Here is a 57671-nt window from a genome sequence, read left to right as displayed (position 1 = left end):
CTTGGCCCGCAACAGGTCCGCCCCGACCACGCCGACCGGGGCGTCGGTCAGGTCGAGCACCACGGCCGGCCGGTAGAACCAGTCCACCGGCAGCTGCTCGACGGTCTTGGGCGCCTCGCCGTAGGTGGTGATGGAGCCGTAGTGCGCCGGCGCGTCGACGTGGGTGCCGGTGTGCGTGGTCAGCGAGAGCGTGTCGTTGGTCAGGAACTCCGCGCCCGGCAACACGTTCGGATCGAAGTCCATGCCGAAGTGCTCGCGCATCTCCGACGCGAGGTGCCGGGCGCCGTCCGCCGCCGACATGGTGGTGATCGACAGCGGTTCCGGCTCCCAGAACGACGCGTCGACCGGCGACGACAGGTCGATGAGCTGCACTTGTCCTCCCTCAGGCGCGATAACAATTGTGGTCATGCGAGCAGGCCGAGCCCGCCGTCGGCGGTGAGCACCTGGCCGTGGATCCAGGCCGCCTCGTCCGCGCACAGCAGCCACACGGCGTCGGCGACGTCGGACGGCACGGTCAGCCGCCCGGCGGGCGTGCGGGCGGCGAGGATCCGCATCGGCTCGGGATTCACTGTGTCCGGCCCCTTGTCCACCTTGCCGGTGGACACGGCGTTGACGGCGATTCCCTTGCCCGCCAGCTGAACCGCGGCGTAGCGGACCAGGCTCTCCAGGGCGGCCTTGGCCACGCCGAGCGACAGGTAGCCGGGCACCACCCGGTTCGCGCCGTTGCTGGACACCGCGACAACACGACCGCCGTCGGGCATCAACGACGGCAGCACGTCGAGCACGTCCACCAGCGGTGTCAGCGAGGCCGACACGTCGTCGGCCGGCGACTTGCTCCAGCGAGCCGCGTTGTGCACGAACACGTCCAGCCGGCCAGCGGTTTCCTGGGCCTTGGCAAGGAGTTCGCGGCCCCCGCCGGGTGCGAAGACGTCGCCCTTGAGCAGTTCACAGTCCAATTCGGACTGGACGCGCGCGGCGGCCTCGTCGTCGTGGGCGTAGTTGACGAACACCTGGCAGTCGGTGGCCGCCAGCTTGCGCGCGACGGCCAGCCCGATGCCCTTGGTGCCGCCGGTGACGACGGCGACCCGCTTCATGCGCCGGCGACCGGCGTGTAGAGGTCGGCCTCCACGTCGACCAGGTCCCGCATCGCCTTGGCGTGGGCCTGGAACTCCGGGTTCTGCATCACGTTGCGGTGCGCCTCGGCGTCGGTCCACTGCCCGATGTTGACGTACACGTTGGGCGTGCGCAGCGAGCGGACGATCTGGAAGCCGACAAAACCGGGCTGCTGCTTCATGAACTCGGCGTGCTCGCGGAAGAACTTCTCGAACTCCTCGACCTCGCCCTTGACGGTGAACTTGCTGATGAACGTGACCACGTCGGCCGTCCTCCTCTGCAGCAACCTCGCCCTGAGGTCGCGTCGTGAGATCTTTCCGTTGGCGGAGCGGGGAATGCCGGGCACGATGGCGACGTGCTCCAGCTGCTTGAAGTACGGCACCCGGGCGTTGACGTGCTCGGTGAACTCGGCCGGCCCGCCGACCCAGCCCGGCTTGGGCACCACGAAGGCGTTGGCCACCGCGCCGGACAGCTCGTCCGGGTAGTCCACGACCACGCACTCGGCGACCGCCGGGTGGGTCTCCAGCACCCGCTCGATCTCGGTCGGCGAGACCAGCCAGTTGTCGTGCTTGAAGACGTCCTTGATCCGGTCGACCAGGAACAGGTAGCCGTCCTCGTCCAGGTGGCCGACGTCGCCGGTGGACAGCCAGCCGTCCTCGGTCACCTCGTCGAGATCGGCGTCCAGGTAGCCCTTCATCAGCTGCGGGCCGCGGACCTGGACCTCGCCCTTCTCCCCCGCCGGCTGCACCTCGCGGGTGTCGAGGTGCACGATCCGGCAGGACGTCCCGGCCACCGGCGGGCCGACCGAGCCGATCTTCGGCGCGCTCGGGCCGTCGCTGTGGGTCAGCGGCGAGGTCTCGGCCAGGCCGTAGCCCTGGATCACCGGGATGCCGAAGTGCTCGCCCAGCACGGTGGCCGACCGGGGCGGTAGCGCGGAGCCGCCGGAGGCGATCACCCGCACCGTCTCCAGTCGAAGGTCCGGCAGTCGCGGGTCGGCGGCCAGCCGGCCCAGCTTCACCGGCAGGCTGTAGTAGTGCGTGGCCCGGTGCTCGTTGGCCAGGGCGATCGGCGCGGCCAGGTCCGGGTCGGCGCACAGGATCTGGGTGGCGCCGGCGAACATCGCCGAGTTGAGGTGCATCAGGTGGTAGGTCGGCAGGTGGTTCACTGTCACCGAATCCGGGCCCAGCTCGTGCGCCCGGGCGATCTGCTCGGCGTTGGTCACCAGGTTGCCGTGGGTCAGCCGCACGCCCTTGGCCGCGCCGGTGGTGCCGCTGGTGAACTGGAGGCAGGCCACCTCGCCGGGAGTCGCGCGCAGCGGCTCGGTCGAGGACGGCAGCGGCTCGTCGAAGCGGAACACCAGCTTCGCCTTGGACGTGCTCAGGATGTGTTGCACGTCGTCGTCGCGCAGCAAAGGGTTGATCGGCAGGGCGATGTTGCCACTGCGGATCACGCCGTAGTAGGCGACGGCGAAGTCCACGCTCAGCACCGAAGTCAGCGCGACGACCTCGCCGCTGTGCTCCGACAGGGCGGCGGCGAAGCGGGTGATCTCCTCGTCCAGCTCAGCGAAGGTCACCGTCCGCTCGGCGTGAATGGCCACGCGGTCGGGGAAGGCCTCCGCGGCCTTCCGGACCAGGTCATCGACCAGCACGCAGGGCCTCCGCATACTCCTTGGCGTGGCGCAGGGTGGTCGTGCTATTGGTGCCCAACGCCTTGCGCACGAACGCCTTCGCGTCCGCCACGGTCTTGCCCTCGCCGAGGATGGCGACCACGGCGTCCGGCTTGATCACGACGGTGTGGGTGGAGGTGGCCCGCACCCCGCCGCCGTGCTCGGACAGCGTCCACCGTCCGGTGTGGACGGTCATCAGCGCCGGCACCTTGAGCTGCTTGTAGACGATGGTGGAGTCGGGCACGCAGACCCGCACCGACTTGGTGGTGTGGGTGGAGCCGTCCGCGGTCTTGGTGTCCATCTCCATCACCTGGAGCCCCGGGGTCTCCTCCACCAGGTCCAGCCGGGACACGTGCGGCAGCCGGTCCGGCCACTTGTCGGACTCGTTGAGGAAGGCGAACACGTCGGCCCGGTCGCCGTCGATGTCGACCACGTCGTGGAAGGTGATCGACAGCTCTTCGGTGGCGGCCAGGTTCTCGGCGATCGTCTTGAGATTGGCCAGCTCGTGGTCGCTGTTGCGGTCCACGGCCTTGGTCACCCACTCGACGTTCTCCGGGGTGTCGCCGACGGCCGAGAAGTCGTGCTCCAGCACGACGAGCGTGCCGCCGTTGTCGGTCGGCGACAGCACCCAGGCCCCGCCCATGGCCGCCACCGGCGCCTGCGAGACCTCCTGGCGGAAGGAGATCCGGTGGTTGGCGGCGTCCAGCTCACGGCGCGAGGTCCAGGTCTTGACCTCGTCGTTCGCCGTGGCCCACAAGCGGATGCGCTCATTGGTGTCGGTGCGCTCGACGTGCTCGGCGTGCACGGTCGGCCCGAACAGCTGCGGCCAGCGGGTGACGTCGGCGAGCAGCGCGTAGACCCGCTCGATCGGCGCGTCGACGGTGATCCGGTGCTCCGCGTGATGGGTGGTCACTCGCGTCTCCTCAGTAGTTGCCCAGGCCGCCGCAGACGTTGAGCGCCTGCGCGGTGATGGACGAGGCCGTGTCGGTGAGCAGGTAGCCGACCAGGCCGGCGACCTCTTCGGGGGTGGAGTAGCGGCCGAGCGGGATCTTGGCGTTGAACTTCTCCAGCACCGCCTCCTCGCTGGTCTCCCAGAACTTGGCGTAGCGCTCGCGAACCCCCTGGGCCATCGGGGTTTCCACGTAGCCGGGGCACACGGCGTTGACCGTGATGCCGGTCTTGGCCAGCTCCAGGCCCAGCGCCTTGGTGAAGCCGACGACGCCGTGCTTGGCCGCCGAGTACGGCGCGCCGAGCACCACACCCTGCTTGCCGCCGGTGGAGGCGATGTTGACGATCCGGCCGCGCTGCTTGCCCTCCATGCCGCCGGTGGTCAGCACCGCCTTGGTGACCAGGAAGACGCTGTGCAGGTTGGTGGCGATGACGTCGTACCAGAGGTCGTCGGGGATCTTCGCGGTCGCGCCGCCGCCGCCCCGGCCGGCGTTGTTGACCAGGATGTCGACCGGACCGAAACGGTCCACCGCGGCCTGCACGAAGTCGGTGACCTGACCGGGTTCCCGCACGTCGCAGCTGGCCCCGTCGACGTCGAAACCCTCGTCCTGCAACTGCTTGACGGTCTCGGCGACCCGTTCGGCGTCGCGGGCGCAGAAGAACACCCGGTCGCCGCCGGCGGCGATGGCGCGGGTCACGGCCAGGCCGATCCCGCTGGTGGCGCCGGTCACCACGGCGACGCGCTTGTCAGCCACGGACATCTCTTCCCTCCAATTGGAACAGGTCGGTGCGCACGCGGGGCGGCTCGGCCCCGAACGCGATGGTGCGCAGCACCTTCTGGTAGACGGGGGTCTTCGGCAGCACCTTGGCCACCAGGGGGCGCAGCGTGTCGATCACGCGGCCGTGCGACAGCATTCCCTTGCTCTGCCGGCCCTGCAACGAGAACACCGCCTCCACCGCCTTGCGCCGGCGGCGCTCGAACCGGGCCAGGTCGCCGTCCAGCAGCGCCGGGTGCAGTTCGACGGCGTCGGCCAGCGCGAGGTTGATGCCCTGCGCGCCGATCGGGCTGTGGGTGTGCGCGGCGTCGCCGATCAGCACCAGGCCGTCGCGCCGCCACGCGGTGGCCCGGCCGGAGAACACGTCCAGCAGGGTCAGGTCGCCCAGACTCGTGACCTGCTCGGCGATCTCGCCGGCGTACTGCGGCAATGCCTGACGCAGCTGGGACTTCACCGACTCGATTCCGGCCGCCGCCAGTTCACGGTAGCGGCCGTGCGGGACGAGCCAGCCGATCTGGATCCGGTCCGGGTAGGAGTCGTGGATCAGCGCGATCTGCCCGTCGTTGCGGTGGATGCGCACGGTCCCGGTGCGACGTCCGGGCAGGTTCAGCTTGAACCAGGCGATGTCGTGCTGGAACGAGTCGACCCGCTCGTAGCCGATGCCGGCCAGCTGACGGGTCTTGGAGTAGCGGCCGTCCGCGGCCACGGTCCAGGCCGCCCGCACCTCGCGCTCGTTCTCGCCGGTGCCGCAACGGATTCCGGTCACCCGCCCGTCCGACTCCAGCAGCCCGTTGGCCGAGCAGCCGTCGAGCTGGCGGAACCCCGGCTCCCGTTGGCAGGCCGCGTGCAGCGCCTCCAGCACGTGCCGCTGCGGCACGCTGAACAGGTGGTTGTGCGGGCCGGGCAACGCCGAGTAGTCGATGTCCAGCAGCACACGGTCCCGCTCGGCCAGCTGGAAGCTGCGCAGCGGGTAGCCCTCCACCTCGGCCAGCACGCCCAGGCTGTCCAGTGTGGCCAGCGCGCTGGGCTGGAGGATCTCGCCGCGGTACTCGCGCTCGAACGACCGCATCCGCTCCGCGACCACCACCCGCCGGCCGGACCTGGCCAACAGCAGCGCGAGCGTCAGGCCGGCGGGCCCGCCGCCGACGACGCACACGTCGGCCTCGACAACCTCCACGACCGCCTCCGTTCCCCGGTGTCGGGTCCACCCTGGCGGTCGCGGATGTTGATCCGCTGAACTCCCGGTCATAGCGCGGCCTCAGGGCCCTTTCAGATGTCCTGGAGGGCCGCTGCCGACCCTGGTCGACGTGATGTCAACCATCTACGAGCAGGTGCGCCGCTTCTACTCCCGGCAGATGCAGCTCATCGACTCCGGCCGGGTCGAGGACTGGGTGGAGACGTTCACCGAGGACGCGGTGATCGCCAACAACGCCAATCCCGCGCCCGCCCAGGGCCGAGAGGTGATCACCAAGGTCGCGCACCGGATCGTCGCCGACGCCCACGACCAGGGGCTGGTGCACCGGCACTGGCTGGACATGCTGACCGTGGACCAGCACGACGGCGACAGCCTTCAGACCTCGTTCTACGCGCTGGTCGTGGAGACCGCCAAGGGCGGGACGCCGGGGCTGTTCCGCAGCACCCGGGGCCGGGACGTGTTGGTGCGGCACGGATCCGGCTGGCAGGTACGCGAGCGCTACGTCACCCATGACGGCAGCTGAGGGAAGGACCAGGACCATGAACACCGTCTCCACCGAGCTGTACCAGGAGATCCAGCACTTCTACGCGCGCCAGATGCAGCAGCTGGACGCCGGCCTGGCCGACGAGTGGGCCGCCACCTTCACCGAGGACGGCGTGTTCGAGGCCAACGCGCACCCGGAGCCCTCGATCGGCCGCTCGGTGATCAGCGCCGCCGTCAAGCAGGCGCACGGCCGGCTGGCCGAGATGCAGGAGACCCGCCGGCACTGGCTGGGCATGCTGACCATCGACCGCGGCGAGGACGGCACCCTGTTCGTCCGCAGCTACGCGCTGATCGTGGGCACCAAGAAGGGCGGCGAGCCCAAGATCGTGTTCAGCACGCTGTGCGAGGACACCCTGGTCCGCCACGAGGACAGCTGGCAGGTCAAGTACCGCAAGGTCACCCGCGACGACCTCTGACCCACCTGCACCACCCGCATCACCCACACCACCCGCCGCGCACGATGCCACATGTGCGCCACAGTCGCGCCCCTGCCCCACATGTGGACCACATGTGGGGCAGGGGCGCGTTGGTGTTGAGGCGTGTGGTGTGGGTGGTGCAGGTGGGATGAATGCGGAACGGCCCCACCATCCGCAGCGGATGGTGGGGCCGTTGGCGTTGCCGGTCAGCCGACGCGGGTGAGCTCGCCGTTGACCAGGGTCAGGAACTCGCGCGGCGTCCTGGCCTCGACCACGGCGTCGTCGACCAGGGTGACCGAGTAGCGGCGCTGGGTCTGGCCGGCGGCCTCCAGCATGGCCAGCGAGTCGTAGCCGAGGTCCTCGAAGGAGACGTCCAGGACGTCGCCGTCGAGGTCGGCCACATCGGAGTCGCCGGCGCACTCGCGGATGATCGCGACCAGTTCGGCAAGGGTCATCTGGGACATGTGGGTCTCCTCCTGGATCAGCCGGCCCGCAGCACGACGGCGGAGTTGTAGCCCCCGTAGCCTCGTGCCACAACCAGCGCGGTGCGGATCTTCTTGCTGCGCGGCCGGCCCACGACCAGATCGAGGTCGATGCCCGGGGCCGGCCTGGCGACGTTCGGGGTGGGCGGGACGACGCCGTCCCGGATGGACAGCAGCGCCGCGACCACGTCGAGCGAGGCGCCGCCGGAGTACAGCCGGCCGATGCCGGCCTTGGGCGCGGTGACCGGCACCGAGCCGAAGACCTCGGTGATCGCGGTCGCCTCGGCCAGGTCCAGTTCGGGCACGCCGGCCGCGTCGGCGAACACCACGTCCACGTCGGCCGCGTCCGTGCCGGCGTCGGCCAGGGCGTTCTCGATGGCCCGGCGCAGCGTGCCCGGCCGGCCGGAGCCGGGCGGCGGGTCGAAGGTCGAGGCGTGCCCGGCGATCGTGCCGTAGCTGCGCGCCCCGGGCCGCAGTTCGTTCTCCACGACCAGAATCGCGCCGCCCTCGCCCGGCACGAAGCCGGCGGCGTCGGTGTCGAACGGCAGGTAGGCGCGGGCCGGGTCGTCCCGGTAGCTGAGCCGGTCGCTGGCAATCTGCGCCACCCAGCCCCACGGGCACAGTCCACTGTCGACACCGCCGGCCAGCATCAGCTCGGCGCCGTCACGCAGCCGTCGGCGGGCCATGGCCAGCACGTCCAGGCCGCCGGACTGCTCGGTGACGACCACGCCGCCGGGCCCGCGCAGCCCCTGCCGGATGGAGATCTGCCCGGTGTTGACCGCGTAGAACCAGGCGAACGACTGGTAGGCGCTGACGTGGTCGCTTCCCTTGCTCCACAACGCTTCCAGCTCGCGGTGGCCGAACTCGAAACCGCCGGCCGAGCTGGCCGTCACCACACCGGCGGCGAAGTCGGGCAGCTCGTCGGGCTTCACGCCGGCGTCGGCCAGCGCCCAGTCCGAGGCCACCAGGGCCATCCGGGTCATGTGGTCGGTCTGCGGCAGCATCCGGCTGGACAGGTGCTCGCGGGCGTCGAAGCCGTCGACCTCGCCGGCCAGCACGGCCGGATAGCCCGCGGTGTCGAAGCGGGTCACCTTGCCGATGCCGCAGGCGCCGGCCAGGGTGGCCGACCAGTACTGCCCGACGCCCATGCCGGTGGGCGCGAGCAGGCCGATTCCGGTGATGTGCGGTGCGCTCATGCCGACCTCCGGTCCAGGACCATCGCGCTCTGGAAACCGCCGAACCCGCTGCCCACGGTGAGCACCACGTCGGCCCGCTTCTCCCGGGCCACCAAGGGGATGTAGTCCAGGTCGCACTCGGGGTCGGGCTCGTGCAGGTTGGCCGTGGGCGGCAGCACGTCGTGCTCCATGGCCAGCAGGCAGGCGGCGATCTCGACCGAGCCGATCGCGCCGAGCGAGTGGCCGATCATCGACTTGATGGAGCTCATCGGCGTGCGGTAGGCGTGCTCGCCGAGGCTGATCTTGACCGCGGCCGTCTCGTGCCGGTCGTTCTGCTTGGTGCCCGAGCCGTGCGCGTTGACGTAGTCGACCTCGGTCGGCTCGATCCGCCCCTGGGCCAGCGCGACCCGGATCGCCTCGGCCATCTCCCGGCCGTCGGGCCGCAGGCCGGTCATGTGGAAGGCGTTGCAGCGGGTGGCGAAGCCGGAGATCTCCGCGTAGATCCGGGCGCCCCGGCGGCGGGCGTGCTCGCGCTCCTCCAGCACGAACACCGCGGCCGCCTCGGCCAGCACGAAACCGTTGCGGCTGCGGTCGAACGGCCGGGACGCGGTGTGCGGCTCGTCGTTGCGGTTGGTGGTCGCCTTGATGGCGTCGAAGCAGGCCAACGTGATCGGCGAGATCGGCGCGTCGGTGGCCCCGGCGATCACCACGTCCGCGCCGCCCTCGGCGATCACGTCGCGGCCGTGGCCGACGGCGTCCAGACCGGAGGTGCAGCCGGTGGAGATCAGCGCCACCGGGCCCTCCGCGCCCATGTCCCAGGCCACCTCCGAGGAGATGGAGCTGGGCACGTAGTAGTCGAACAGCTGCGGCACCGCGTAGTCGTTGTCCACGTGCCACTTGCGGCCGCTGTCGCTGACCACCGAGTACTCCTGCTCCAGCCCGGTGGTGCAGCCGACCGCGCTGCCGATGGCGACGCCGGTGCGCGCCGGGTCGACGGCCAGGCCGCTGTCGGCGACCGCCTCCCGGGCCGCCACCACGGCGAACTGCGCCGCGCGGTCCATGCGCCGGGCCTGCCTGGCGGTCAGGCCCTGCGCGACCGGGTCGAAGTCGCACTCGGCGGCGACCTGCGAGCGGAACGGCGACGGGTCGAAGAACGTGATCCGGCGGGTCGCGGTGCGCCCGTTGGAGATCAGGTCCCAGAACGCGGCGCGGCCCGTCCCGCCCGGGGCCACGACGCCGATTCCCGTGACGACGACGCGCCTAGCGGGCCGTGCAGAGTTGTCCACAACACCCTCCCGAAGGGCCCGCCGGCGAGAAAGGGGGCTACCCGGTGAGGGTGCGGCCGGCGGGGCCGTGGTCGACGACAGCGTCCTCACTGTCGAGTACCAAACTCGCAGACGACAGTGGTGACGTGCTGAAACCGCTCTGAAGAACCGATGCCGGCAGCTCGTGGTTGTCCGTGAGCTCGCGCACATGCGCGGTCACCCGGAACCTGGTGGTGGCCCCCACGGACAGGTCGACCACCTCTTCCACGAGGTAGGCGTCGGCCAGCGTCTCCAGCAGGTCTTCAGCGGTGGCAACGGAAATCCCCAGCAGCACGGCCAACTCGGCCGCGCTGACCGTGTCCACCTCGCGGCCGGCGGCCGCCCACAGCGCGGCCCGCGCCAGCTCGGGCAGGCTCCGGGAGTTGCCCAGCAGCGTCTCGCGCAGGCCGGCGCCGCCGGAAATCCGCAGCAGTGCGGTGGGATCGGCGACGATGCGGTGGCGCATCTGGGCCAGCGTCCAGCTTCGGCGGTAGGCCAGCCGAGCTCCGACGGCGCCGATCAGCTGGGGCAGGCCACCGCACATCCGCACCAGCGCCGCCGCCTGCTCGATCTCGGCGTGCACGCGTTGCTCGCCGACGACGCCGGCCAGCATCCTGATTCCGTCCTCAATGGACAGTGACGGCAGCTCCATGGCGAAGGTGACGCCGGGACTGTGCAGCCGACGCCGGCTGGTGACCAGCATGGCGCTGCCGGGCCCGCTGGGGCGGATGCTGTCGAGCTGGTCGACGGACATCACGTCATCGACCACGACCAGCAGCCGCTGTTCGGCGCTCCAGGCCCGGAACGCGTAACCGAGTCCGGTGAAGAACGCCGGCATCGGCACGCCGGCCGCGCGCATCGCCTCCGCGAGCACGTCGCCCAGGTCGGCCTCGCCGTTGTTGACCGGCCGCAGGTCCACGAAGATCTGACCGTCCGGATAGGACTTGCGCACCTGGTGGGCCACGGTGACCGCGAGCGCGGTCTTGCCCACCCCGGGCGGCCCGGCCACCTCCACCATGCGCAGCCCCGGCCGATCGCCGGCGTCGGCCGAGCCCAGCAGCTCGGCGAGCGTCTCGACCTCGGCCTGACGGCCGACGAAATGGAACGACGCCGGCGGCACCTGGGCCACCGGGCTCCGCTGTGCCGGCAGCGGCAGCACAGTGATCGGCATCATGGCCGGTTCCAGCTCGTCGGCCTCAGCGGCCGGCTCCGGCGCCAGTCCGGTGCGGACCGGCGCCGTGGCGGGTAACAGCAGTGACGGGGCGTCGGTGAGCACCGCCTGGTGCAGGTCGCTGAGCGCGGCCGAGGGCACGAGCCCCAGCTGGGCGACGAACTCGGCGCGCAGCTTCTGGTACGTCTCCAGCGCCTCGACCCGCCGGCCGCAGCGGTACAGGGCGGTCATCAGCTTGGCCGAGAAGCCCTCGTGCGTGGGCTGGGCCTTGACCACGCCGGCGAGCTCATCGACGACCCGGCGGTGCCGGCCGAGCGCCAGGTCAGCCTCGAACCTCAGCTCCAGCGCGCTCTTGCGACTCTCCTCCAGGTGCGCCGCCCGCGCCGACAACAGCGGTCCAGTGGTCACTCCGCCGAATGCCGGCCCCCGCCACTGCCCCAGCGCGTCCCGCAGCAGCTGCGCCGCCTCCTCGGTGCGCCCGTGATCCAGCGCGCGCCGCCCCCGTTCCAGCAGCACCTCGAAGGTGCGCACGTCGACCTCACAGTCCCGCCCCAGCCGGAACTCGTACCCCTGGGCGCGGGTCAGCACCGCCACGCCGCCGACGTCCTGCTGACCGCGGGCCAGCAGCTTGCGCAGCTGGTAGACGTAGGTCTGCACCGTCGTGGACGGGCTGCCGGGCGGGTTGTGCTCCCACAGCTCCTCCACGATCTGGTCGAGGTGCGCGACCGTGTCGGCGTTCAGCGCGAGCAGCGCCAGTATCGTGCGCAGTTTCGGAGCCGACGGCGTGACCGACCTGTCCGCCATCCGCACTTCGAGCGATCCGAGCAGACCGACGAACACCGAGTCCCCCATTCCTCCATTTGCCCCAAGGGCAGTGACTACATCCGAATGCACTCGTCCCGCGCGCCGATGACCGAGACGAATTGATGTTGTTCGGCGACCAGCACCGCCCGTCGAGCCCCCCTCGGCCCGCCAATCACGAATCCATTAACTTGTCCCCAGACCCCAGTCGGCCAACCACACCCGACCATAGCAGCACAAACGCGGTTCACCATCGTACAAACGTACGGAAACGCAGCGTCCAGCATGCGTTACCGTACGTGCCCGGATTCCTGGCCCCACCCGGCTATTGAAACCACACCAATCAGACACGAGCAGCGGCGATCGGTGTGAGATACATCGAATGCCATCCGTACACGTAACGAAAATTAACGAACAAAAGCGGACACCGCCCCAGTGTTTACGCAGGACGGTGTCACCTGACACTTAACCCGTCAAGTCCAAAGGGGCACGATCAGCCGAACAAAGGTGCCAGAAAACCGTTTCAGCGGCCACCGGCAACAGTGAGTACCTGACCGGTCACATTTCCGTTAGCGCCCGATCCGAGCCAGATGACGGCCTCGGCCACCTCGTCCGGTGTGCTCAGCCGCCCGGTCGGTGTGCGCGCGCACTCGCCGGCCACCGCCTCCGGCGGCAGGCCCGCCGTGCCGGCGACCATGCCCGGGCAGACCACGTTGACCAGCACCCCGTCCCGGCCGACGTCCCAGCTCAGCGAGCTGGCGAACCCGTGCAGGCCGGCCTTGGCCGCCCCGTAGACCTCCCGGCCCGGCTTGCCGCCGTCCACCACCCGCGAGGACACCAGCACGATCCGGCCCCAACCCCGCTGTCTCATCGTCGGCAGCGCCAGCTGGACCGTGCGCAGCGTCCCGGTGAGGTTGTCGTCGAGGAAGCCGGCGTAGGCGTCGACCGGCAACGACTCGAACGGCGCAGCTGGCCCGCGCCGGGCGCCGGGCTTGACCGCGCTGGTCACCAGCACATCCACGCCGCCGCAGCGGTCGGCCACCTCCGCAAAAGCGGCTTCCGGCTCTTCCAGGAGGTACCGGACGGCGAAGCTGCCGCCCCCCAGTTCCTCGGCCAACTGCTTGGCCCCGTCAACGTTGCCGCGATAGGCCACGGCGACCTGTGCGCCCTCCCGCGCGTAGGAACGGGCGGCACTGCCGCCGATCCCGCCGCTCGCCCCAGTGATCAACGCGATCTTGCCGGCCAGTCCGTAGTCCATCACAGCCCCAGTTCCGGTAGGACGACAGCGCCGCTGCCGGTCGCCGACACATAGCCGTCCGGGCGCACCAGCACCCAACTCCCCGGCCCCGCCCCGAAATCGGCGTGCAGCCGGCCGTCGGTGTCCGGCAACGGGTTCACCGCGGTCGATGGCGACCGCAGCACGGACCGCACCGACAGCCACGCCCCCTGTTCCTTGTCCAGCAACCGGGTGGCGTCGTCGGACGGCGAGAACACCAGCAGGGTCCAGCGCGGATCCCGGGCCTCCTCGACCAGCGCCGCCCAGCCTGGGCTGCGCGCGCCGTCGGCATCCACCTTCAGCAACCGCTCGCCGTCACCGGAAGTCGTGAGCGGACTGTCGACATAGGACAGTCCGAGCGCCGACATGCCGCCCATGATCTTGCGCTCGATCTTGTTTCGCAGCGGTTTCACCGTGCGCAGGACGGTGATGCCGATCAGCACGCCGATGCTCTTCAGCGTCACCAGCCCGGTAGCCGTCTTGGTCGAGCCGAGCAGCTTGCGACCCACCGGCACCCGCTCGGCCGAGTAACTGTCCACAAGGGACGTTCCGGCGTGGCCCCGCACGACCATGGCCAGCTTCCAGGCCAGATTGTAGCCGTCCTGGATGCCGGTGTTCAGGCCCTGGCCCGAAGCCGGGCTGTGCACGTGCGCGGCGTCGCCGGCCACGAAGCACCGGCCCTTGCGCATGGCCGGGATCATCCGCTGCTGGATGGTGAACACCGAGACCCAGCTGGGCCGGTGCACGGTGAGGGCCTGGCCGACGCCGACCCGGATCTTGTCCTGGAACCGGCGGCCCACCGCGTCGTCGTCGCCGTCGTAGCTGGCGTCGGCGGTGTCCAGCAGCCGCCACTTTCCCTTGTCCGGGAACGGAACCAGCATCACGGTCCCGGTCGGGGTGCGCACCCAGTGGATGCTGTTCTGCGGCAGGTCGGTGTCCACCTGCGCGTCGGCGATCAGCCAGGTCTCCGAGGAGTCGCCGATCAGCGGCAGCCCCAGCTGCTTGCGCACGGTGCTGTGCCCGCCGTCGGTGCCGACCAGCCACGGCACGGTGATCTCCTCGGCGCGGCCGTCGGCGTGCCGCAGCACCGCCCGCACCTGGTCGCCCTCGTCAGTGAACGTCTCCAGCCGGGTTTCCCACTCGACCTCGACGCCGTGCCGGGCCACGGCGGTGCGCAGCACCTCCTCGGCGATCACCTGGTCGATCATCAGCGTGAACGGGAACCGGGTCGGCAGCCGCGAGTAGTCCGCGTCCATGCGAGCCTCGCTGCGGCCGCTGTGCAGGGTGAAATGGGTGACCTGCCGGCCCCTCGGCAACAGGTCGGCCAGCACGCCCATCTGGTCGTAGACCTCAAGCGAGCGGGGGTGGGTGGCCAGCGCGCGACTGGTCACGGCCGGCCCCTTGGCCGCGTCGACCAGGCGCACCCGCACACCCCGGCGACTCAGCTCGTGGGCCACCACCAGACCGACCGGGCCCGCGCCGACCAGCAGCACATCGGTGGTCATCGGGTGGCCACCAGCACGGTGTCGTTGCCCTCGGACAGCTTGGTCGCGGACTGGAACGTGAAGCCGGCCTTCTCCACCATCGCCCGCCCCTCGGCCACGGTGTACTCGCCGCCGCCCTCGGTGATCAGCGCGACGTTGATGCTGCCGATCAGGCTGCGCAGGTCCGGCGCCTGCTCGTCGAGCATCTGGTCGTACACCACGACCGCGCCGCCGGGCCGGATCGCCGCGTAGGCCTGTTCGAGCAGCTGCTGGTTCGCGGCGGCGTCCCAGTCGTGCAGCACGTGACCGAAGACGATCACGTCGGTCGCCGGCATCGGGTCGGCGAAGAAGTCGCCCGCGTGGAAGTCGACCTTGCCGGTCACGCCCAGCTCGGCCATCAGCTCGTGGAACAGCGGCTCGATGCCGGGCAGCTCCATGACCCCGCCCTGCAGGTGCGGGTGGGCCTGGACGAGGCGCGCCGCCACGTTGCCGCGGGCGCCGCCCACGTCGACGAAGCTCCGGTACTGCGACCAGTCCACGACCTTGGCCAGCTGCGGGGCGACGACCGCGTTGTTGGCGTCCATGTGCACCAGGAAGTTCTTGGCGGCGACCGGGTTCTCGTAGAGCTTGTCGAACGCGGTGTGGCCGGTCGGCTTGCCGTCACGCAGCGCCTCGGCCAGCCGGCCCCACATCGCGTAATGCCGCTGGCTGGCCGTCTTGATCCGGGCGCCCAGGAAGACCGGGCCGCCCGGCACCAGCACCTCGGCCGCGGCCGGCGAGTTGCGGTAGTGCCGGTCGTCGCGCTCCAGCAGCCCGAGCGCGACCAGCGCGTTGAGGAAGTCACGCAGCAGCCTGGGGTGCAGATCCAGCCGGTCACGGATCTCGGCGGCCGTGGCCGGCCCCTCGGCCAGCAGCTCGAACAGGCCGACCTCGACCGCGCCGTGCAGGATCTTCGACTGCGCGTACGCCGTGTTCAGGCGGACGATCGCAGCCGTGTCGGTGTTGCCCATCTGGCGCCCCTTGCCCTCGTTGCGGTTTACCGGATCGAGGGTGCGGATCGGCGCTCAAAGACACCTGATGGACCTCTGAAGACACGGCTGGGTTCCCGCCCGACGGGGGCCGGGCGGGAACCCAGGGAAGCGCCCCGGTGAGGGGTGGGGACGCTTCGGAAATAGGACTTATCTCCCCCAAAGGGATGGAACCTCAGAAGAGGGACTTGATGGTGGCCAGCGCCTTGTCGTAGCTCTCCTCGGCCAGCGGCACGAACTGGGCCAGCTTGGGCATGACCTTGGCCAGCGTCATCTCGGCGTGGATGAACCGGATGTCGTCCAGGCCGACCTGGCCCAGCGCCGCCTTCAGCCACGGCTCCTGGAAGTCGAAGCCGGCCCGCGGGGTGCCCGGTGCGTAGGAGCCGCCGCGCGAGGTGATGATCGTGACGTCCTTGTCGACCAGCTTGCCCTGGCGGGTCTCGGTGTCGAAGGTGCGGCCGGGCAGCACGATCCGGTCCACCCACGCCTTGAGGCTGGCCGAGACCATGAAGTTGTACATCGGCGCGCCGATGACGTAGGTGTCGGCGGCCTCCAGTTCCTCGATCAGGGTGTCGGTGATCGCGAAGCTGTCCTCCAGGTGCTCGGGCCGCTGGCCGGCGGGCAGCGTGGAGGTAGCCAGGTCGGGCATGTCCGGGTACGGCACGGGGTTCACCGCGAGGTCGCGGTAGGTCACGGTGCCGTCGGGATGGGCCGCGGTCCACGCGTCGGCGAAGGCACGCGTCAGCTCGCGGCTGACCGACCCCTCCTGCCGGGAGGAGGTGTCGATGTGCAGAAGGTGTGCCACGGGTGTTGTCTCCTTACGAGGTTTTGCGCGGAAGCAGTAACGCGGGCACCAGGGCGAACAGGGCGATCACCAAGGCGCACAGGAAGGTCTGGCTGAACGCCACGGGGGCGGGGTTGCCGGCGAGCAGGCTGTGCAGGATCACCGCGAGCACCGCGGTGGCCAGTGAGCCGCCGACTCGCTGGCAGATGGTCAGCAGGGTGGCCGCGCGGGGCACGCTTTCCTTGCCCACCACCAGATACGCGGCGGCCATGGTCGGCATCATGGTGGCGCCGAGGCCGAGGCCGCGCACCACCAGAGCGCCGATGAGCACCACGTCGTCGGGGTGCGCGCTCAGCATCGTGAACGGGATCGTGCCGGCGACGATGGCCAGCACGCCGATCGCGACCACCGCCCGGACGCCGAAGCGATCGGTGAGCCGGCCGGTGAACGGCGAGACCAGGGCCACGCCGACACCTTGCGGCAACAGCAGCAAGCCGGCCTGCAACGCGGTCTGCCCCTGGCCCAGCTGGTAGTACAGCGGGATCAGGAACATCGCGCCGAACAGGCCCGCGCCCAACAGGAACGTGCCGACGGCCGAGACGGAGAAGCCGCGAGTGCCGAACAGCCTCAGGTCCAGCAGCGGCTTGTGCTTGGTGGTCAGCACGTGCCGGCAGAACAGGCCGGTCAGCACCAGGCCGCCGGCCAGCCAGGCCAGCCCGAGCGGGTCGCCGCCGTCGCCGACCACGATCAGCCCGTAGACGACGGCGGCCAGGCCCGGCGAGAGCAGGATCATGCTCACCCAGTCCAGCCGCTCCCCCGCCTTGGGCTCGCCGGCCGGCAGCCGCAGCGCCGCCAGGGCCAGCGCGACAATGCCGATCGGCACGTTGATGTAGAAGATCCACTGCCAGCCGAGCGTGTCGATCAGGAAGCCGGCCAGCACCGGGCCGAACACCGGCGACAGCATGACCGGCAGCGTGACCACGCTCATCAGCCGGCCGATCAGCGCCGGGCCGGCCGCGCGGGCCAGGATCGTCTGCAGCACCGGCATGAGCAGACCGCCGCCCAGGCCCTGCAACGCGCGGAAGGCGATCAGCTCGCCGATGTTGGTCGCCAGGCCGCACAGCGCCGAGCCGACCAGGAACAGGGTCAGCGCCCCCATCCAGACCCGCTTGGCGCCCCAGCGGTCCACCGCCCAGCCGGACAGCGGGATCACCACGGCCAGCGCGAGCAGGTAGCTGGTGCTGACCCACTGGACCGCGGGCAGCGAGGCGTGCAGCTGCTCGGACAGCGTGTCCACGCCGACGTTGACCACGGTGGTGTCCAGGGAGGACATCAGCGCGCCGAGCACCACGACGCCGGCCAGCTTGAGCAGGGCCGGATCGAGACGCCGCGGCGCGGTGGTCGGTGTGCTGACCATACCCACTCCATGGACTAGACGGTCTAGTCCAATAACTATAGACTAGTGAGTCCAAACTGAACAAGGGGACACTGGTGCACATGTCAGTCGAGACCTTGCCCGCCAAGCGGCAGTCCGTCGTGCGGGCGGCCGCCCAGGTGTTCGTCCGCGAGGGATACGTGGGCGCGAGCGTGGACGTGATCGCGACCGAGGCGGGCGTGTCCAAGCAGACGATCTACAACTACTACCGGGACAAGGAGAACCTGTTCCTCTCGGTGATCGACGCCATGCTGCAACCGGTCGCCGAGCGGTTCCTGGCCGTGCTGGACGAGATCCTGCTGGACGAGGCCGACCTGGCGGCCGGGCTGGTGCGGCTGGGCCGGGCCTGGACGGCGCTGCTGGCCCAGGAGGACCTGGCCGCGCTGCGACGGCTGATCGTCGGCGAGGCCACCCGCTACCCCCAACTGCTGGCCGCGTGGCAGAACGCCGGCCCCGGGCAGGCCCAGCCCAAGCTGACCGCGCACCTGACCCGGCTGTCCGGCCGCGGTGTGCTGACCGTGCCCGACCCCGAGCGGGCCGCCAACCAGCTCACCTCCCTGCTGATCGGCGAGGTGCAGACGATGTCGCTGTTCGGCGCGGTCGACGTGCCGGCCAGCCGGGTCGACGACATCGTCACCAGCGGGGTCCAGGTGTTCCTCAGGGCCTACAGCGCCGCTGACTGACCACTGAAAGCCCAGGTCGCCCGCCTTTGACGGGAATCCGGTCGCTGGACGACGGTTAGAGGCATGCGCACAGTCGTCGTGGTGGGGGCCGGTCCCGTCGGCCTGATGCTGGCCTGTGAACTGGGCCTGGCCGGGGTGCGGCCGATCGTGCTGGAACGCCTTTCCCGGCCCACCGGCCAGTCCCGGGCCCTCGGCCTGCACTCACGCACCGTCGAGGTGCTCGACCAGCGGGGCCTGCTCGACCGGTTCAGCGAGGGCGCGCCGGTGTGGCCCAAGGGGCACTTCGCCGGCATGCGGCTGCTGGAGCTCGACCAGCTCGACGGCCGGCACACCTACGCCCTGATGGTCCCGCAGTCACGGACCGAGGCGCTGCTGGAGGAACGGGCCGTCGAGCTCGGCGCCGATCTCCGCCGTGGGCACGAGTTGCTCGGCCTCGCCCAGGACGCCGACGGCGTGCGGCTCACCGTCGGCGGCCCGGCCGGCGAGTACGAGCTGGCCGCCGACTACATCGTCGGCTGCGACGGCGGCAGCAGCCGGGTCCGCAAGCTCGCCGGCATCGGCTTCCCCGGCAACTCCTCCACCCTCAACGCCGTGCTCGGCGACGTGCAGCTGGACCAGACGCCCACCGGCCCGCACCTCAGCCGCTGCTCCGGCGGCGTCTTCGGCACCGTGCCGCTGGGCGGCGACCGGTACCGCATCGTCGCCGCCGAGTTCGTGCCGCCGACCGCGCACCGGGACGACCCCGTGACGCTCCAGGAGCTGATCGACACCACCCGCCGGGTCACCGGCCTGGACATCGAAGTCGGCGAGACGTACTGGTTGTCCCGCTTCGGCAACGCCACCCGGCAGGCCGAGAACTACCGCTCCGGCCGCGTTTTCCTGGCCGGCGACGCCGCGCACGTGCACTTCCCCGCCGGCGGGCAGGGGCTCAACACCGGTGTCCAGGACGCCGTGAACCTCGGCTGGAAGCTGGCCGCCGTCGCCCGCGGCGAGGCGTCCGAGGAGCTGCTGGACACCTACCACGCGGAACGGCACCCCGTGGCCAAGCGGGTCTGCCACAACACCCAGGCCCAGCTCGCCCTGATGAACCCCAGCCCCTCCGTCGATCCGCTGCGCGATCTGTTCGCCGAGCTGATGGCGTTCCGTGAGGTCAACAAGTTCCTCTCCGAGATGATCACCGGCCTGGACGTGCGCTACCCCATGCCCGGCGGAGGCGCCGAGCATCCGTTGCTGGGCACCCGGTTGCCGGACTGGCCGCTGCTGGTGGACGGCGAATCGCTTGGGGCCATGCGCCTGCTGCACGCCGGCCAGGGCTTCCTGCTCGACCTCACCGGTGGGCAGCGAACCCCCGAGCTCACCGCCGCTGCCGCCGGCCGGGTTCGCGTCGTCACCGCCACCGCCACCGAGCCCAACCGCCCCGAGGCGCTGCTGGTCCGACCCGACGGCTACGTCGCCTGGATCGACGGCGACCTGGAGACCGCGCTCCAGGCCTGGTTCGGGTCCGCCATGGTGACCACTCAGTTCAGGGTGTAGCTCGTGCCGGCAGCCGTCACCGTCAGCGGCCCGTCGAGGCGGTAGCCGCTGGCGGCGGCGATCCGGCGCAGGCACTCGACGCGGTCCACCGACTTGGCCCATTCCTGTTTGGTGGCACCGTTCGCGGGATTGCGCAGATCCTCGGCGCGGACGTCGAAGAACGCCCCCAACCACGCCTTTTCGCCGGCGGCCGAAGGATTTCCGACCCGGTCGCCGGCACGGCTGATCAACGCCGGCAGGCCGTCCTGGTCGCTGCCCGTGCCGTGCTGGATGGCCGCGTCGTACAGCTCGGCCCGCGCGAGCGGCGTCGTCAGCCCCAACCGGTCGGCCTCGGCCATGGCCGGCACGAAGTAGCGCTGATCCACCTGGCTGTCCTGGATCCGCCGGAACACCGGATCGGACGCCGACTGCTTCCAGGCCGCGATGTAGTCCCCCTCCGGCAACCCCGACGTGTCGTCGCTGCCGCTCCCCGCCAGCCGTTCCAGCTCCGGCACGAACCGCGCCAGGCCGTTGTCCGGGACCCGCTCCGTGTAGGCCTTGATCACGCGCAGCGCATCGCCGTCGTTGGTGGTGAATCCGGCGCGTCCGGCGGTGATCCCGCGTCCGTCATGGAGGTTCTCCGCGTAGTCGTACTGGACCACCGGTGTGCCGTTCTCGAAGATGCTGACCAGCTGATCGGCGCGGCGGCGCTGATCGACGGTGAGCCCGTCGCCGGCCGTCGCGGTGGCCTCGGCGGTCGTCGCACTCGTGGGCGTCGGCCTCTCCGGGCCGGCCGAGCACCCGGCGACGCCGACCGCGAGGGCGATGCCCACGATCATCCGACAGACCCTCATGAACCGCGGCCTCTCCTAGTGATCAACAAAGCCGCAGTGTAACCGTTTCGGGCGCTTCGCCGGCTTTCGGCACCCGTCGGCAGCATTGACATGCGTGTGACGTCATTCATACATTGAGTGCCTGTTTGTATGAATGACGTTGGGGAGTTGGTCCGGGTGAAGCTCGGCAAGACCGCCGTCGTCCTGGGCGGCAGCGCCGCCGGCCTCTGCGCCGCGGGGGCGCTGGCCCCGCACTTCGATCGGGTGCTCGTGCTCGAACGTGACGAACTGCCGGCGGCGGCCGAGCACCGGCGCGGCGTGCCGCAGAGCAAGCACCCGCACTTCCTGCTCAACTCCGGCCGGCGGGCGATCGCCGCGCTGTTCCCCGGCTTCGAGGACGACCTGATCGCCGCGGGCGGCCTGCACCTCATGCCGTCGATGGACGCCGCCTACCTCGACGGGGTGGGCTGGTCGGCGCGCAAGCGGAGCGCGATGACGATGATCTACGGCTCGCGGGTGCTCATCGAGCGGGTGCTGCGCGACAAAGTGCGGGCGCTGGCCAACGTGACCGTCCGCGAGGGTGTCACGGTGAGCGGCCTGCGGACACGAGACGGCGGGGTCACCGGGGTCGACCTCGGTGACGAGCACGTCGACGCCGACCTGGTGGTGGACGCGATGGGCCGCGGCTCGGCGGTCGGCGGCTGGCTGGTGGCGGCGGGATGGCCCGAGCCCGAGGTGCAGACCCTCGACGCCAAGGTCACGTACACCTCGCGCTGGTACGAACTGCCCACACCCCGACCGGCCTCCTGGTGGTGGCAGCACCTGGTGATCATGCCGACCCCGGACCGGGCCGGACACCCGCCCGAGCACGAGTTCCTGGTGAACTTCTTCCCGATCGAGGGCAACCGCGCCATCGCGTGCATGGGCTCGTGGGGGCTGGAGATGCCGCGCACCGCCGACACCTTCGTGGAGTCGGCGAACCGGGTGCGGACACCGTTGTTCGCGGCCGCGATGGCCCGCAGCACACCGACTTCCGAGGTGCACCTGACCCGGTCCACCGGCAACAAGTGGCGACGCTACGACCGCCTGCGCACGCCGCCGCGCGGCCTGGTGTTCGTCGGCGACTCGATCTGCGCGTTCAACCCGTTCTACGCCCAGGGCATCAGTTCCGCCGCCGGCTCGGCGCTGCTGCTGCGCGAGCACCTGGCCCGCACCGACCGGCTCGACCGTGGTTTCTGTGCACGTTTCCTTGCGGGGCAAAGCAAACTGCTCCGTGTGCCGTGGTCGCTGGCGATGGCCAGGGATCAGGGCTACGAGTGCGCGGTGGGCACCGAGAAGCCGCCCGAGTGGCGACGCCGTCTCGTCGCGGCGGTGTCCGGCCCGGCGTTCAGCTTCATCGTCGGCGCCGCCCGTGAGGACGACGTCGTGGACGAGCACTTCGCCAAGGTGTTCAACATGGACGAGTCGCTGGGCCAGATGCTGCGCAACCCCAGGGTGATCGCCGGGTTCTTACGCCACTACGTCCGCAAGGCGTTGGGGCGGCAGCGGGTTCCCTTCGACTTCGACGCGCAGGCCGAGCCGCCGGCCACCGACTACTCCTCGGCGACGGCACGATGAGCGCCGCGTGCGGATCGCAGGCCGAGGCCGTCACCCGCGGTCTCGGCTTCGACTGCCACGACGTGTCGCCGGTGGTGTCGGTCCGCTTTCCTTGGGAGCTGGCCAATTGGACGATGCCGGCGCTGGAGCTGCTCGTCATCGGCGGCGCCGTTCTCGCGCTGGTGCACGCGGTGCGCCGCCACCGCGCGGGCGATCCGACCAACCTGGCCCTGTGGTTCGCCTCGCTGGTCTACCTCTTCGTCACCGAGCCGCCGCTGTACTTCCCGGAGTGGTTCGGGCTCGACCACATCTACGGATTCATCTTCGCCCACAACCGTTTCACCGTGCAGTTCATGGACGACCGGCTGCCGCTCTACATCGTCGCCTTCTATCCGATGTTCACCCAGCTCGTCTACGAGGTCGTGCGCTCGCTCGGCATCTTCCGGCGTCGCGGCCCGCTGCTCGGCGCGGTCGCCGTCGCCTTCGTGTGCCAGGTGTTCTACGAGGTCTTCGACCAGATCGGGCCGCAATTGCGTTGGTGGGCTTGGAATCCCGCCAACGTCATCGTCAACCAGCCCGCGCTGGGCTCGGTGCCGATGACCAGCATGCTGCTGTTCGCGTCCGTCTCCATGGCCGCCATGACCTACCTGGTCGTGCGGCTGGCCGGCAACGGCTGGCTGGTGCTGCTGGCCGGCGTCCTGACCCCGTTGGCAATGGTGGTCGCCGGCCTCCCGTCCAGTCTGTTCCAGGGCAACACCACGGCACAGGCCTGGGTGCTCGGTGTCGAGCTGGCCCTGGTCTGGGTGGCCGGCGGCTGGATCGTCGTGTCCACCCCGAGGCCGGACGAGCCGGCGTCCGCCTTCGCCCGGTTCTATCCCGCCGTCTACTTGGGCGTGATGGCGGTGTTCTGGCTCAGCGCCGGCTCTCTTGTCGGCGGCGGCCTCTACGCGCTCGCCTGCTTCCTCGGCGGCGGTCTCGTGCTGTACCGGGTGCGGAGCAGGTCACCCGCGGCCGTCTGAGGGAAGATGGGCGCATGGGGTACCACGGATGGCAGGGCAACCCGCCCCGGACCGGGGACGAGGCCCGCCGCCGGATCGTCGAGGCGGCCACGGCGTGCATCGACCGGGTCGGGCTGGCCAAGACCAGCCTGTCCGACATCGCCGCCGAGGCCGGCGTCACCCGGCAGACCGTCTACCGCTACTTCCCCAAGCTGCCCGACATTCTCGCCGCCGTCGCCATCGCCGGCGTCGAGGCGTTCGCCGAACGGATGGAACGCCACCTGGCCAAGTTCGCCAGCCCGGCCGAGGTCGCCGTGGAGTCGGTGCTGTTCAGCCTCCACACTGTCCCCCGCGAGCCCTACCTGGGCCTGCTGCTGGAGGCGGGCGAGGCCGACGTCTTCACCGGCGCCGTCACCTCGCCCCAGTCCTTCGCCCTCGGCGCCCGCATCCTGCGCAACGTCCCGGTCGACTGGGCCGCCGCCGACGTGACCACCGACGACGACTTCCACGGCCTGGCTGAGATCCTGATGCGCCTGTTCCTGTCCTTCCTGCAGTACCCCTCGACGCCCGCGCCCACTGACGACCAGCTGCGCACGCTCGTCCGCCGCTGGCTCGGACCGACCCTGGGCCAGTAGCCGTTCGCTATTCGTTGGGCACCAACGGAAGCAGCACGTACGGCCGCCGTCCCGCGCTGGCGCGAAGGATTGTCGTGCCGTCGAAGGCGGGACGGTCGCGGTCGCCGGGCAGTTCGTGCCAGTAGGCGCCGCTGCCGCGGATCTCCCGGCCGTAGGCGATCACGGGTCGGCCGGGGAGATCGTGCTCGTAGTCCTGTCCCCGCACGGAAATCCCCAGGCGATAGCCGGCCGGCACGACGATCGACAGGGGCCAGATCTCCACGTCGGCCTCGTACGTCTCACTGGGCGTCAGCGGCGCGGCGGCGGTGTGCCGGTGCCACGGCCGGTACGGAAGCGAGCGCGAGGGGTCCAAAGTCCGTTGGGACAGGCGAAGCCAGCCCTGGCTGACCGGACCGTGCGGCTCGGACGCGGTGGCGAACAGAACCTCCGCGCCGGCCGGGTCGAACAGGTGCACGGTGACGCAGAGGTCGGCGTCGTCGGTGCTGGAGGCGGCAAACAGCTTGAGCGCGGCCGGGCCGGTGAACTCGGTCTCCTGGGAGAACGGGGGCGTGGTGAACATCGCGCCCTCGGAGCGGGCCGCGAACCCGATCTCCTGGTTCCCAGCGGGTGGTTCTGAGCCAAGGCCGCCGGTGGCGAGGTCCAGGTAGTACGGCGTCCACGCGGTGCGAGCCGGCGGCCACTCCTGTTCGTGGCGAAGGAAAAACGCGTCAGGCGTCCGGACCTTCAGCTGTACCGGCGGCTGCCGGTCCCAGCCGTTGTCCACGCCCTTGAGGAAGTGGTCGAAGAACCGGCGCTGCAACTCGACGCCGTAGTCGGTGTAGAACTCGGTCCAGTGCTCGAGGCCGTGCACCTCAAGCCACCTCTGCCCGCTGCCCACCCGGGAGTAGGCCTCGAAGTTGCCCCGCGAGTGCAGGCCCATGCCGCCCCAGTTCGCGCTGGACAGCACCGGCACGGTGATCTTCTCCAGCGCGGCCGAGCGGTCCCGGTAGTAGTCGTTGTCGAAAGGGTTGGCGCGCATGACATCCGCGAGGGCGATGGCGTTGTCGGCCAGCTCCTGCTCGGTCCGCACGGCCAGGCCCGACACGCGACGGCCGGTGTTCGGATTGGTCGGCGCCTCGGCCCGACCGTGCTGGATTCGGGTTACCTGGTAGGGCATCCAGCTCGGCAGGAACTCGGACGGGATGCCGCCGTGGTGGGTGTACTCGCGGAAGAAGTCCGACGCCCCTTCCCACGGGCAGATCGCCGCCAGGTGCGGCGGGGCCGCGGCGGCGACGAGCCACTGGTTGCTGGCCAGGTAGGAGATGCCGAGCATGCCGACCTTGCCGTTGCTCCACGGCTGCGTGCCGGCCCATTCGACGCTCTCGTAGAGGTCCTGGGTCTCCCGTGGCGAGAAGAAGTCGATCGCCCCCTCACTGCCGCCGGTCCCCCGCGTGTCGATACGCACGCACACGTACCCGTCCGGCACCCAGCGCTCGGGATCGGGGTATTCCCATACCTGGTAGGCATTGCTGGACTTCTCGGCCAGTTCCGGGTGGTCCCGCAGCAGCGCCTCGAACTGGTACGCGAAGCCCTCGGCGAAGGACAGCCCCTTGCCGTACGGGCCGGCGGCCAGCAGCACCGGGTGCTCGGCGTCGTCGTCCGGCCGGAAGATGTCGGCGGCCAGCGTGACGCCGTCGCTCATGGTGAGCCGGACGTCCCAGTCGATCCGCATGCCGTCGCGGACCTCGCTCAACGGTGGATAGTGCACGACCCCGCCCTTAATGTAGGAAATCCTTCATTAAGTGCCAGTCTGCGGGCACCCGAGGGCTAATGCAAGTTTTCTTTCACTAGCAGTGTCAGCCGTCGCCGAGCGCGCGGTCGACCAGCTCGGCCAGGTCGGCGTCAGGCGCGTCGTAGCCGAAGATGGCCCGTAGGTAGACCGGCGCGAGCACGAGGTCGAAGACCCGGGCCACGCTCGGCGGAGTGGTCCCGGCCGCCGCGGCCGCCCGGTCGAACACCGCCTGCATCTGGTCCGTGCGACGGCGCAGGTACATCGCCGCGTCCGCACGGGCCTGGTCGCTGTGGTTGCCGCCCAACGGCGAGGTCGCCGCCGCGAGCGCCCGGTAGAGCGCGAACCCCTCCGGGCTCTTCACACTCGCGGCCACGCCGCTGACCCAGTCCAGCAGATCCCGCCGCAGATCCCCGGTGTCCGGGAACGGAGCTTCCTCGGTGAGCTGGGTGATCGCGACGTCCAGCATCAGCGACTCGACGGTCCCCCACCGCCGGTAGATCGTCACCTCGCTGACCCCGGACCGCTCCGACACCTCGCGCACGGTCACCGGGTCGCGGCCCTCGGCCAGCAACCCGCGCACGGCGTCGTGCACCGCGGTCCGGTTCCGCGCGGTGCGCCCTCCGGGACGGACCTGACCGCCTCGGTCACTCTCAGCCATGCCGTCAGGTTAGAGGACCATCCACGACAGCACCGACGTCTGGAGCCACGTCAGCAGGCACAACGCACAGTCGCCGGGCACGGTGAGCCGTGCCCGGCGACTGTGTGGTCGGAGCGAGGAGAGGGAGGGCACTAGACCATTCCAAGGATGAGTAGAAGGAAGTCCCCTCATGGCCTCGCCTGGCCAGGATATCGGGCCGGTCAGGCCGGGATCAACCGGTTCAGCCGGTCCAGCGTGATCACCTCGGTCCCGTCCGGCAGACCCTCGGGCCGATGCACGCCGACGAACGTGGCCGCTGTCGGCAGTTCCGCACCGGGAGTCCAGGTCGTCACCGTCGCGCCCGCGGCGCGCAACAGCTCCACCAGGTATGCGACGGTGAGATACCGGCTGCCCAGCATGCCCTTGGCCAGCAACGAAGTGCTGCCCCGGTTGGCCTCCACCCGGTTGAAGTCCGGCGAGCCGGACAGGTAGAGGTGCAGCCAGGTCGCGGTCCACGTGCCGTCCTCGCCACGGCCGAACATGACCGGCAGCGCCACGCGGCCGGGGCCGCGCATGTCCGACCGGGTCCGCACGGTGCGGGCCTCGAACGGCATTCCCTCCTGCGCGCTGGAACGCGTCATCCAGCCGAACATCGACTCAGCGACCTCGTCGAACCCCTCCCCGGAGTAGATGTTGACCTGCGGCACGACGTAGGCCGCGTCGACCGAGTCCAGCGGCAGGTCGATGAACTCGGTCGCGCCGTCCGGCGCCTCGGTCACGTCGCCCGAGTACACCGCACCGCCGTCGTGGTACTGGGTCCACGACACGTGTCCGGCGTACTGGAAGTCTTCGTCCAGCAGCAGCGCGGACAGGTCGAAGTCGGTGCGCCGGCTGGTCTGCCGCCAGTAGGTGAACAACCGCAACACCTCCCCGTCCACCCGACTGCGAGAACCCCTTGGCAGCACGGCAAAACCGTCCTCGCCGGCCTTGCCCGACAGCGGCAGCGCGATGTCCAGCACGGCCGGGTCGACCACCACGTGCTCGTAGCCGGACAGCCGACGGGTCAGCTCCGCGTCGATCAGCGCGCACGCCCGCGCGATGACCTCCGGCGGCAGCGGCGGCCGCGTGTCCTCCGTGACCCACGCCCGAAGGGCACGGTTGGTGAACACGCGTGCGGCATCCCGGTCGGCGCGGTTGGCCAGGTGCTCACGCACCGAGCACAGCACCCGCCCAGACACCGACCCGAGCACCTTGCCGGCCGCGTCGAGGACCGCTTGCGTGGCAACGTCGTTGTCGGCCTGACGCAGCAGGCGGTCCAGCGACCGCAGCAACATGCCCGGTGCCGTCGCAAGAATCACCGCGGCGCCCAACACATCACCGGCGGCGAACGCCACCTCCGCCCGCCCGGCCAGCGTCCGGGCCGTCTTCTCGCCACGCGCGACCGCGAACACGTCGGCGGCGTTCGGGAACTGCGGGTACTCGTGCGGGTGCAGGTACTCGCCGAGCCGCTTGAACCGCCGCGCGAACCGCGTGACGTCACCGAGCTTGGCCTCGTTGCCCGCCACCACTCGATCCAGCGCCGCGAGCAGGACACGCCGCTCACGGCGGGAAAAGCTGCGGAACCGAGTCGGCTCGACCAGCGTGACATCGCCGCCACTGGCCTGGCACGCAGTGCGCAGCACGTCCGCCACCGTGTCCACGGCGACCAGCGGCCGTCCCGCGAGCAAGCGAACGGCGTTGAGCACGGCCCGGTTCTCCCGTACCGGCACCGCCGCCAGTTCCACGGCACCGCAGACCCCGGCGAGGTCGGCCAGCAGCAGCCGGTCCGCCTCGCCCAGCGGCGTGGTGGACTCGGCCAGCGACCGGTACAGCTCGCGGGTCTCCTCCTCCAGCGTGCCGCCCAGGCCTACGACGGTGATCCGGTCCTTGACCGAGGCGATCAGCTCGTCGTGCGCGGCCAGTAGTTCCGCGTAGGTGTGCTGGTAACGGCCGTACCGGGGCAGGTCGAGCAGCCCGACCAGGCGCAGATCGAGCAGCGCCAACAGTTCCTTGTCGGTCGGCTTGGAGCCGGGAGCCACCAGGGCTTCGCGCAGGCACCGCACCCAGAACTTCATGGTGTCCGGCACGCCATGGGGAAAGTCGCGAAAGTACGCGTTGTGCCGCACGTGGTCGCCGACCAGTTTGCGGACCGCGGCCACCAACTCTGCCGCGAGGTCCGTCGCCGCGCCCGGCTCCAGCCCCGACACGTGCTCTAGCAGCTCCCGCGTCGCCGCGAACCCCACGCCGACCAGAACCGCGTCCATCTGCCGAGCCACCACCGAGCCATCCCCCGCCGGCCCAGCGCCCAGCGGCACCCGCAGCGTCTTCTGGATGATCGTCTGGGCCTGCATGGTCACGTCCTCGGGTCGTGTGGGGATGGCGAAGTCGGTGGCGGGGCCACACATGCGGAACAGAACAGTGTAGAGACCCGAACCCGGAGATACGTCGGCTTTGCAGGCCGCGTCACGACCGTCGTGAAGTGGGCCGGGGGTAAGGGCATCTAGGGTTGCCCGCATGCCGGTTCTGATCCGTTCGGCCGTCGAGGCCGACCTGCCCGCGCTGCTGGCGCTGTACGCCGAGCTGCACCCCGCCGACCCAACCCTCACGCCGGCGGTGGCGTTGCGGGCCTGGCGGGCCATCGAGGCTCAGGCCGGGCGGACGGTCCTGCTGGCCGAAGTGGACGCGGTGGCCGTCGGCACCGTGGACTGCACGACGCTGCCCAACCTCACCCGGGGCGCGCGGCCGTTCATGCTGGTGGAGAACGTGGTCGTGACGGCCTCGCGCCGTCGATCGGGCATCGGCTCGGCACTGCTGGACGCCACGGTCGCCCTCGCGCGGGAGACCGACTGCTACAAGATCCAACTCCTCTCTCGTGGCACCCGCCTCGACGCGCACGCCTTCTACGAGGCGCGCGGCTTCCAGACGGTGGCCAAGGGGTATCGGCTCTATCTCGACTGAAACCGGGATCTGGTGGTGCGGTGCCCCTGCCAGGACTCGAACCTGGACTGACCGGATCCTAAATCCGGCGCCTCTTCCATTGGGCTACAAGGGCTTACGCGGTGCTGCGTGGTGGCTCCCCGGGGGATCGAACCCCGACTTCCGGGTCTTCAGGCCGGTGCTCTGCCGGTTGAGCCAAAGAGCCAGGCGGTGCTGAACGTCGGACGCCCGCGAGTCGAACGCGGTGACTCCTGATCCCAAATCAGGCGGGTTGGCCGTCTCCCTCGCGTCCGGGGATACGTCAAGGTGGGGTCCGGCCGCACGCCCAGGCGCGGCCGGACCCCGCGGCCCGCGTCCGCCGCCTCGGTTGGCGGCGGAGACGGGCGCTGGAGAAATGTCTGCTCCGCTGTGTAGCTGTCAAAGAACCACACCGACCCAAACGAAATGGGCGGCGTAACGCACCGACGGAGGGAGTCGAACCCCCGGGAATCGGTTTTGGAGACCGTTCCACTCCGTTCCGGAAGCTCGCCGGCGTAAACAATTCAGGCACACGAAATGGAGAAAGCCGCCCGGATCGGTTTCCCGACGGGCGGCTCCCTTGACGTGACGGGTGCTACGTCACGTCAAGGGAGCCCGCGCTGGCCAGATCCTGTCGCGGTTGCCAGAACAGGAGCTGACAGAGGTCGTTCGACGGGCAGGCGGCAGCGAACGCGGCGGCCAGTCGCTGGCGCTGCGTGCCTCGCTCCCGCGTGTTCGTCATGACCTCTCCTCTGTCGGTGTGCATTCATCCTCACCCAGCCGCCCGGCCGAGTCAATCCCATTTAGCGCGGATTTGTGAAATCGGGGTGGCCTGCCGGCTGCAAGTGGTGAAGGCGATGGTGGCCCCTTCGTCATGAAGGGCCCCTTCCTCACGTTGAAGGCGGTGAAGGGGTCCTTCATGACGTTGAACGTCAGGGAAGGTCCCTTGATCTTGGGCTGGGCTGACGCACTTCGGGAACACGGACTGGACGGAGTGGACCAGCCCGTGCGGGCCGGTCCACTTCGGACAGTCGACTGCGTCAGCGTCGTTGATCCCCACGGCCGCCCCCTCGACCCTGCGCGGCGGCAGCCCCAGCTGCGTCCCGCCCCGGTGTCGGCCACGGCCGGCCCCGCCTGCCGATCGTCAACGCCACGGCCGCCCCTCAGGATTCCGCCAGCTCGTCCGAGCATCGCTCGGGAGCACAGCGGCTACTGCCATGGCACCAGATCGCCGAGTCCCGCCCATCACCTGGGACAGGCCGCCGTGGTCAGGCCGGCACGATGACGGCGCGGCCGGTGATCTCGCCGGCTTCCAGGCGGCGGTAGGCCTCGGCGGCGTCGTCGAGGGGGAACGTGGTGATCTCGGCGTGCAGGCGGCCGCGGGCCGCGAGGTCGAGGACTTCTTCGAGTTCGGGGCGGCTGCCCCAGTAGGTGGTCTGCACGGACAGCTCGTGCGGCACGGCCCCGAACCGCACCGGCAGGGCGCCGCCGCCGAGACCGATGATCGTGAGGTCACCCATCATGCGACTCGCGGCCGCGCCGAGAGTAACGGTGTGAGCGTTACCCACGCAGTCGAAGATCACGTCCGCGCCACGGCCGTCGGTCAGCTCACGGATCGCCTGCGCGGTGTCCGCCCCGGCCGTGAGCGTGTGATCCGCCCCGGCCCGCTCGGCCAACGCCAGCGCTTCGGCGCGGGTGTCCACGGCGATCACCCGAGCCGCCGTGGTGGCGCGGAGGATCTGCACCGCGAGATGGCCCAGGCCACCGATCCCGATGACCACCGCCGTGGCGCCGGGGAACAATGTGGGCCAGGAACGGCGAATCGCGTGGTACGGGGTGAGCGCCGCGTCGGTCAGCGGGGCCGCCGTGACCGGGTCCAGGCCCGCTGGCAGCGGGATCAGATGGCGCGTGGAGGGAACCAGCAGCAGCTCGGCCATGCCCCCGTCGCCGCCCAATCCGGGCGCCAGGGACCCACCCGCACGGTTCTCGCAGTACTGCTCGATGCCCAGCCGGCATCGAGCGCATGTGCCGCAGCCCCAAGGTCCGTAGACCGCGACGGCTTGGCCGACCTCGACATCCGTCACTCCGGGGCCGAGCTCGTGGATCCAGCCCGCGTTCTCGTGCCCGAGCGTGAACGGCGGCTCGAACGGGACCTGGCCCGGCCCGAACTCCCGGATCAGGTGCAGGTCCGAGTGGCAGGCCCCGGCCGCGCCGACCCGAACCACGACCTGCCCCGGCCCCGGCCGCGGCTCCGCGACCTCGGTCAGGACCGGATCGGATTGCCAGCGCTCCAACCGCAATGCCTTCATCATTCCCCCGTCGGTTGCCTCAGACCGGCTTCGGTCACGGCGGTCATCAGTGCACCAGCCTTGTCAACCATCTCACCGGCCGAGCGGGCGTCGAGAATGGCGATCAGAGCCTCGTCCGCGCCGGCCTCCGCGTACGCCGCGAGGTCGGCGACGACCTGGGCCATCGAGCCCTGGCCGGGCATGCGGTCCGAGCCGAGGTCCGCGGCCGTGACCAGCGGGCGCACCTGCGGGTACAATCCCAATTCCGCGGGATTGCGGCCGTGGCCGGCGGCGAGGTCGCGGATCCGCTTCCACTGGCCGGCGACCGCGACCGGGCCGAGGCCGGACGGGATCCAGCCGTCGGCCTTGCGTGCGATCCGGTCCAGGGCGACGTCGGTCTTGCCGCCGCCGAGCAGAATCGGCAGGCGCGCCAACGGCTTCGGGTTCACCAGCGCGTTGTCAACGACCATGCGACTGTCCTGATAGGACACCGGGTTCGAGCCCCACAAAGCCCGGCAGGCGTCGATCGTCTCCTCCAGCGACCGGCCGCGGCGGCGGAAGTCCGCGCCCACAGCCCGGAACTCGTCGCTGGACCAGCCAGCACCCAGCCCGAGCACGGCGCGGCCACCGCTCAGCTGGTCCAGCGTCGCCATGGTGCGGGCCAGCAGGTGCGCCGGGCGCAGGCCGGCGACCAGGATCCCGGTGCCCAGCCGCACCTTCTCGGTGACCGCCGCCGCCAGGGTCAGCACGGTCAGCGGGTCCGTGGTGTGTCGGTACGCGTCCACCCAGGGCAACCCGGGCACGCCGGACATTCCATCGGCCGGCGCCAGCGGGAACATCACCCGCTCGAACGCCCACAGGCTGTTGTAGCCCGCCCGTTCCGCCTCGCACGCCACCGTGATCACGTCGTGCCGCGCGTCCGCCAACTCGCCCTGCGGCAGGTACAGCCCGAATCTCATCGTCCAACGATAACGCCGTCGATCATGGCCACGGCCGACCGCGCCCGCTCAGGCAACGGGGTGTGCCCGCCGGCGGGTCGGTCGGGTGCCCGATCGGCCTGCCCGCGGGGTCAGCTCGGCCAGGCCGAGCTGAGGATGCGCTGCACGCTGGTGGTGGGTTGGAAGTCGGGCAGGAAGTGCGCGATGACGTCCGCGTTCACGGTGCCGATGGTGGTCTCCGGGCGGTCCTTCTGCCCCTCGAAGTAGGCGCGCAGGAACTCGTTCTTGAAGTCGCCACGGGGATGCGCGGCGAGGATCTCGCCCACCTGGTCGGCGTTCAGGCCGGTCAGGCCGAAGCCGACGATGTCGGTCAGCACGCCGAAGTGCAGGGTGGCGATCTCCGGCCCCATCCGCCCGGGGATGCCCGGCGTCGTGTGCAGCGCGATCGCCGACCACACGGTGTCCGCGGCCGCGGCGGAGAAACCGTGGGCCAGCAGGAACTCGCGCCCATGGTCGGCGCCATCGACCTCGAAACGCTGCTCCGCAGCGGAGAACGGCGTGCTCAGGCCCTTGTCGTGGAACATGGCGGCCAGGTACAGCAGCTCCGGATCCGGCCGCACCCCCAGGCGCTCGGCGTGGATCTGGGCGAAGAGGAAAACCCGATGGGAGTGGTGGTAGAGGAGCGGGCTGATCGTCTCCTGGATGAGCCGGGCGGCTTCGGCGGCCGCCGCCGTCTCGGGAATCTCCACACCCGCGATGACCTCTGACATGATCCCTGCGCTTTCCCTGTGAGCACCGTCCGCTGTTCATGCTGCCGGCGGCCACTCCCGCTGTCCCGGCCTCATCAGGACAGGAATCCCATGTATCAGGACATGGTGGCAGTCAACGGGAGATCCACCGCGGACGTGCCGACGTGCACCTGGAAGGCACCGGTCTCATAATGCCAGCCGCCCGGCTGCCAGTCGGCGAAAGCCCGCCGTGGCACCGGAATGGTCACCTCCGCGGTCTCCCCAGGTCCGATGTGGACGGACGTGTGCGCGGCGAGCCAGCGGACCGGGCGGTCGACCGCCGAGTCCGGGCGCGAAAGGTACACCTGGACGACCTGCTTGCCAGCGCGGTCGCCGTCGTTGCGCACGGAGACCCGGACATCGGTGCCGTCCACCCGAAGATCGCTGAGCGTCCAGGAGGTGTAGCCGAGCCCGGCCCCGAATGGGAAAGCCGGGGTACGGCCGGCCTTGAGCCAGGCCCGGTAGCCGATGTGGATGTCCTCGGCGTAGCGCAGCACGCCGTCGACCGGGGTGACGTCGAGAACCGGCACGTCCTCCAAGGCGCGGGGCCAGGTGGTGGGCAGCCGGCCGCCGGGTTCGACCGCGCCGAGCAGCACGTCGGCGAGAGCGTGGCCGGTCTCCTGCCCGCCGAACCAGGACACGAGCATCGCCGCGACGTCGTCGGCCCACGGCAGCAGCACGGGCGCCCCGGAATTGACGACCACGACGGTCGGGGTGCCGGTCGCCGCGACCGCGCGGACGAGATCGTCCTGGCGTCCGGGCAAGTTCAGGTCGGTGCGGTCGAAACCCTCGGACTCGACGGCGGAGTTGGTGCCCACGACCACAACCGCCACCTCGGCGTCGGCCGCGGCCCGCGCCGCGGCGGCGATCAGGTCCGCCGGGTCGGCGTCGTCGGGTTCACGGCCCAGGGTGATGCCCAGCGTGCCGCTGAGGCCCGGCCCGGAAGCCAGGTCGAACTCGACCCGCAACTCGATCGGCACGCCGGCGGTCACGGTGACCGGTACGGATTCCGACGGTGGGGACAGCAAGCTCGCGCCGAGGTCCGTGCCGACGGCCTTCGCCTCGGCCTCCAGCCGCAGCTCGCCGTCGACGAAGACCCGGCCCCGGCCGGCGGCCGCGAACCCGACCCGGGCCGTGCCGGTCGTGTCCGAAGTCCAGGCGCAGCTCAGCTCCACTGTGGCGGCCGTGTCGAGCGGGACGTCACCGCCGAGGTAGACCAGCGCGGTGGCCAGCCGGTCCTCCCGGAACAGCTCCCGCCCGTCCTCGTCGAGGAACCGCACGAGCAGACCGGGCCCGCCGGTGGCCGGGTTGGTGATCTGCGCCAGCGGCAATGCCGCGATGCCTTGCTGGACAACGGCTCCGAGCGAGTAGGTCAGCTCCGCGTCGGGCAGCGCCGCCCGCAGACCGTCCCAAAGGGACACAACTTCCTCCGGCAGCACGGTCGCGGAGCCGCCGCCCTGGGTGCGCGCGTCTCGGGCGTTGTGGCCGATCACGGCGACCCGCCGCAGCGAGGGCGGCAGCGGCAGCAGGCCGTTGTTGGACAACAACACCGTGCCCGCCGCCGCGGCCTCGCGGGCAAAGGCGACGCCGTCCTCAGCCACGGGAGCGGCCGGCGGCTCGACTCCGTCGAGGGCACCGACCCGGGCAGCCAGCCGCAGCAGCCGCAGCACCTTGCGGTCCACCACCGCCTCCGGGATCCGGCCGTCGCGGACGGCCGCCACCAAGGCCTCGCCCCACGGCCCGCGCGGTCCGGGCATCACCAGGTCCTGGGACGCCTCGGCGGCGGCGAGGCTGCGTACGGCGGTCCAGTCGCTGATCACCACCCCGTCGAACCCCCACTCGGAGTTCAGCGGCGTCTCCAGCAGTTCGTGCTCGGTCGCGGTGACGCCGTTGATGCCGTTGTAGGACGACATCACCAGCCACGCGCCCGCGTCGGCGACCACCCGCTCGAACGGCAGCAGGTACAGCTCCCGCAGGGCCCGCTCGGAGACCTCGCTGCTGGCGGTGAACCGCTCGGTCTCGTAGTCGTTGGCGACGTAGTGCTTCGGGGTGGCACCGACCCCGTTGTCCTGAAGGCCTCGCACGTAGGCGGCGGCGAGGTCGCCGGTGAGCACCGGATCCTCGCTGAACGCCTCGAAATGCCGGCCGCCCAGCGGCGACCGGTGCAAATTGATCGTGGGCCCGAGCACGACGTCCACGCCCTTGCGCCGGGCCTCCGCGGCGGCGACCGCGCCGTAGCGGCGGGCCAGGGCCGGGTCCCACGAGGACGACAACGCCGTGGCGGACGGCAGGTTCAGCGACGGCGACCGCTCATCCCACACCTCGCCCCGCACCCCGGACGGGCCGTCGGAGACCAGGATCCGCCGCAGGCCGATCTTCGGCTCAGGCCAGGTCGACCAGAAGTCGCGGCCGGTCAGCAGCCGGACCTTCTCGTCGAGGCTGAGCCGGGAGAGCAAGTGCTCGAAGTCGGTCATACGGCCTGCCTAGCACAGCTGCGGCCCGGCCCGCTAACGGTCGTCCGCTCAGGTGGTGACCGGAGTCAGCGTTGGGCGTTTGGCGGTGCGGCCGTCCCCGGACGACCGACCGCGAAGTCGGCGCAGGAGCCACGGTCCCACGAACACGGCCAGCCACACGGCCTCGGCGCGGACCCGGTGGGCCCAGGACCAGGGGCGGGGTGGCAGCGGCTGGCTCCAGGACCGGTCGCTGCCGGGCAGCCCCAACGCCTCGGCCATCGCCCCGGCGATGCGGGCGTGTCCCTCCGGGTTGGCGTGTATCCGGTCGACGGCCCAGATTCGGGGGTCGGTCGCCGCCGCGTGCGGATAGAAGTCGGCGACCGCCACCCCGTGCCGGGCCGCCGCGGCGCGGATGAGGGCGTTCAGCTCCAACACCCGCGGCGCCAGCGGCCGGAACAGCGGCGACATCCTTGCCACGTCAGGGAACGTGAACGTCGCCACCCGCGCGCCGGCGGCGGTCAGGGCGGCGAACATGTCCTCGAGATGGCCGGCCACGCGCGCGGCGTCGAACCCAGGGCGGATCATGTCGTTGAGACCGGCCGCCACGGTGGCCAGATCGGGTTTGAGGGCCAGCGCCGCGTCGAGCTGTTCGGCGCGCACCTGTCCGGCCAGTTTGCCGCGCACCGCGAGGTTTGCGTACAGCACGTCGGGGCTGCTGGCGGCGACGCGGGTGGCCAGGCGGTCGGCCCAGCCGATCAGGCCGTGCTGGTCGTCGCCGTCGCCGACGCCCTCGGTCTGACTGTCGCCCAGCGCGACGTAGCGCCGATAGGTCGCGCCCTCCGAAAGAGTCACGATATTAGCGTAGTTTACTACTAAATAAGTTGTCTAATCACCTATGACGACTAGGCTTGGCCCATGACGTTGCGCAACGCGGTGCTGGCCGCACTGCTGGAGGGCGAGTCCTCGGGGTACGACCTGGCCAAGGGGTTCGACGCCACCGTCGCCAACTTCTGGACGGCCACCCCCCAGCAGCTGTACCGGGAGCTGGAGAAGATGGAGGCCGACGGGCTGCTCTCGGCCCGGGTCGTCCAGCAGGAGAGCCGGCCCAACAAGCGCATGGTGTCCCTGACCGAGGCCGGCCGGCGCGCGCTGCACGAGTTCACCGCCCAGACTCCCCGCCCCAGCGCCATCCGCGACGAGCTGATGGTCCAGATCCAGGCCGTCGACGCCAGCGACGGCGACGCGGTGCGCGCGACCCTCAACGAACGCAAGGAAAGCACCGAGGCCAAGCTCGCCCGCTACGAGCGCCGCCGCGCCCGGATGCTCGCCGGCCGAACCGAGCAGGAGTACCTGCACCAGGCCAAGCGCATCGGCCCCTACCTCACCCTGATGCGGGGCATCGCGTTCGAGCAGGAGAACATCCGCTGGATCGGCCTCGTGCTGAGCGTCCTGGACCGACGGGCCGCCGCCGTCGGCTGACGGGCGGATCCGTGACACGTGTGGGCGGTAAACGCGCCGGCGTGGGGACGATTCGTTGACACCTCAAATACAGCATGTGTCTAATCGATCGCGCACCGTAACAAGAAGGGAGTGCTCGTGCGCTTTCGACGGCTATTGCTCGCGCCACTGCTGGTGGCGGCGTTCGCGACACCCGTGACGGTGGTAGCGGCGCCTGCGGCGTCCGACCACACGGTGACTTTCGTCAACCAGTCGGGTCAGACACTCTGGATCGGCAGCGAGGTGAACGCGGACGGGTCGGTGAACTTCGCGCACCTGCCGACGTTGGCCAACGGCCAGTCGGCGACGGTGACGATCCCGGAGGACCGGTCGCCGAACCACTGGCGTGGCCGGTTCTTCGGCCGGCAGGGGTGCACGGGATCGGGCGGCTCGTTCCACTGCCTGGTCGGCGACTGCGGGCCGGCGGCGGATCACTGCACCACCGGGCAGCAGCCGGTGAGCCTGGCCGAGTTCAACTTCGACCGGGGCGACGCGGCGGCCCCGTGGTACGACGTGAGCTACGTGGACGCCTTCTCGGTGCCGGTGACGATCGCCCCGAACAACGCGCCGCCACCGCCGTCGGGCGGCGGGCCCTGCCAGGTGATGGGCTGCCCGGGCGACATGATGCAGTACTGCCCGCCGGCCGACCTGAAGAAGAACCCGAACACCGGCAAGCCGATGGTGTGCGTGAACCCCAACCGTGACGCGGAGACCGACTACAGCAAGGCGATGTCGGCCCACTGCCCGTACGCCTACTCGTGGTCCAAGGGCGACACCACGCCGGGCAACCAGGTGATGCGGAACTGCTCGAAGTGTTCCGGCTTCACCGTGACCTTCCACTGACGGCGGCCGCGATGCGCATCCGACACATCCTCATCTTCGCCGCGGCGCTGGCGGTGCTGGCGGCGACGCCGGCCCAGGCGGCCACGACGCCCCGCAAGGGCGTCAGCACGATCACCTTCGGCGGGGCGTCCCAGGACATCAAGGACGTCGGGGCGTCCTGGTACTACAACTGGTCGAGCGGCACGGGCAGCATCGCCAAGCCGGCCGGCAGCGAGTTCGTGCCGATGATCTGGGGCGCGGCCAACGTCAACGCGAAGGACCTGGCGCAGGCCAAGCAGCAAGGCAAGGTGCTGCTCGGCTTCAACGAGCCGGATCTGGCGGGCCAGGCCCAGATGCCGGTGTCCAAGGCCCTCGACCTGTGGCCGCAACTACAGGGCACCGGCCTGCGCCTGGGCGCCCCGGCGGTGGCCGGTGACGGCGACCAGGCCGGTGGCTGGCTGGACCAGTTCATGTCGGGGGCGGCGTCGCGGGGCTACCGCGTCGACTTCATCCCACTGCACTGGTACGGCTCGGACTTCTCGTCCAAGGCCACCGGCCAGCTCCAGAGCTATCTACAGGCGGTCTACAACCGCTACCACAAGCCGATCTGGCTGACCGAGTACGCGCTGATCAACTTCTCCACCGGCAAGGAGGTCTGCCCGTCCCAGCAGCAGCAGGTGGACTTCGTGAAGGCGTCCACGGCGATGCTGGAGCACCTGTCGTTCCTGGAGCGCTACGCCTGGTTCACGCTGTCCACGGACGGCCACTGCTCGGGGCTCTACACCGGGACCACACCGAACGCCACCGGGCAGGCCTACCGCGCCGTCGGCTGATAACTATTCACAAGCTTCGAAGCGGTGCGGACGGTTTGCCGTCCGCACCGCTTTCCTTCGTCTGGCGGCTATCCGGCCGACACCCGGCGGTGATGGGGTGAGCTGACCGAATGGCTCGACGGAGGAGTCCGGATGCCTCAGCGCCATCGTTGTTGGAAAAAAACTTGCAGTGTCCTACTGGGGGTCACCCTCGCCGCCGGCACCGTGCTGGCCGGCAACGCCGCCGCCGATGAGTCCACAACGGACAGACATGGCGGCGGTTCCTGGTTACCGGCCACGCCTTCCGCGTGGAACCTGGTGGTGGACCAGAACACAACGCCGGCGACCACGATCACCAGGGGCGTGACCGAGCGGTCCGACACGCTGGACACCGTCGGCGGCCGGCAGCACACCCAGGTGATGGACGTCGACCTCGGCGACCCGAACGTCCGGCTCGGCGTGGTCGAGGCCGGCGACACGCTCACCTATCCGGCCGACGAGACCATCGGCTCGATGGCCGCCCGCACCCACGCCGTGGCCGGCGTCAACGGCGACTACTTCGAGATCAACGCCAGCGGCCGCCCGCTCGGCGGCGTGATCAGCGACGGCCAGGTGCTCAAGAGCCCCCGCCCCAACTACAACGCGCAGCTGGGCGTGCGGGCCGACGGCAGCATGGTGATCGGCCCACAGACCTACACCGGCACCATCGCCGACGGAACAGCCACTTCCCCGCTGGCCTCGGTCAACGTCGTCAACGACGAGGCGGCCGGCCTGATCACCCGGATCACTCCGGCCCTCGGCGCGACGACCCTGTCCGCGCCGGCCACCCTGGTCACAGGTCATCGTGACGGCGCGAACCTGGTGGTGGAGGCGGTCAGCACCGGCGTGACGTCGCTGCCGGCCGGCATCGAAGGTCTGGCCGGCGGCGGAGCGGGCGGAACCTGGCTCGCCACCACGGCGCACGTCGGCGACAGCCTGGCGATCACCGAGCGGATCAGCCCCGACAACGGGCTCAAGCAGTTGCTCAGCGGCGCCACCCAGCTGGTCAAGGACGGCGCGGTCTACACCGACCCGACCGGCACACCGCCGAGCGGCGTGAACCCGGAAACCGCGATCGGCCTGAGCAAGGACGGCCGGCACGCCTTCCTCGTCACCCTGGACGGCCGGGCCGGCGAAACCACGGCGGTCGGCGTGACCCCGGCCCAGGCCGCCGGTTATCTGGTCCAGCTCGGTGCCTACTCCGCGCTGTTGCTCGACGGCGGCGGCTCGACCGAGATGATCGGCCGCAAACCCGGCGACACCAAGCCCTCCGTGCTGAACACACCGTCGGACGGCAAGGAACGGCCGGTGGCCAACGGTTTGTTCGTGTACAGCACCAACCCGACGCCCGGCCCCGCCACGACGGTCGTGATCAACGGCGGCAAGCCGGTGACCACGGTGCCCGGGGGCAACATCGACGTGCCGGTGTACGCCACTGATCAGCGGGCCAACCCGGCCGCCGGGTCGACCGATGTGCGGGTGCTGCCGCCGGGCCTGGCCGACTGGTCGGCCGGCAAGCTCACCGTGCACCGCCCCGGCCTCGGCGTGATCGTCGCCCGCAACGGCCGGGTAGTCAGCACCCAGCCACTGCGGGTGGTCAGCCGGCTCGGCTCGCTCGCGGTCACACCGGACCAGGTCGATCTCACCAACGGCGCGACCCGGCAGTTCACCTTGTCCGGCACCACTTCCACCGGCGAGGCCGGGTCGGTGCTCGGCGCGGACCACAAGCCGTCCCAAGTGGACATTCCCGCCTCGGCGGCGCACTGGACCGTGAACCCCGCCACGCTGGGCACAGTCAACGCCGACGGCCTGTTCACCGCGGCCGCGGACGGCGTCGGCCTGGGCACGGTGACCGCGACCGTCGGCGGCGCGACGGCCACCGCCAGCGTTGCGGTCGGCTCCCGCAGCAAGGTCGTGGCCGACCTGTCCGACGTGGCGAACTGGAGCCTGCGCAACACCACCGGCATGCCGGCGACGATGAGCCTGGGCACCGGTCCCCTGCCGCCGGGCATCACCGCGCCCGGCTCCTTGCAGCTGGCCTACACGGTGCCGGCCGGCCCCGGCGTGAAGCAGCTGGTGTTCTGGGACAACAACGACATCACCGTCGGCGCGGACGGCGGCGCCGACCCGACCGGCATCGGCCTGTGGGTCAACGGCGATCGCAACGGCCTGATCCTGCACGAGCAGTACGTGCAGATCAACGGCCAGGCCACCGCGTTGGCCGAGACCAACGTGACCTGGCAGGGCTGGCGGTTCTACACCGCGCAGGTGCCGCCCGGCACCCAGTTCCCGCTCTCCCTGGACTATCTCGACTTCCTCGCCGTCAATCCGAGCACCACGGTCAGCGGCACGCTCCAGGTCAGCGGGCTCACCGCGCTCTACTCGCCGCGACCGGTCGCCACCCCGCCCTACACCGCCATCCCGAACAACCCGTCCTGGTTGCAGTACAACGAGGACCCGGCCCGGTTCAGCCGCTCCGGGTCCACCCTGCTGGCCGGCGACGACGCCCATCTGCTGGCCAACGATCCGGGTTCGGCCAGCCGCAACGTCATCAGGGCCATCGGCGACCGACTTCCGACCCTGCCGACCCAGGCCAGGCCGACGGCCGCGCAGTTCCTCGGCGACATGTCGGACGACGGGCAGCCGGCCGATCTGGCCTACGCCAAGGACACCATGGCCTCGCTCGGCCTGCCGTACCGGGACGCGGTCGGCAACCACGAGATCAGCCAGGGCGCCCTGCCGGAGAACGGGAACTTCACCGCCGCCTTCGGCGACACCCACTACGCCTACCGGTTCGGGGCGGCCCAGGTGATCGTCACCGACAGCGCGCACGGCGGCCTGCTGTCCTCGGACAAGTACAGCGTGCCGGCGGAAGCCCAGTATCCGTGGCTGGTCGCGCAGCTGTCGGCGGCCACCAGCCGGGCCGTCGCGGTGGTGACGCACATGCCGGCCTACGACCCGCATCCGGTGGCGAACAGCCAGTTCAGCGACCGGTGGGAGGCCCGGATGTACGTCCGGCTGATCCAGCGCTACCAGCAGACCCACCCCGACCGGCACGTGATCATGGTCTACGGGCACTCGCGCGGCTTCGCCGACCAGACCCTGGATCCGACCGGCCAGCCGACCGACACCGCCCACGGCGGCATTCCCCAGCTGACCATCGCCGACCTCGGCATGCCGCCGTACGCGCCGCCGGACCAGGGCGGCTTCTACAACTTCGCCCTGCTGCACGTGACCGGTGACGGGAGCTTCCAGTTCAGCGTGGAGCCGGTGCTGGCGTCGATCGGCGTCAGCGCGCCGAAGCCGACGCTCGCCGTCGGCGACACCGAGCAGCTGGCCGCCTCCGGCACCGCCGTCGGCGGCGACAACCAGCCGCCGCTGGTGCTGCCGATCGCGGACCCCGCCTCGCACGTGTGGTCGTCCAGCGATTCCCGGGTGGCGTCGGTGGACGCCCGGACCGGAAAGCTCACCGCCCACCATTCGGGAACGGCCGTGGTGTCCGTGACCAGCGGTGGGATCACCGGATCGGTCACGGTCACGGTGTCGTAGCTCGGATTCGCCGGGCGGCCCGACGCGGGCGGCCCGGCGACCGGGAAACGCAATACACGCCTTTCCCGTGTATGTAGGTAAAAAGGGCAGCAGTGCCCACAGTGTGGACACCATTCGTCCAGTCAGCCGCCGACGCCTGCTCCTGCCGTGCCAAGCGGTCTCGTTACCTCATGGAAGAGGGATCCACGTCACATCGCCACGTCTTGCGTGACTATCGGCCCGCTCCGCAAAATCTCTCGCGGCCGAGTGGGGACTTGGCACTGGGGAATTGGCGGGGTAGTGGTCACCGAGAAGCAACGCGTGGAAACCGGTCCGCGCCGGGTCAGTGTGCCCGTCGTGTTGGACTACCTGTTGTCCCACCTGGGTTTCTTCGCGGTGCTTCCGGTACTGCCGCTGCTGGTCGAGCGGCTGCACCCGGGGACCGGCCCGCTCTATGTCGGCATTTCCCTTTTCCTGTTCAACTTCGCCGTGCGCGGAGCGTCGCTGTTCTGCAGCGGACTGCTGCACCGCACCCGAATCCGGCATGCCATGACCGGCGGCCTGGTCCTGGCGGCGGCGAGCTTCGCCGCCCTGCCCTTCGCCCCCGGCAGCATCGGCGTGCTGGTGTGCCTGCTGTTGGCCGGCACCGGCATCAGCACCAACGGCCTGATGGCCCGGGTGTACGTGGCGATGGCACTGGAGAGCCCGGCCGCCCGCAACACCGTGTTCTCGGCGGTCCAGGTGGCGGTGAACGTCTCGGCCGCGCTCGGCCCGATCGTCGCCAACTTCTTGCTGGCCCAATCCCTTGACGTCACGCTGATGCTGGCCGTGGCGGCGATGTACCTGCTGGCCGCGGGCCTGGTCGCGGTGACCGTGCCGGCCGGCCTGCGTCCGGGCGACCACGACGTCCGCCCGCCGCTGCGGCTGGGCCTGCTCAAGGTCGTGGTCACCGATCCGTTGGTGCGGCGGGTATCGGTGGTCACCGCGGTCGGCAGTTTCCTGTACGCCCAGTTCTTCTCAGCCATCGCGCTTCAGGTCGCCGAGCTCACCGGCTCGGCGGCGCTGCGGGCCAGCTTCTTCACCACCAACGCGATTCTCGTAGTGGTGGTGCAGATCCCGGTCACCGCCTACGCCCAGCGCCGGCTGTCCGCCGGCGCCACGCCGTTCGGCTTCCTGCTCGTCGGGGTGACGATCTTCGCGGCCGGCTTCGCGGTGATGGGCGCGGCCGGGGCCACCCTGGTCGGCGCGTTCGCCGCGGTGGTGGTCTTCTCGGTGGCCGAGACCTTCTTCACGCCCACCGTGAACACCGCGTTCAGCGCGATTCCCGGTGACCGGCCGATGGTCGAGCTGTTCAACCTGCGCCAGGTCGCGGCGACCGCGGGCGAGTCGCTGGGCGGCTTCGCCGGCGGCGCGCTGTTCCTGACCGCCGCGCAGTTCGGGGCCCGCCCGGTGTACTGGGGCGTGCTGGCCGTCGTCGGCCTCCTCTGCGTGCTGTCCTACCCGCGTTCCCGCACCACCACGGAGGCCGCCGCGTGACCACTCGCCTGCTGCTGATCGGTTACAACGACGGGGTCCTGGCCGCGCTGGACGGCGTGCAACCGGCCGTCGAGGTCGTGGTCCTGGAGGAGCGCGACCTGTGGGAGGCCAAGGGCCTCGCGGCCAAGGCGGCCAAGCACTCCTGCCTGGCCGAGGTGGTCTTCGGCCGTTACCAGCAGGACGAGCAGTTCCTCGACGTGGTCGCCGGTCTGTCCGATGTGGACGCCGTGGCGCCGGGGCTGGAGTACGCCGTGGTGGCCGCGGCCCAGGCGGCGGAGAAGCTGGGGCGGCCAGGCGCGGGCGTCAAGGCGGCGACTGTGTTGCGGGACAAGCTGTTGCTGCGGGAGACCACCACCGCGGCCGGTATGCCCGGTCCGACCTTCCGCGAAGTGTCGTCGGCGGCGGACATCACCGAGTTTTGCGGCGGCCAGCCATGTGTGGTCAAGCCGGCCGGGCGGCAGGCCAGCCTGGGTGTGGTGCTGCTGGACGCCGGCGCCGACGTCGAGGCCGCCTGGCGGGAGTGCGCCGGCGCCGACGAGGGCAACCAGCTGGCCAAGCGGCCGATGCAGTGGCGCTACCTGGTCGAGGATCGCCTGGTGGGCCCGGAGTTCAGCACCGAGTGCCTGGTCTCCGGCGGCGAGGTGGTGTTCCTCAACGTCACGGCCAAGCGCACCGCGCCGGGATCCCGGCCGGTCGAGGTCGGCCACGTGGTGCCCGGCGACGACGGCGACCTCGCGCCGTGGGCCGACGCGGTGGCGCAACTCGTTGCGGCGGTGGGCTTCGACAGCGGCATCCTGCACGCGGAGTGGGTGCGGACCGAGTCCGGCCCGGTGCTCATCGAGTGCGCCGGCCGACCGCCGGGCGACAAGATCATGGACCTGATCGACCTGGCCTACGAGACCAATCTGACCGAGCACTGGCTGCGACTGCTGACCGGTGCCGGGAGCACGGCCCCGCTCAAGGCCGTCGCCGGGGCCGCGATCCGGTTCCTTGCCGGCGGACCGGGTGTCATCGACGGCGTCGAGGGGGTCGACGCCGCCGGTGCCCTGCCCGGCGTGCGCAGGGTGGACGTCCTGCGCAAGGCCGGCGACCGCGTCGCGGACCTGCGCTCGTCGTGGGACCGCGTCGGGTCGGTGATCGCAGTGGGCGACACCGCCGAGCAGGCCGAGCACCGCGCGCTCGCGGCCGCGCGCACGGTGGTCGTCCGGCTGGCCTGACGCCACCCTCCGCACCACACCCTTCACCAGCACCGTGAACCCGTTTGGGGGAAGACGTGGGTATTCTGCGCTCTGAAGGCTTTTCCGCACTCGTCGAGGCGGTCGCTGTGGAGGCCGCCTGCCGCACCTCGGTGGCCGACGCGGCCGAGCACGCCGCCTCGCTGGGCGGCCGGCTGCCGATCGGGATCGGCCTCCGCGCGCTCACACGCGCCGAGGAGAAGCTGTTAGACGCGGCCAGATCCGCCGGCGCGACACTCGGCAGCGAGGCCGACCGGGGAGATCGGCTCGCGCTGACCACGACCGGTCGGCTGCGGCTGCTGACCGGCGACCAGGAGGCCGGTGACGCGCATCCGATCGGCGTCGTGCGTTGGACGGAACGCCCGGCCGGTCTGGACGACGAGCTGGCCCGACTGTCTGAAGAGGATAGAGCGGAGGCCGCCGAGCTCAAGTCGTGGCTGATCAGCCTGCCGGCCGAGCGAGTCACCGCGATGATTGAACGCGTGCGGTTGTCGTTGCTGCACATGGCGCCGGTGCTGCTCTACACCGGCCCCAACTGCTACACCAACCTGGGCAAGGCCAGCAATCTGGTCGGCAAGTCGCTACGCGCCGAGTCGCCCCGCTGCGTGCTCACTTCGTTGCAGGCCAAGGGCATTGCCGAGTGGGACGTGTTCGACGCCGCCTTCCTGGCCGCTGTGCACGCGCTGATCGTGTCCGGCCCGGCCGTGCGGGCCGAGGAGTTCAGCGGCACCCAGCTGCGCTCGGACCGGCTGCTGGCCTTCCTGCGTAACAAGGTCGCCGGCTACGGCGTCGACGAACCGGCGATCGACGGGCTGCCGGTCGGCGAGGCCCTGCACGTGCTGGCCGACGCCAGCGCCCAGGGCCGGGTCACGGCGATGACCGCCGGTGTCCGGCCATACCGCATGATCCAGGGCCTGAACCTGAACAAACAGGAGCTGCTGGCCCACGACCCGGTGACCGCGGCCGACATCCCCGAGGCGGTGCTGCGGACGCTGGCCCTGGAGCTGGATTGCCCGACCCCCAAGGACTTCGCCGAGCTGCTCGCGGCGTGCGAGCGGGCCATGCCGGCGCTGCACGGCCCCGGCACCGATGGCTTCACCACGCGTTTCGAGCAGGTGCTGCACGAGCTGGTCCTGGTGGCGACCGAGGCGACGGCGTCCGATGTGGGCATGTCCCGTGGCCCGCGCCGGGTCGGCGAGCTGGCCGCGACCGTCGCCGCCGACAGCACCGAGGCGCTTTCCTGGACTACCAACGCCTTCTACTGCTGCGTCACGCCGAGCGTCGGCTTCACCGACCAGTTCGCCCAGGCGATGGCCGAACTGCCCCAGGTGCTGCGGGCGATCAGCGCCCGGATGCGGTACAACGGCTGGCACTACCTGCCGCACACCATCGGTGTGCACGAGCGGGCCGGGGACCGCGACTGGTTCTTCGCGCCGACCATGGCCGACGTGACCGACTGGTCCGACCAGCACCACACCGGCCATGTGGCCAACGGTGTGCGCTACGCGATCCGCGTGCCCTTCGGCGTCGACATGGCCGGCGAGTTCCGGCCCGGCATGCACGACTTCCGCCTGATGCGGGCGTTCGGCGAGCCGTACACGATGGCCGACCTGCGGGCGGCGACGGCGGTCGGCGAGGTGCTGCGCCGCCTGTACCAGGCCCGGGTGGACTCCTTCGCCGCCGGCCAGGCCGATCCGTGCGTCACCGACTTCGACAACCCGTGGTACCAGGCCCGGTACACTTCAGAGCCCGCGATCGCCGAGTGAGGAACAGGTCCATGTCCCAGCCCGTAGTCATCTTCCTCAACACGCGACGCACGCATCTTGAGCACGGCGCGGCGATCGAGGCGGCCTACCGCCAGGGCTACGGCGTCGCCCTGATCGCCGACAGCGTGCCCGCCGGCCTGCCCGAGCGCATCGTTAGCGTGGTGCACAAGGTGGACACCTACGACGCGGCCGCCGTCGATGCGGCGGTGGACGCCATCGCCGCCGAGCACGAGATCGCCGGTGTGGTCACGTGGTCCGACCGCGACGTCGAGACGGTCAGCCGGATCGCCCAGCGCCTGGGCCTGCCCGCCCCGTCGCTGCCGGCCGCCAAGGCCGCGCGCAACAAGTACCTGATGCGCCAGGCGCTGGTCGACCACCCGGAGGCCATCCCCCGCTTCGCCCGGGTCACCGAGTGGACCGAGCTGACCAAGGCGGTGGCCGAGATCGGCTACCCGGCCGTGCTCAAGCCGACCTCGGCCTCCGGCAGCAAGGGCATCTTCGTGCTGCACGGCGAGGACGACCTGCGGGCCGCCTTCGACGAGCTGATCCGCTACACCCGTCCCGAGGTGGACAAGGTGTTCACCGACAACGCCAATGAGCTGATCGTCGAGGAGTTCCTGGTCGGCACCGAGCACAGCGTCGAGGGCTTCGTCAGCGGCGGCGAGATCCACATCGCCGGCGTGACCGACAAGGAGACCAGCGAGCCGTTCCGGCTGGAGGTCGCGCACACCTTCCCCAGCAGCCTGCCCGAGTCCACTTTGGACGCCGTGCGGAAGCTGACCGCCACCGTGGTCCGCGCCCTGGGGCTGGACGAGTGCACCTTCCACCTGGAGTGCATGGTCTCCCCGGTCGGCACGGCCAAGCTGGTGGAGATCGCCGCCCGGGTCGGCGGGGACTTCATCACCTCGCACCTGGTCGGTCTGGCCACCGGCGTTCCGTTCGCGGAGAACGTGATCCGCGTGGCCACCGGGACGGCGCCGGTGCTCGGCGACAGCCGGCTGTACTCCGGCGTCCGCAAGATCATGGCCGTCGAGGCCGGCGTTTTCGAGGGCGTGGACGGGTTGGCCGACGCGCTGGGCGTGCCCGGCGTGCGGCACGCCATCATCGAGCGGGCGGTCGGCGCGAAGGTGCAACTGCCCCCGGCTGACTACATGTCCTGCACGATCGGGGCGGTGCTGGCCGTCGGCGACTCGGCCGAGGCGGTGCGGGCCACGCTGGCCACGGCCGTGCACGCCGTGACGGCGCGGATCTCGGGCTGATCGATGGCGGACCGGACTCTGCTGGTGCTCGGCTGTGCGTCGGTGACGCCGCACGGCCGGGACCAGATGCGCAGGCTCAGCGACCAGGCCCGTCGGCGCGGGGTGCACGTGCTCGGCGCGGACACGGCGGCCAACCTGGCCAAGGCCGATCTGATCGGGCTGGTCGGGGAAACCGTCGCCGTGGACGTGCACTCCCCCGCCGCCGTGCGGGAATGGGCCGCCACGCGGGTCGATGTCGGCGCGGTGCTGACCTTCCGTGAGATGTGCGTGGAGTCCGTGGCCGCCGCCGCGTCCGCGCTCGGCATCGCCGGCAACGCGCCGGACGTTGTGCACACCATCCGCACCAAGGACCTGTGCCGGGAAGCGTTGCGGTCCTGGGGTTTCCGCCAGCCCGAGTGCGCGGTGGTCGTCGATGCCGATGAGGCGCGGGCGTTTCTGGCCCGCACGCGCGGTCCTTGGGTGGTCAAGCCCCGGGACGGCATGGGCAGCGTCGGCGTGTCCCTTGTGGACAGTGTCGACGCGTTGCCGGCCGCGCTGGCGCTGTTGCCGGCTGGCGTGCCTTTCCTCGTTGAGACTTTCGTGACCGGGCGGGAGTTCTCGGCCGAGGGCCTGTTCATCGGCGGCCGTCCGACCGTGCTGGCGCTGACGGCGAAGACCACCGGGGCCGGCTTTGTCGAGACCGGGCACCGGATGCCGGCCGATCTGGACGACGCCCTGGCCCGCGCCGAGGTTGAGCGGGCGGTCACCGCCGTCGGCCTCACGCACGGCGTGTTTCACGTCGAGTTCTGGGTCGACGGAACCGATGTGGTGCTCGGCGAGGTGCACGCCCGCCCCGGCGGCGACTTCATCCACGCCATGGTCGAGCACGTCCGTCCGGGCCTGGAGCTCTACGGCGCGCTGATGGACGACCTGTTCGGCGAACCGCCCCTGGATCTGCCCGCGGTCACGGCCGCGGCCGGCGTGGAGTTCCTGGTGCTGCCGCCCGGCGAGGTGCTTTCCATACGGGGCTGGGACGACGTGCTCGCCGATCCGGCGGTGATCGCCGCCGACCTCTCGGTCCGTCCCGGCGACGTCATCGGGCCCGTCCGGGGATCGGCCGACCGGCACGGCGTGCTCGTCGTCGGCGGCCCGACCGCCGCCGCCGTCGAACGGACGTTGCGCCGTTTGGCCGACACCGTGTCGGTGGAGGTCGCCGAAAACCAGGCGTGACTTCTCGCGGAAACGTACAACCAGGACGTTTGCAACGGCGTCTGCTGGCTGAAACGACCGTGAGGAGATCTTGACGTGCCTTTCGACAGCAGGACAAGACGCCGGGCCACCATCGTGGCCGCGGTGTTGGGCCTGGGCCTCGGCGTGCTGCCCGCGACGGCCGCCGCCGGGGCCGACGGCTCCGACGCGCTGGCCGATCTCGCGCCGACGCCCACGCTGACCTGGGCCGACTGCGCCGACGGCTTCCAGTGCGCCACCGCCGGGGTGCCGCTGGACTACACCGCCCCCTACGGCACGAAAATCAACCTCGCCCTGATCAAGCTGCCGGCCAGCGACCCGGCCCACCGGATCGGCACCCTGTTCGTCAACTTCGGCGGCCCCGGCCCGTCCGGTGTGGACCGACTGCGGGATCGGGCCAAGTGGCCGTGGCTGTTCTCCGACGAGCTGCGGTCCCGGTTCGACCTGGTGTCGTGGGATCCGCGGGCGGTCAGCCACAGCACGGCCGTGCGCTGCTTCGCCACCAGCGCCGAGCAGCAGCAGTACTTCGCCTCCTTCCCGGAGATGCCCGGCGACCCCAGCGGCGAGCCCGCGTTCTACCAGGCGTCCAAGGACCTGGCCGACCGGTGCCAGCAGCAGGCCGGCGCCTTGCTGCCGTACATGAACAGCGTCAACACCGCGCGGGACATCGACCTGCTGCGGCGGGCCGTGGGCGATGCCAAGCTGACGTACCACGGCATTTCCTACGGCACCCACATCGGCGCCATCTACGCCAACCTCTTCCCCGCGCGGATCCGGGCGCTGGTGATGGACGGCACCATGGACTTCCAGGGCAGCGCCACCGGTCACGGCTCCACCGGCACCACTCTGCCGGTCGACACCCGGCAGGACGTCGCCACCGGCATCGCCGACACCTTCGAGTCCTTCCTCACCCAGTGCGCCGCCGCCGGACCCAACTGCGCTTTCTCCGACGGCGACGTGCATGCCAAGTGGCGCACCATGACCGACCGCGCCCGCCAGCACCCGATCACCGTGGCCAACGCCGACGGCACCACCACCGCGTGGACCTACTCCGCGATCATCAACCTCGCCGGGGACCTGGCCAAGCCCGAGAACTGGCCGGACAACGCCCGCCAGCTGGAGGCCATCTACCAGGCCAGCGGCACCGCCGCCCAGTCGGCCAAGGCTGTTGTGCAGCCCAAGGGCGAGCCCTACCTGGGCAATTCGACCGAGGCGTTCAACGCCATCCAGTGCGCCGACAGCACCGTGCCCACCTCGGAGTCGACCTACAGCTCCCTCGCGGTCAGCGAGGACGCTCGGGTTCCCTACTTCGGCCGCATCGGCGTCTTCGACATGATGTCCTGCGCCTACTGGCCCCACCAGGCCGTCCAGCCCTACCGTGGCCCGTGGAACCGGCCGACCGCCGCCCCCATCATGGTGATCAACAGCCGCTTCGACCCGTCCACCCCCCTCAAGGGTGCCAAGGACGGCATCGCCGAACTGGCCAAGGCTCGCCTGCTCGTGGTGGAGGGCTCCGGGCACAGCACCATGTACGTGCACAGCACGTGCGCCGAGAAGGCCAAGCGCGACTACCTGATCTCCGGCGTCCTGCCCGCCGAGGGCGCCACCTGCCCCATCGACCACAAGCCGTTCGACCCCGCCTAGCACCCGGCCTCCGGGTTCGGGCCCGAACCCGGAGGCTTTCCATGCTGCCGAACGCGAGCACCGATCGACGCATCTCCTGGTCGTCGGTGCCGGCCGGGGTGACCGCCGCCATCGAACGACTGCTCGGCAGTCCGGTGGTCGCCGCGGCCGACCAGCCCGGGGGCTTCTCCGAGGGCCTGGCCGCGCGGGTCCGTCTCACCGACGGCACTCAGGTCTTCGTCAAGGCCGCCTCCACTGCGACGGCCCCCGCCGCTGCGGCGTTCCATCGCCGTGAAATCGCCGTCACCGCGCAACTTCCCGCGCACGCCCCAGTTTCCCGGCTGCTGGCGTCTCATGACGACGGTGACTGGGTCGCCCTGGTCTTCGAGAACATTCCCGGCCGGCTGCCCGCCCAGCCCTGGCAGCGTGCGGAACTCGACCGGGTGCTCGACGCCGTCACCGATCTCACCCGTGTGCTCTCACCGTCCCCTGTGGACGGTTTCGTACTCGGCCCGCCCCGGCTCGGCGGCTGGCTGACCCTGGCCGACTCCGCCGTCGACCGCATCCGGCCGCTGTCGCCGTGGGCCGTCGATCACCTCGACGATCTGGCTCAACTGGAGGAGAAGGCACCGCTCGCGCTGGCCGGCGACTGCCTCCAGCACGGGGATCTGTATCCCTTCAACCTCATGCTCACCGACGACCGCGTCTTCGTCATCGACTGGCCGCACGCCTGGATCGGCGCCGCTCACTGCGACGTCGTCACCCTGCTGTCCAGCGCCTCGCTCAGCGGCGTCGATCCCCAGCCCCTCGCCGAGGCCCATCCGCTCACCCGGCACCTCCACGCCGACCAGATCGACGTCGTGCTCGCCATGCATGCCGGCTTCCTGCTCCGCATCGCCGCCACTGCCGGACCGACCGCTGATCCCGCTCTCGTGACGATGATGGTGGCGCTGGCCCGCGGATCGCTGAGGTGGTTGCGATCCCGGCTCTGAGCCCGCCTGGAAATACGGCGAACCCGTGCCGCCCGATGTGGACGGCACGGGTTCGTGAGTGACCTACAGCTGGTAGAAGTCGCTGTAGTGGTCGGGCGAGAACCAGACCTCGCCGTTGTCCATGTCGACGACGATGCGGGCGGCGTCGCGGTGGGCGCCGCAGGAGCGGGGGTAGACGTCGAACTCCTGGAAGGAGTCGCCGCTGGGGAGCTGGTTGTCGTCGTTGTAGTAGGTGCCGCCGGCGTAGCTGCACTGGCCGTTCGGCCAGTCGTACCAGCCGCGCTGGCTGGGGTAGCCCATGGACTGCCAGGTGGAGTTGGCGGACGAGGCGGCGGAGCAGCCGGAGATCGTGCACGAGTTGTACACGGTGGCGCTGGCGGCCGGCGCGGCGACGAGGGTGAGGCCGAGCAGGGGCAGCAGGGCGGCCACGGTCAGGGTGAGCCGCTTGGCCCAGGTGGTGCGAGGTCGGTGCTTCATGAGCAGGGAACCTCCGTGTCGGGAACGATGCCTTGGCACCGTAAACATGTTGGGGCGCAGGCGGAACCGGTGGCGATTGACAGGGCCCGCCCAGTTCTGTGAATCGAAAGATCCTCGATGACGGCAATGTCGGCTATCACCGAAACGGTCACGCGAAAGATCGAGGACTGTTCAACATCCGTTTCACGCCGCGTCGCCGGGCGGGCTCGAGGACCGCTCGGGTCGTGGTCGACGGTTGCATAGATCACATCGAATATTAGGTAAGGCTTACCTTAGTATGGGTGATCGTTCGTCGCCCCCCACGTCAGGAGCCACCAGTGAGCCGCCCCCTACGAGTCGCCGTGGTCGGCGCGGGCCCGGCCGGGATCTACACGGTCGACGCGCTTGTCAAGTCCGGGGCCCGGGTCAGCGTGGACGTCTTCGAGCGGATGCCGGCGCCGTTCGGCCTGATCCGCTACGGCGTCGCGCCGGACCACCCGCGCATCAAGGGCATCGTCGACGCGCTGCACCGGGTGATGGAAAAGCCGGGAGTGCGGCTGTTCGGCAACGTGGACTACGGCACGGACCTCAAACTGGAGGAGTTGCGCCAGTTCTACGACGCGGTGGTGTTCGCGACCGGCGCGACGGCCGACCAGCCGCTGGACATCCCGGGCGTGCACCTCGACGGCAGCCATGGCGCGGCGGACTTCGTCTCCTGGTACGACGGCCACCCCGACGTCCCCCGCACCTGGCCGCTGACCGCCCGCTCGGTGGCGGTGCTGGGCGTCGGCAACGTGGCCCTGGACGTGGCCCGGGTGCTGGCCAAGTCGGCCGAGGAAATGCTGGCCACGGAGATCCCGGACAACGTGCACTCGGGTCTGGCCGTCAACCCGGTCGCCGACGTGCACGTGTTCGGCCGGCGCGGCCCGGCGCAGGCCAAGTTCACCCCGCTGGAGCTGCGGGAACTGGACCATTCCCCGACCGTCGAGGTGATCGTCGACCCGGCCGACATCGAGTTCGACGACGCCTCCATCGCGGCGATCCGCTCCTCCAAGCAGGTCGACATGGTGGTGAAAACCTTGCAGGACTGGGCGATCCGTGACGTGGGAACCCGCCCGTGCCGCCTGCACCTGCACTTTTTCCACGCGCCGGCGGAAATCCTCGGCGCGGACGGCAAAGTCACCGGCCTGCGCACCGAACGCACGGAGCTGACCGGCGACGGCAACGTCCGCGGCACGGGTGTGTTCCACGACTGGGACGTGCAGGCGGTCTACCGCGCGGTGGGCTACCGGTCGTCGCACCTGGCGGATCTTCCGTTCGACCATGTCACGGCCACGATCCCGCACAACCAGGGCCGCGTCCTGGACGTCGACGGCGGCCTGGTGCCCGGCGCTTACACCGCCGGGTGGATCAAGCGCGGCCCGATCGGGCTCATCGGCCACACCAAGGGCTGCTCGTCCGAGACGGTGGCCTCGCTGCTGGCCGACGCCCCGACCCTGCGGCCGGCGGTCCAGCCCGACCCGGATGCCGTGGTGACGTACCTGAACGCACGCGGGATCGAGTTCACGACATGGTGGGGCTGGCGCAATCTCGACGCGTACGAGCGGGCTCTGGGCGCACCGTACGAGCGTGAGCGGATCAAGGTGGTGGACCGGTCGGAGATGCTGACGGCGTCGCGGCTGGACTTGACCATCCACTCCGGACAGTAGGGCTCAGTCCGCGAACGCGGTACTGTGCTGGGCGGTGAAGGCAACAATCCCGCTGGTGGCGGCCAGCCTCGTGGTCACGCTCGCGGTGGCGTTCTCGTTCGCGCCGATGATCGGCGTGGACCAGGCCGTCGCCGTTGGGCTGCATCGGTATGCGGTGGGTCATTCCGGTGTGGTGACGGCGTTGCAGGTCTGGACGGACGTGTTCGGGCCGTGGACGTTCCGAGGGTTGCTGGTCGTGGCTGCGGCGTGGTTGTGGTGGCGACGGCGGGTGGCCGCGGCGGTGTGGGTCGTGGTCACGGTGTTGGCCGCGGCGGCGATGGACAGCGGGTTGAAGGCGCTGGTCGGCCGCGAGCGTCCACACTGGACAGACCCGGTGTCGCACGCGGTCGGCGCTTCGTTCCCGTCGGGCCATTCGCTGACGTCGGCGATGGGCTGTGCGGTGCTGCTCGTGTTGGCGTGGCCTCGGGTTTGTCAGATCGGGGTGATCGTCGCGGTGGCGGTGCCGGCGGTCACCGGGTTCACCCGGCTGGCCTTGGGGGTGCACTTCCTCAGCGACGTGGTCGGTGGCTGGCTGCTCGGCGTCACGGTGGTCGCGGTGGTCACGTCAGCAGCGCGCTGGCGTAGTGGTCGGAGTTGTCCTTCACTCCTGGCAGCACGTAGAAGTAGCCGCCGCCGAACGGAGTGACGTAGTCGGTCAGCGGCTCGCCGGCCAGCCGGTGCTGCACGGCCTCGAACTGCCGCACGATGTCCTGCTGGTAGCAGCAGAACAGCAGCCCGGCGTCGATGTTCCCGTTGGGCTGGAAGCCGCGGTCGTAGTTGAACGGCCGACGGAGGATACGGCTGCCGGCGGTGTCGGCGGTACGGGGATTGGCCAGCCGGATGTGCGAGTCCACCGGGATCACCTTGCCGTCGGGATCCTTGGCGTAGTTGGGGATGTCGGTCTCCACGCTGCCGTCGAGCGGCGCGCCGCTGTCCCGGCGACGGCCGAACATGCGCTCCTGCTCGGAGATCGACACCCGGTCCCAGAACTCCACGAGCATCCGGATGAACCGCACCACCTGGTAGCTGCCGCCGTCGGGCAGCCACACGACGTCCTCCCCCGGCTGGGAGATCCCGTCCTTGAACCCCAGGAGGTTGCGCGGCGTGCCGGCCGGCCGCGGCGGCGAGCCGAAGCCGTCGAGGCGGTAGCGGGGCTGCATGCCGTCACGGGTGTGCCGGGTGAGATCACGCAGTGCGTGGTGCACGGTGTCGATGTTGTTGGCGCAGATCTGGAGCATCAGGTCGCCGTGGCACCAGGCGGGCTCCAGGGCGTCGTCCGGGAACGTCGGCATGGCCGACAGGCCGGCCGGTTTGGTCAGCCCGTAACGGGAATCGAACAGCGAAGCACCGACGGAGACGGTCACGGTGAGACCGTCGGCCGGCACCTCGGGGCCGAGCACAGCGCTGTCCGACGGCGGCGCGCCCACGCCCAGGTCCGGCGGGGTGCCGCCAGCGGTGAGGAACCGGGCCCTTTCGGTCAGCGCCTTGAACATGGTGGTCAGCGCCGCCCGGTCGGCGGCCGTCACGTCGAACGCCGCGAACGTCGAGAACCGTTGCCCCGGAGTGGCCACACCGGCCTGGCGCGGGCCGTGGAACGGGTAGGACTGCGGAACCGTCGGCGCGGCAACGGTGTCCGCTTGCGCCCCGGCGGCGGCGAGGCCGCCGACCAGCGCGGTGCCGGCGACTCCGGCGCCGGTGCCCTGGAGGAAGCGGCGTCGGCTCAACGACATGACGGGAACTCCTTCGGCTTGGCCCGAGTTTTCAGCTGGCACGGACTTCGAGCAGGGTGGGCACGGCCGACAACGTCTCGACGGCGGCCCCGACGCGGGCGTCCACCACCTGGTGGTTGCCGCTGCCCAGCGCACTGGTGATCGCCACCAGCTGCGTGCGGGCGGTGGCGACCAGGCCCGGCTTGCGCGCCTCCAGCAGCGGGGCGAGCCGGTCCAGGACCGCGTTGGTGGCTTCGACATCCGCGCCCACCAACGAGAACACGGTGTTCGAGCCCTGGTCGGTCAGGCCGTTCAGGTGGCGGCGAAGAGCGTCTTCAAGAATCTCGTGCGCCCGCAACGGCAAGTCGGTCGGATTGAACTTCAGCTTGTCACGCAGGGCCCGCACGTCGTCGTGCAGCTTGGCCGCGACCGGCGCCAGCTCAGCCGCGGACTGACCGTGCCACAGCCCGTATTCGACGCGATGCAGCCCGGTGAAGCCGGGATCGTTCACGCCCTGCGGGAGTCCTTGCGGCAGGCCGTCGATCGCCACGCCGAGGTCGTCGAACTGTCCGTACGCCGCGCCGAGCCGTTCCCAGGTCAGCTGCGCCGTCAGCCACGCCGCCCTGGCGGCCTCGGGGTCGCCGATCTTGGCCGCCAGGTCGCCGGTCTGCGTGTCCAGCAGGGCCAGCTGGTTGGACAGGTAGGACGTGAACGAGTCCGCCGGAGCCTTGAGGTCCTTGTCCGACAACGGTGTGACCGCCGGCACGGCCGGCCCGCCGGCACCGCCGGTGACCGCCGCGATCGGGGACACCTGGTCCAGCTCACCGGGCACCAGGCAGCGCCAGCTGTACTGGCCGGCCGGCAGGTCGACGGTGATCGACCGGCGTGTGCCCGGCCCGAGGCCCTCGATCTCGCCGATCACGCCGCCGTCGGCGGCCCGGGTCAGGTAGATCTCCCCGCCGTGGCCGGAGTTGTTGACCACGGTGATGGTCGAGGTGCCTGCGGTCGCGCCGGCCCAGTCCTTGGCGCAACCGTCGGCCGTGACCGTGACCTGCGTCGACGAACCGCTCGCGGACGGCGTGAGCAGCGCGAACCCGCCGACGGCCAGCAGCGGGATCACCACCGCCGCCACGGCGTAGGCCCAGCGCGGAAGTCGACGGGCCGGCCGCTCGACCACCGGGGCCGCCTCGGCAGCGGGCTTGCGCCGGAACACCACCAGCACCGCGATCAGATATCCCAGGTACAGCGCCACTTGCAGCACGGTCATCCGGGGCGCGAGGTTGGTGACGCCGGTGATCAGCGACACCCACCAGCTGTCGGTCGAGACCACGGTGGACAGGTCGAAGGCCAGCCAGTTCCGCCCCGGCACCAGTCCGGCCGTCTGGAGCTCGCCGACGCCGTAGGACAGCACACCGGCGGCGATCACGATCAGCAGCACCGCCGTGCGGGAGAAGAACACCCCGAGGTTCACCCGGACACTGGCCCGCACCATCAGCCAGCACAGCAGGAACGACACGCCCAGCCCGACCGCCGCCCCGATCATCGGCGCGACCGTGTCACCTGACGCCTGGATCGTCGTCCACAGGAACAGCGCCGTCTCCAGGCCCTCCCGGGCCACCGCCAGGAACGCCGTCGCCACCAACGCGCCGGTCCCGACCGCCGCCGCCTGGCCGATCTTCTCCTTCAGCTCGCCGGACAG

At 70.6% G+C, this 57671-nt stretch carries 49 protein-coding genes and 2 tRNA genes (2 of these 51 running past the window's edge); 21 read left to right on the top strand and 30 right to left on the bottom strand.

The window, feature by feature from the left end; all coding sequences use genetic code 11:
- The 6 genes in view from JJ691_RS07875 to JJ691_RS07850 are tightly spaced (at most 32 nt apart) and all read right to left on the bottom strand, a layout consistent with a single transcriptional unit that may run on beyond the window.
- On the bottom strand, positions 1 to 372 hold the 5' portion of the coding sequence (locus JJ691_RS07875) for a cyclase family protein (protein ID WP_211768124.1). It extends 402 nt beyond the left edge of the window; 372 of the gene's 774 nt are visible here — the first part of the coding sequence; it begins with the start codon at positions 370 to 372; its stop codon lies off the left edge, out of view.
- 32 nt (positions 373 to 404) lie between these two features.
- Complete coding sequence (locus tag JJ691_RS07870) at positions 405 to 1094, bottom strand: SDR family oxidoreductase (protein WP_211768123.1); 690 nt, start codon at positions 1092 to 1094, stop codon at positions 405 to 407.
- Positions 1091 to 2761, bottom strand: coding sequence for an AMP-binding protein (locus JJ691_RS07865; RefSeq protein ID WP_211768122.1), 1671 nt, complete (start codon positions 2759 to 2761; stop codon positions 1091 to 1093). Before JJ691_RS07865 ends, JJ691_RS07870 begins: the two co-directional genes overlap by 4 nt.
- Positions 2748 to 3692 carry an aromatase/cyclase gene (locus JJ691_RS07860; RefSeq protein WP_211768121.1) on the bottom strand — a complete coding sequence of 315 codons (945 nt, stop codon included), beginning with the start codon at positions 3690 to 3692 and terminating at the stop codon, positions 2748 to 2750. Before JJ691_RS07860 ends, JJ691_RS07865 begins: the two co-directional genes overlap by 14 nt.
- 10 nt (positions 3693 to 3702) lie before the next feature.
- Positions 3703 to 4482, bottom strand: coding sequence for an SDR family NAD(P)-dependent oxidoreductase (locus tag JJ691_RS07855; RefSeq protein WP_211768120.1), 780 nt, complete (start codon positions 4480 to 4482; stop codon positions 3703 to 3705).
- Positions 4475 to 5680, bottom strand: coding sequence for an FAD-dependent monooxygenase (locus JJ691_RS07850; protein ID WP_211768119.1), 1206 nt, complete (start codon positions 5678 to 5680; stop codon positions 4475 to 4477). Before JJ691_RS07850 ends, JJ691_RS07855 begins: the two co-directional genes overlap by 8 nt.
- Before the next feature lie 133 nt (positions 5681 to 5813).
- On the opposite strand from JJ691_RS07850, the gene JJ691_RS07845 reads away from it, so the two are divergent.
- Both JJ691_RS07845 and JJ691_RS07840 read left to right on the top strand, forming a co-directional pair.
- Positions 5814 to 6221, top strand: coding sequence for a nuclear transport factor 2 family protein (locus JJ691_RS07845; RefSeq protein ID WP_249228201.1), 408 nt, complete (start codon positions 5814 to 5816; stop codon positions 6219 to 6221).
- A 16-nt stretch (positions 6222 to 6237) separates the two neighbouring features.
- Complete coding sequence (locus tag JJ691_RS07840; RefSeq protein WP_211768117.1) at positions 6238 to 6657, top strand: nuclear transport factor 2 family protein; 420 nt, start codon at positions 6238 to 6240, stop codon at positions 6655 to 6657.
- 206 nt (positions 6658 to 6863) lie between these two features.
- On the opposite strand, the gene JJ691_RS07835 is transcribed toward JJ691_RS07840, so the two are convergent.
- From JJ691_RS07835 to JJ691_RS07795, 9 genes are all read right to left on the bottom strand, one after another.
- Positions 6864 to 7121 (bottom strand): acyl carrier protein, encoded by a 258-nt coding sequence (locus JJ691_RS07835; protein WP_211768116.1) that lies wholly within the window; start codon positions 7119 to 7121, stop codon positions 6864 to 6866.
- Positions 7122 to 7138: 17 nt separating this feature from the next.
- A complete protein-coding gene (locus JJ691_RS07830) occupies positions 7139 to 8335 on the bottom strand; it encodes a ketosynthase chain-length factor (protein ID WP_211768115.1) in 1197 nt (398 codons plus the stop codon).
- The gene (locus tag JJ691_RS07825) at positions 8332 to 9600 is read right to left on the bottom strand and encodes a beta-ketoacyl-[acyl-carrier-protein] synthase family protein (protein ID WP_211772286.1); all 1269 of its coding nucleotides are present in this window, start codon (positions 9598 to 9600) and stop codon (positions 8332 to 8334) included. The genes JJ691_RS07830 and JJ691_RS07825 overlap by 4 nt, the downstream gene beginning before the upstream one ends.
- Before the next feature lie 37 nt (positions 9601 to 9637).
- Positions 9638 to 11641, bottom strand: coding sequence for an AfsR/SARP family transcriptional regulator (locus tag JJ691_RS07820; RefSeq protein ID WP_211768114.1), 2004 nt, complete (start codon positions 11639 to 11641; stop codon positions 9638 to 9640).
- 472 nt (positions 11642 to 12113) lie between these two features.
- Entirely contained in the window at positions 12114 to 12848 is a 735-nt protein-coding gene (locus tag JJ691_RS07815) for an SDR family NAD(P)-dependent oxidoreductase (protein ID WP_211768113.1), read from the bottom strand.
- On the bottom strand, positions 12848 to 14371 hold the full coding sequence (locus JJ691_RS07810) for an FAD-dependent monooxygenase (protein ID WP_211768112.1): 1524 nt from the start codon (positions 14369 to 14371) through the stop codon (positions 12848 to 12850). Before JJ691_RS07810 ends, JJ691_RS07815 begins: the two co-directional genes overlap by 1 nt.
- Positions 14368 to 15360, bottom strand: coding sequence for a methyltransferase (locus JJ691_RS07805; RefSeq protein WP_211768111.1), 993 nt, complete (start codon positions 15358 to 15360; stop codon positions 14368 to 14370). The genes JJ691_RS07810 and JJ691_RS07805 overlap by 4 nt, the downstream gene beginning before the upstream one ends.
- 193 nt (positions 15361 to 15553) lie before the next feature.
- Positions 15554 to 16183 carry an FMN-dependent NADH-azoreductase gene (locus JJ691_RS07800; protein ID WP_211768110.1) on the bottom strand — a complete coding sequence of 210 codons (630 nt, stop codon included), beginning with the start codon at positions 16181 to 16183 and terminating at the stop codon, positions 15554 to 15556.
- A 13-nt stretch (positions 16184 to 16196) separates the two neighbouring features.
- Positions 16197 to 17579, bottom strand: coding sequence for an MDR family MFS transporter (locus tag JJ691_RS07795; protein WP_211768109.1), 1383 nt, complete (start codon positions 17577 to 17579; stop codon positions 16197 to 16199).
- An 80-nt stretch (positions 17580 to 17659) separates the two neighbouring features.
- On the opposite strand from JJ691_RS07795, the gene JJ691_RS07790 reads away from it, so the two are divergent.
- Entirely contained in the window at positions 17660 to 18280 is a 621-nt protein-coding gene (locus JJ691_RS07790; protein ID WP_211768108.1) for a TetR/AcrR family transcriptional regulator, read from the top strand.
- 63 nt (positions 18281 to 18343) lie between these two features.
- Positions 18344 to 19813, top strand: a complete 1470-nt coding sequence (locus tag JJ691_RS07785; RefSeq protein ID WP_211768107.1) for an FAD-dependent monooxygenase — start codon at positions 18344 to 18346, stop codon at positions 19811 to 19813.
- Here the strand turns inward: JJ691_RS07785 and JJ691_RS07780 are convergent.
- On the bottom strand, positions 19798 to 20631 hold the full coding sequence (locus JJ691_RS07780) for a chitosanase (RefSeq protein ID WP_211768106.1): 834 nt from the start codon (positions 20629 to 20631) through the stop codon (positions 19798 to 19800). The two genes, JJ691_RS07785 and JJ691_RS07780, sit on opposite strands and share 16 nt — an antisense overlap.
- Before the next feature lie 171 nt (positions 20632 to 20802).
- Here JJ691_RS07780 and JJ691_RS07775 point away from each other — a divergent pair, with 171 nt between their 5' ends.
- The 3 genes from JJ691_RS07775 to JJ691_RS07765 are packed head-to-tail and all read left to right on the top strand — an operon-like array spanning position 20803 to position 23854.
- Positions 20803 to 22242 (top strand): FAD-dependent oxidoreductase, encoded by a 1440-nt coding sequence (locus JJ691_RS07775; protein ID WP_211771343.1) that lies wholly within the window; start codon positions 20803 to 20805, stop codon positions 22240 to 22242.
- On the top strand, positions 22239 to 23240 hold the full coding sequence (locus JJ691_RS07770) for a hypothetical protein (protein WP_211768105.1): 1002 nt from the start codon (positions 22239 to 22241) through the stop codon (positions 23238 to 23240). The genes JJ691_RS07775 and JJ691_RS07770 overlap by 4 nt, the downstream gene beginning before the upstream one ends.
- A gap of 14 nt (positions 23241 to 23254) precedes the next feature.
- The gene (locus JJ691_RS07765) at positions 23255 to 23854 is read left to right on the top strand and encodes a TetR/AcrR family transcriptional regulator (protein ID WP_211768104.1); all 600 of its coding nucleotides are present in this window, start codon (positions 23255 to 23257) and stop codon (positions 23852 to 23854) included.
- A gap of 7 nt (positions 23855 to 23861) precedes the next feature.
- Here JJ691_RS07765 and JJ691_RS07760 read toward each other — a convergent pair whose 3' ends face one another.
- The 3 genes from JJ691_RS07760 to JJ691_RS07750 all read right to left on the bottom strand — a co-directional run bounded on the left by JJ691_RS07760 (position 23862) and on the right by JJ691_RS07750 (position 28706).
- Positions 23862 to 25586 (bottom strand): CocE/NonD family hydrolase, encoded by a 1725-nt coding sequence (locus JJ691_RS07760; RefSeq protein WP_249227762.1) that lies wholly within the window; start codon positions 25584 to 25586, stop codon positions 23862 to 23864.
- Between the two features lie 103 nt (positions 25587 to 25689).
- Complete coding sequence (locus JJ691_RS07755) at positions 25690 to 26283, bottom strand: TetR/AcrR family transcriptional regulator (protein ID WP_211768103.1); 594 nt, start codon at positions 26281 to 26283, stop codon at positions 25690 to 25692.
- A gap of 200 nt (positions 26284 to 26483) precedes the next feature.
- Positions 26484 to 28706, bottom strand: a complete 2223-nt coding sequence (locus tag JJ691_RS07750; protein WP_249227761.1) for a TerD family protein — start codon at positions 28704 to 28706, stop codon at positions 26484 to 26486.
- Positions 28707 to 28815: 109 nt separating this feature from the next.
- Here JJ691_RS07750 and JJ691_RS07745 point away from each other — a divergent pair, with 109 nt between their 5' ends.
- Positions 28816 to 29259 (top strand): GNAT family N-acetyltransferase, encoded by a 444-nt coding sequence (locus JJ691_RS07745; RefSeq protein WP_211768102.1) that lies wholly within the window; start codon positions 28816 to 28818, stop codon positions 29257 to 29259.
- 21 nt (positions 29260 to 29280) lie between these two features.
- Here the strand turns inward: JJ691_RS07745 and JJ691_RS07740 are convergent.
- The 8 genes from JJ691_RS07740 to JJ691_RS07705 form a co-directional block, all read right to left on the bottom strand.
- Positions 29281 to 29353 (bottom strand) — tRNA-Leu (locus JJ691_RS07740).
- 15 nt (positions 29354 to 29368) lie between these two features.
- Positions 29369 to 29443 (bottom strand) — tRNA-Phe (locus tag JJ691_RS07735).
- A 408-nt stretch (positions 29444 to 29851) separates the two neighbouring features.
- Positions 29852 to 29998: a hypothetical protein gene (locus tag JJ691_RS07730; RefSeq protein ID WP_211768101.1), complete on the bottom strand. Its 147-nt coding sequence runs from the start codon at positions 29996 to 29998 to the stop codon at positions 29852 to 29854.
- Positions 29999 to 30524: 526 nt separating this feature from the next.
- Positions 30525 to 31565 (bottom strand): NAD(P)-dependent alcohol dehydrogenase, encoded by a 1041-nt coding sequence (locus JJ691_RS07725; protein WP_211768100.1) that lies wholly within the window; start codon positions 31563 to 31565, stop codon positions 30525 to 30527.
- Entirely contained in the window at positions 31565 to 32503 is a 939-nt protein-coding gene (locus tag JJ691_RS07720) for a TIGR03619 family F420-dependent LLM class oxidoreductase (protein ID WP_211768099.1), read from the bottom strand. The genes JJ691_RS07725 and JJ691_RS07720 overlap by 1 nt, the downstream gene beginning before the upstream one ends.
- A gap of 110 nt (positions 32504 to 32613) precedes the next feature.
- Positions 32614 to 33252 (bottom strand): HD domain-containing protein, encoded by a 639-nt coding sequence (locus tag JJ691_RS07715; RefSeq protein WP_211768098.1) that lies wholly within the window; start codon positions 33250 to 33252, stop codon positions 32614 to 32616.
- A 95-nt stretch (positions 33253 to 33347) separates the two neighbouring features.
- Complete coding sequence (locus tag JJ691_RS07710) at positions 33348 to 35744, bottom strand: beta-glucosidase family protein (protein ID WP_211768097.1); 2397 nt, start codon at positions 35742 to 35744, stop codon at positions 33348 to 33350.
- Between the two features lie 48 nt (positions 35745 to 35792).
- On the bottom strand, positions 35793 to 36575 hold the full coding sequence (locus JJ691_RS07705) for an SGNH/GDSL hydrolase family protein (RefSeq protein WP_211768096.1): 783 nt from the start codon (positions 36573 to 36575) through the stop codon (positions 35793 to 35795).
- Positions 36576 to 36638: 63 nt separating this feature from the next.
- On the opposite strand from JJ691_RS07705, the gene JJ691_RS07700 reads away from it, so the two are divergent.
- The 11 genes from JJ691_RS07700 to JJ691_RS07650 all read left to right on the top strand — a co-directional run bounded on the left by JJ691_RS07700 (position 36639) and on the right by JJ691_RS07650 (position 52059).
- A complete protein-coding gene (locus JJ691_RS07700) occupies positions 36639 to 37202 on the top strand; it encodes a PadR family transcriptional regulator (RefSeq protein ID WP_211768095.1) in 564 nt (187 codons plus the stop codon).
- A 117-nt stretch (positions 37203 to 37319) separates the two neighbouring features.
- Positions 37320 to 38063, top strand: coding sequence for a thaumatin family protein (locus tag JJ691_RS07695; protein ID WP_249227760.1), 744 nt, complete (start codon positions 37320 to 37322; stop codon positions 38061 to 38063).
- An 11-nt stretch (positions 38064 to 38074) separates the two neighbouring features.
- Entirely contained in the window at positions 38075 to 38875 is an 801-nt protein-coding gene (locus JJ691_RS07690; protein WP_211768093.1) for a glycoside hydrolase family protein, read from the top strand.
- 204 nt (positions 38876 to 39079) lie between these two features.
- Positions 39080 to 42442 carry a phosphodiester glycosidase family protein gene (locus tag JJ691_RS07685; protein ID WP_211768092.1) on the top strand — a complete coding sequence of 1121 codons (3363 nt, stop codon included), beginning with the start codon at positions 39080 to 39082 and terminating at the stop codon, positions 42440 to 42442.
- A 300-nt stretch (positions 42443 to 42742) separates the two neighbouring features.
- Complete coding sequence (locus JJ691_RS07680) at positions 42743 to 43957, top strand: MFS transporter (protein ID WP_211768091.1); 1215 nt, start codon at positions 42743 to 42745, stop codon at positions 43955 to 43957.
- On the top strand, positions 43954 to 45174 hold the full coding sequence (locus JJ691_RS07675; protein WP_211768090.1) for an ATP-grasp domain-containing protein: 1221 nt from the start codon (positions 43954 to 43956) through the stop codon (positions 45172 to 45174). The genes JJ691_RS07680 and JJ691_RS07675 overlap by 4 nt, the downstream gene beginning before the upstream one ends.
- A gap of 56 nt (positions 45175 to 45230) precedes the next feature.
- Entirely contained in the window at positions 45231 to 46958 is a 1728-nt protein-coding gene (locus JJ691_RS07670) for a hypothetical protein (protein WP_211768089.1), read from the top strand.
- A gap of 11 nt (positions 46959 to 46969) precedes the next feature.
- A complete protein-coding gene (locus JJ691_RS07665; protein ID WP_211768088.1) occupies positions 46970 to 48217 on the top strand; it encodes an ATP-grasp domain-containing protein in 1248 nt (415 codons plus the stop codon).
- A 3-nt stretch (positions 48218 to 48220) separates the two neighbouring features.
- A complete protein-coding gene (locus tag JJ691_RS07660; RefSeq protein ID WP_211768087.1) occupies positions 48221 to 49426 on the top strand; it encodes an ATP-grasp domain-containing protein in 1206 nt (401 codons plus the stop codon).
- A 75-nt stretch (positions 49427 to 49501) separates the two neighbouring features.
- Positions 49502 to 51088: an alpha/beta hydrolase gene (locus tag JJ691_RS07655; protein ID WP_306291356.1), complete on the top strand. Its 1587-nt coding sequence runs from the start codon at positions 49502 to 49504 to the stop codon at positions 51086 to 51088.
- Between the two features lie 41 nt (positions 51089 to 51129).
- Positions 51130 to 52059 carry a phosphotransferase family protein gene (locus JJ691_RS07650; RefSeq protein WP_211768086.1) on the top strand — a complete coding sequence of 310 codons (930 nt, stop codon included), beginning with the start codon at positions 51130 to 51132 and terminating at the stop codon, positions 52057 to 52059.
- 63 nt (positions 52060 to 52122) lie between these two features.
- Here the strand turns inward: JJ691_RS07650 and JJ691_RS07645 are convergent, their stop codons facing one another.
- The gene (locus tag JJ691_RS07645) at positions 52123 to 52536 is read right to left on the bottom strand and encodes a ribonuclease domain-containing protein (protein WP_211768085.1); all 414 of its coding nucleotides are present in this window, start codon (positions 52534 to 52536) and stop codon (positions 52123 to 52125) included.
- A gap of 317 nt (positions 52537 to 52853) precedes the next feature.
- Here JJ691_RS07645 and JJ691_RS07640 point away from each other — a divergent pair, with 317 nt between their 5' ends.
- A complete protein-coding gene (locus tag JJ691_RS07640; protein ID WP_211768084.1) occupies positions 52854 to 54224 on the top strand; it encodes an FAD-dependent oxidoreductase in 1371 nt (456 codons plus the stop codon).
- 34 nt (positions 54225 to 54258) lie between these two features.
- Positions 54259 to 54909, top strand: coding sequence for a phosphatase PAP2 family protein (locus JJ691_RS07635; RefSeq protein WP_211768083.1), 651 nt, complete (start codon positions 54259 to 54261; stop codon positions 54907 to 54909).
- Here the strand turns inward: JJ691_RS07635 and JJ691_RS07630 are convergent.
- Positions 54824 to 55993: a Dyp-type peroxidase gene (locus JJ691_RS07630; protein WP_211768082.1), complete on the bottom strand. Its 1170-nt coding sequence runs from the start codon at positions 55991 to 55993 to the stop codon at positions 54824 to 54826. The genes JJ691_RS07635 and JJ691_RS07630 overlap by 86 nt on opposite strands.
- A 31-nt stretch (positions 55994 to 56024) precedes the next feature.
- Positions 56025 to 57671 carry the 3' portion of an iron uptake transporter permease EfeU gene (gene efeU, locus JJ691_RS07625; protein WP_249227759.1) on the bottom strand. The gene runs 300 nt beyond the window's last position, so 1647 of the gene's 1947 nt are visible here — the last part of the coding sequence; the start codon falls outside the window, past its right edge; it ends in the stop codon at positions 56025 to 56027.

It is taken from the genome of Kutzneria sp. CA-103260 (assembly GCF_018263855.1).
Lineage (GTDB): Bacteria > Actinomycetota > Actinomycetes > Mycobacteriales > Pseudonocardiaceae > Kutzneria.
The sequence above is the reverse complement of the archived record's forward strand: the minus strand, read 5'-3'. Positions and strand labels throughout refer to the sequence as shown.

Excerpts from the sequence above, each read along its gene's own strand:
- JJ691_RS07715 (WP_211768098.1), bottom strand. The coding sequence starts at position 33,252 with ATGTCAGAGGTCATCGCGGGTGTGGAGATTCCCGAGACGGCGGCGGCC.
- JJ691_RS07845 (WP_249228201.1), top strand. The coding sequence starts at position 5,814 with ATGTCAACCATCTACGAGCAGGTGCGCCGCTTCTACTCCCGGCAGATG.
- JJ691_RS07645 (WP_211768085.1), bottom strand. The coding sequence starts at position 52,536 with ATGAAGCACCGACCTCGCACCACCTGGGCCAAGCGGCTCACCCTGACC.
- JJ691_RS07830 (WP_211768115.1), bottom strand. The coding sequence starts at position 8,335 with ATGAGCGCACCGCACATCACCGGAATCGGCCTGCTCGCGCCCACCGGC.
- JJ691_RS07690 (WP_211768093.1), top strand. The coding sequence starts at position 38,075 with ATGCGCATCCGACACATCCTCATCTTCGCCGCGGCGCTGGCGGTGCTG.
- JJ691_RS07765 (WP_211768104.1), top strand. The coding sequence starts at position 23,255 with ATGGGGTACCACGGATGGCAGGGCAACCCGCCCCGGACCGGGGACGAG.
- JJ691_RS07720 (WP_211768099.1), bottom strand. The coding sequence starts at position 32,503 with ATGAGATTCGGGCTGTACCTGCCGCAGGGCGAGTTGGCGGACGCGCGG.
- JJ691_RS07710 (WP_211768097.1), bottom strand. The coding sequence starts at position 35,744 with ATGACCGACTTCGAGCACTTGCTCTCCCGGCTCAGCCTCGACGAGAAG.
- JJ691_RS07835 (WP_211768116.1), bottom strand. The coding sequence starts at position 7,121 with ATGTCCCAGATGACCCTTGCCGAACTGGTCGCGATCATCCGCGAGTGC.
- JJ691_RS07770 (WP_211768105.1), top strand. The coding sequence starts at position 22,239 with ATGAGCGCCGCGTGCGGATCGCAGGCCGAGGCCGTCACCCGCGGTCTC.
- JJ691_RS07730 (WP_211768101.1), bottom strand. The coding sequence starts at position 29,998 with ATGACGAACACGCGGGAGCGAGGCACGCAGCGCCAGCGACTGGCCGCC.
- JJ691_RS07840 (WP_211768117.1), top strand. The coding sequence starts at position 6,238 with ATGAACACCGTCTCCACCGAGCTGTACCAGGAGATCCAGCACTTCTAC.
- JJ691_RS07630 (WP_211768082.1), bottom strand. The coding sequence starts at position 55,993 with ATGTCGTTGAGCCGACGCCGCTTCCTCCAGGGCACCGGCGCCGGAGTC.
- JJ691_RS07650 (WP_211768086.1), top strand. The coding sequence starts at position 51,130 with ATGCTGCCGAACGCGAGCACCGATCGACGCATCTCCTGGTCGTCGGTG.
- JJ691_RS07780 (WP_211768106.1), bottom strand. The coding sequence starts at position 20,631 with ATGATCGTGGGCATCGCCCTCGCGGTCGGCGTCGCCGGGTGCTCGGCC.
- JJ691_RS07745 (WP_211768102.1), top strand. The coding sequence starts at position 28,816 with ATGCCGGTTCTGATCCGTTCGGCCGTCGAGGCCGACCTGCCCGCGCTG.
- JJ691_RS07870 (WP_211768123.1), bottom strand. The coding sequence starts at position 1,094 with ATGAAGCGGGTCGCCGTCGTCACCGGCGGCACCAAGGGCATCGGGCTG.
- JJ691_RS07815 (WP_211768113.1), bottom strand. The coding sequence starts at position 12,848 with ATGGACTACGGACTGGCCGGCAAGATCGCGTTGATCACTGGGGCGAGC.
- JJ691_RS07725 (WP_211768100.1), bottom strand. The coding sequence starts at position 31,565 with ATGAAGGCATTGCGGTTGGAGCGCTGGCAATCCGATCCGGTCCTGACC.
- JJ691_RS07790 (WP_211768108.1), top strand. The coding sequence starts at position 17,660 with ATGTCAGTCGAGACCTTGCCCGCCAAGCGGCAGTCCGTCGTGCGGGCG.
- JJ691_RS07660 (WP_211768087.1), top strand. The coding sequence starts at position 48,221 with ATGGCGGACCGGACTCTGCTGGTGCTCGGCTGTGCGTCGGTGACGCCG.
- JJ691_RS07785 (WP_211768107.1), top strand. The coding sequence starts at position 18,344 with ATGCGCACAGTCGTCGTGGTGGGGGCCGGTCCCGTCGGCCTGATGCTG.
- JJ691_RS07805 (WP_211768111.1), bottom strand. The coding sequence starts at position 15,360 with ATGGGCAACACCGACACGGCTGCGATCGTCCGCCTGAACACGGCGTAC.
- JJ691_RS07755 (WP_211768103.1), bottom strand. The coding sequence starts at position 26,283 with ATGGCTGAGAGTGACCGAGGCGGTCAGGTCCGTCCCGGAGGGCGCACC.
- JJ691_RS07665 (WP_211768088.1), top strand. The coding sequence starts at position 46,970 with ATGTCCCAGCCCGTAGTCATCTTCCTCAACACGCGACGCACGCATCTT.
- JJ691_RS07700 (WP_211768095.1), top strand. The coding sequence starts at position 36,639 with ATGACGTTGCGCAACGCGGTGCTGGCCGCACTGCTGGAGGGCGAGTCC.
- JJ691_RS07795 (WP_211768109.1), bottom strand. The coding sequence starts at position 17,579 with ATGGTCAGCACACCGACCACCGCGCCGCGGCGTCTCGATCCGGCCCTG.
- JJ691_RS07820 (WP_211768114.1), bottom strand. The coding sequence starts at position 11,641 with ATGGGGGACTCGGTGTTCGTCGGTCTGCTCGGATCGCTCGAAGTGCGG.
- JJ691_RS07750 (WP_249227761.1), bottom strand. The coding sequence starts at position 28,706 with ATGTGTGGCCCCGCCACCGACTTCGCCATCCCCACACGACCCGAGGAC.
- JJ691_RS07810 (WP_211768112.1), bottom strand. The coding sequence starts at position 14,371 with ATGACCACCGATGTGCTGCTGGTCGGCGCGGGCCCGGTCGGTCTGGTG.